The sequence below is a fragment of the Chryseobacterium sp. GW823-FHT05E08 genome (assembly GCF_058795655.1).
Map to the genome: position 1 here is coordinate 115343 of NZ_JBXAHY010000001.1, position 57671 is coordinate 173013.

At 33.6% G+C, this 57671-nt stretch carries 56 protein-coding genes (2 of these 56 running past the window's edge); 31 read left to right on the top strand and 25 right to left on the bottom strand.

The window, feature by feature from the left end:
- Together bglX and AC1Q7L_RS00530 are read left to right on the top strand one after the other, a co-directional pair.
- On the top strand, positions 1-55 hold the 3' portion of the coding sequence (gene bglX, locus AC1Q7L_RS00525; RefSeq protein ID WP_492305861.1) for a beta-glucosidase BglX. It extends 2273 nt beyond the left edge of the window; only the last 55 of its 2328 coding nucleotides appear in the window; the start codon falls outside the window, past its left edge; the stop codon is at positions 53-55.
- Between the two features lie 112 nt (positions 56-167).
- Positions 168-569, top strand: coding sequence for a hypothetical protein (locus AC1Q7L_RS00530; protein WP_066757262.1), 402 nt, complete (start codon positions 168-170; stop codon positions 567-569).
- 65 nt (positions 570-634) lie between these two features.
- On the opposite strand, the gene AC1Q7L_RS00535 is transcribed toward AC1Q7L_RS00530, so the two are convergent.
- Both AC1Q7L_RS00535 and AC1Q7L_RS00540 read right to left on the bottom strand, forming a co-directional pair.
- Entirely contained in the window at positions 635-1804 is a 1170-nt protein-coding gene (locus AC1Q7L_RS00535; RefSeq protein WP_492305860.1) for an iron-containing alcohol dehydrogenase, read from the bottom strand.
- A 67-nt stretch (positions 1805-1871) separates the two neighbouring features.
- Complete coding sequence (locus AC1Q7L_RS00540; protein WP_492305859.1) at positions 1872-2756, bottom strand: AraC family transcriptional regulator; 885 nt, start codon at positions 2754-2756, stop codon at positions 1872-1874.
- Between the two features lie 268 nt (positions 2757-3024).
- On the opposite strand from AC1Q7L_RS00540, the gene purB reads away from it, so the two are divergent.
- The 6 genes from purB to AC1Q7L_RS00570 are packed head-to-tail and all read left to right on the top strand — an operon-like array spanning position 3025 to position 11347.
- Entirely contained in the window at positions 3025-4452 is a 1428-nt protein-coding gene (gene purB / locus AC1Q7L_RS00545; RefSeq protein ID WP_066757272.1) for an adenylosuccinate lyase, read from the top strand.
- Positions 4453-4499: 47 nt separating this feature from the next.
- On the top strand, positions 4500-5459 hold the full coding sequence (locus tag AC1Q7L_RS00550) for a WG repeat-containing protein (protein ID WP_492305858.1): 960 nt from the start codon (positions 4500-4502) through the stop codon (positions 5457-5459).
- A gap of 58 nt (positions 5460-5517) precedes the next feature.
- Positions 5518-6564, top strand: coding sequence for a PDDEXK nuclease domain-containing protein (locus tag AC1Q7L_RS00555; protein ID WP_492305857.1), 1047 nt, complete (start codon positions 5518-5520; stop codon positions 6562-6564).
- A gap of 14 nt (positions 6565-6578) precedes the next feature.
- Positions 6579-10274 carry a phosphoribosylformylglycinamidine synthase gene (locus AC1Q7L_RS00560; protein WP_492305856.1) on the top strand — a complete coding sequence of 1232 codons (3696 nt, stop codon included), beginning with the start codon at positions 6579-6581 and terminating at the stop codon, positions 10272-10274.
- Complete coding sequence (locus AC1Q7L_RS00565) at positions 10252-10668, top strand: barstar family protein (protein ID WP_492305855.1); 417 nt, start codon at positions 10252-10254, stop codon at positions 10666-10668. Before AC1Q7L_RS00560 ends, AC1Q7L_RS00565 begins: the two co-directional genes overlap by 23 nt.
- A gap of 43 nt (positions 10669-10711) precedes the next feature.
- Positions 10712-11347 carry an SGNH/GDSL hydrolase family protein gene (locus AC1Q7L_RS00570; RefSeq protein ID WP_492305854.1) on the top strand — a complete coding sequence of 212 codons (636 nt, stop codon included), beginning with the start codon at positions 10712-10714 and terminating at the stop codon, positions 11345-11347.
- Positions 11348-11464: 117 nt separating this feature from the next.
- Here the strand turns inward: AC1Q7L_RS00570 and AC1Q7L_RS00575 are convergent, their stop codons facing one another.
- Positions 11465-11821 (bottom strand): diacylglycerol kinase family protein, encoded by a 357-nt coding sequence (locus tag AC1Q7L_RS00575; protein WP_492305853.1) that lies wholly within the window; start codon positions 11819-11821, stop codon positions 11465-11467.
- 196 nt (positions 11822-12017) lie between these two features.
- Here AC1Q7L_RS00575 and dnaN point away from each other — a divergent pair, with 196 nt between their 5' ends.
- From dnaN to AC1Q7L_RS00590, 3 genes are all read left to right on the top strand, one after another.
- Entirely contained in the window at positions 12018-13148 is a 1131-nt protein-coding gene (dnaN, locus tag AC1Q7L_RS00580; protein ID WP_066757286.1) for a DNA polymerase III subunit beta, read from the top strand.
- A gap of 514 nt (positions 13149-13662) precedes the next feature.
- The gene (gene pheT / locus AC1Q7L_RS00585) at positions 13663-16065 is read left to right on the top strand and encodes a phenylalanine--tRNA ligase subunit beta (protein WP_492305852.1); all 2403 of its coding nucleotides are present in this window, start codon (positions 13663-13665) and stop codon (positions 16063-16065) included.
- Positions 16066-16376: 311 nt separating this feature from the next.
- The gene (locus tag AC1Q7L_RS00590) at positions 16377-16787 is read left to right on the top strand and encodes an META domain-containing protein (protein WP_123984867.1); all 411 of its coding nucleotides are present in this window, start codon (positions 16377-16379) and stop codon (positions 16785-16787) included.
- Positions 16788-16836: 49 nt separating this feature from the next.
- Here the strand turns inward: AC1Q7L_RS00590 and AC1Q7L_RS00595 are convergent, their stop codons facing one another.
- From AC1Q7L_RS00595 to AC1Q7L_RS00630, 8 genes are all read right to left on the bottom strand, one after another.
- Complete coding sequence (locus AC1Q7L_RS00595) at positions 16837-17076, bottom strand: DUF8828 family protein (RefSeq protein ID WP_007845674.1); 240 nt, start codon at positions 17074-17076, stop codon at positions 16837-16839.
- Positions 17077-17113: 37 nt separating this feature from the next.
- Positions 17114-18430 (bottom strand): hypothetical protein, encoded by a 1317-nt coding sequence (locus AC1Q7L_RS00600; RefSeq protein WP_492305851.1) that lies wholly within the window; start codon positions 18428-18430, stop codon positions 17114-17116.
- Between the two features lie 76 nt (positions 18431-18506).
- Positions 18507-19397, bottom strand: a complete 891-nt coding sequence (locus AC1Q7L_RS00605) for a 3-hydroxybutyryl-CoA dehydrogenase (protein ID WP_492305921.1) — start codon at positions 19395-19397, stop codon at positions 18507-18509.
- 13 nt (positions 19398-19410) lie between these two features.
- The gene (locus AC1Q7L_RS00610; RefSeq protein ID WP_492305850.1) at positions 19411-19821 is read right to left on the bottom strand and encodes a hypothetical protein; all 411 of its coding nucleotides are present in this window, start codon (positions 19819-19821) and stop codon (positions 19411-19413) included.
- Positions 19822-19947: 126 nt separating this feature from the next.
- Positions 19948-20826 carry a CGA/CIA family class A beta-lactamase gene (gene bla-A / locus AC1Q7L_RS00615; RefSeq protein ID WP_492305849.1) on the bottom strand — a complete coding sequence of 293 codons (879 nt, stop codon included), beginning with the start codon at positions 20824-20826 and terminating at the stop codon, positions 19948-19950.
- A gap of 66 nt (positions 20827-20892) precedes the next feature.
- Positions 20893-21348: a hypothetical protein gene (locus AC1Q7L_RS00620; protein WP_492305848.1), complete on the bottom strand. Its 456-nt coding sequence runs from the start codon at positions 21346-21348 to the stop codon at positions 20893-20895.
- Positions 21349-21435: 87 nt separating this feature from the next.
- The gene (locus AC1Q7L_RS00625) at positions 21436-23166 is read right to left on the bottom strand and encodes a cellulase family glycosylhydrolase (RefSeq protein ID WP_492305847.1); all 1731 of its coding nucleotides are present in this window, start codon (positions 23164-23166) and stop codon (positions 21436-21438) included.
- 298 nt (positions 23167-23464) lie between these two features.
- A complete protein-coding gene (locus tag AC1Q7L_RS00630) occupies positions 23465-24427 on the bottom strand; it encodes a Gfo/Idh/MocA family protein (RefSeq protein ID WP_492305846.1) in 963 nt (320 codons plus the stop codon).
- Positions 24428-24561: 134 nt separating this feature from the next.
- Here AC1Q7L_RS00630 and AC1Q7L_RS00635 point away from each other — a divergent pair, with 134 nt between their 5' ends.
- Positions 24562-25215 carry a protein-L-isoaspartate(D-aspartate) O-methyltransferase gene (locus AC1Q7L_RS00635; protein WP_492305845.1) on the top strand — a complete coding sequence of 218 codons (654 nt, stop codon included), beginning with the start codon at positions 24562-24564 and terminating at the stop codon, positions 25213-25215.
- Positions 25216-25407: 192 nt separating this feature from the next.
- Here the strand turns inward: AC1Q7L_RS00635 and AC1Q7L_RS00640 are convergent, their stop codons facing one another.
- The gene (locus AC1Q7L_RS00640) at positions 25408-26232 is read right to left on the bottom strand and encodes an SDR family oxidoreductase (RefSeq protein WP_492305844.1); all 825 of its coding nucleotides are present in this window, start codon (positions 26230-26232) and stop codon (positions 25408-25410) included.
- Between the two features lie 36 nt (positions 26233-26268).
- Positions 26269-27249 carry a 3-oxoacyl-ACP synthase III family protein gene (locus tag AC1Q7L_RS00645; protein WP_492305843.1) on the bottom strand — a complete coding sequence of 327 codons (981 nt, stop codon included), beginning with the start codon at positions 27247-27249 and terminating at the stop codon, positions 26269-26271.
- 415 nt (positions 27250-27664) lie between these two features.
- Between AC1Q7L_RS00645 and AC1Q7L_RS00650 the strand changes: the two genes are divergently transcribed.
- From AC1Q7L_RS00650 to hutU, 5 genes are all read left to right on the top strand, one after another.
- On the top strand, positions 27665-28639 hold the full coding sequence (locus tag AC1Q7L_RS00650) for a 2-hydroxyacid dehydrogenase (RefSeq protein ID WP_492305842.1): 975 nt from the start codon (positions 27665-27667) through the stop codon (positions 28637-28639).
- A gap of 96 nt (positions 28640-28735) precedes the next feature.
- Positions 28736-29029: a hypothetical protein gene (locus AC1Q7L_RS00655; protein ID WP_410691029.1), complete on the top strand. Its 294-nt coding sequence runs from the start codon at positions 28736-28738 to the stop codon at positions 29027-29029.
- A gap of 184 nt (positions 29030-29213) precedes the next feature.
- Positions 29214-33413 (top strand): FIDD domain-containing protein, encoded by a 4200-nt coding sequence (locus AC1Q7L_RS00660; RefSeq protein WP_492305841.1) that lies wholly within the window; start codon positions 29214-29216, stop codon positions 33411-33413.
- Between the two features lie 233 nt (positions 33414-33646).
- Entirely contained in the window at positions 33647-34117 is a 471-nt protein-coding gene (locus AC1Q7L_RS00665) for a hypothetical protein (RefSeq protein ID WP_492305840.1), read from the top strand.
- A gap of 114 nt (positions 34118-34231) precedes the next feature.
- Entirely contained in the window at positions 34232-36217 is a 1986-nt protein-coding gene (hutU, locus tag AC1Q7L_RS00670; protein WP_492305839.1) for a urocanate hydratase, read from the top strand.
- A gap of 41 nt (positions 36218-36258) precedes the next feature.
- Here hutU and AC1Q7L_RS00675 read toward each other — a convergent pair whose 3' ends face one another.
- From AC1Q7L_RS00675 to AC1Q7L_RS00685, 3 genes are read right to left on the bottom strand one after another with little or no spacing between them, the layout of a single operon-like run.
- On the bottom strand, positions 36259-36636 hold the full coding sequence (locus AC1Q7L_RS00675; protein ID WP_492305838.1) for a Het-E N-terminal domain-containing protein: 378 nt from the start codon (positions 36634-36636) through the stop codon (positions 36259-36261).
- Positions 36633-37247, bottom strand: coding sequence for a hypothetical protein (locus AC1Q7L_RS00680; protein ID WP_492305837.1), 615 nt, complete (start codon positions 37245-37247; stop codon positions 36633-36635). Before AC1Q7L_RS00680 ends, AC1Q7L_RS00675 begins: the two co-directional genes overlap by 4 nt.
- Before the next feature lie 15 nt (positions 37248-37262).
- Entirely contained in the window at positions 37263-37565 is a 303-nt protein-coding gene (locus AC1Q7L_RS00685) for a hypothetical protein (RefSeq protein WP_492305836.1), read from the bottom strand.
- Between the two features lie 238 nt (positions 37566-37803).
- Here AC1Q7L_RS00685 and AC1Q7L_RS00690 point away from each other — a divergent pair, with 238 nt between their 5' ends.
- From AC1Q7L_RS00690 to AC1Q7L_RS00705, 4 genes are all read left to right on the top strand, one after another.
- Positions 37804-38145 (top strand): hypothetical protein, encoded by a 342-nt coding sequence (locus AC1Q7L_RS00690; RefSeq protein ID WP_492305835.1) that lies wholly within the window; start codon positions 37804-37806, stop codon positions 38143-38145.
- The gene (locus AC1Q7L_RS00695) at positions 38129-38428 is read left to right on the top strand and encodes a type II toxin-antitoxin system RelE/ParE family toxin (protein ID WP_492305834.1); all 300 of its coding nucleotides are present in this window, start codon (positions 38129-38131) and stop codon (positions 38426-38428) included. Before AC1Q7L_RS00690 ends, AC1Q7L_RS00695 begins: the two co-directional genes overlap by 17 nt.
- A 27-nt stretch (positions 38429-38455) precedes the next feature.
- Positions 38456-39469: a cytochrome-c peroxidase gene (locus AC1Q7L_RS00700; RefSeq protein ID WP_492305833.1), complete on the top strand. Its 1014-nt coding sequence runs from the start codon at positions 38456-38458 to the stop codon at positions 39467-39469.
- Positions 39470-39666: 197 nt separating this feature from the next.
- On the top strand, positions 39667-40425 hold the full coding sequence (locus AC1Q7L_RS00705; protein WP_492305832.1) for a Rossmann-fold NAD(P)-binding domain-containing protein: 759 nt from the start codon (positions 39667-39669) through the stop codon (positions 40423-40425).
- Positions 40426-40438: 13 nt separating this feature from the next.
- Here AC1Q7L_RS00705 and AC1Q7L_RS00710 read toward each other — a convergent pair whose 3' ends face one another.
- On the bottom strand, positions 40439-41608 hold the full coding sequence (locus AC1Q7L_RS00710; RefSeq protein WP_492305831.1) for a DUF4062 domain-containing protein: 1170 nt from the start codon (positions 41606-41608) through the stop codon (positions 40439-40441).
- Positions 41609-42000: 392 nt separating this feature from the next.
- On the opposite strand from AC1Q7L_RS00710, the gene AC1Q7L_RS00715 reads away from it, so the two are divergent.
- Positions 42001-42714, top strand: coding sequence for a DUF6261 family protein (locus tag AC1Q7L_RS00715; protein ID WP_492305830.1), 714 nt, complete (start codon positions 42001-42003; stop codon positions 42712-42714).
- A 205-nt stretch (positions 42715-42919) separates the two neighbouring features.
- Entirely contained in the window at positions 42920-43522 is a 603-nt protein-coding gene (locus AC1Q7L_RS00720) for a TonB-dependent receptor plug domain-containing protein (RefSeq protein WP_492305829.1), read from the top strand.
- A 59-nt stretch (positions 43523-43581) separates the two neighbouring features.
- On the opposite strand, the gene AC1Q7L_RS00725 is transcribed toward AC1Q7L_RS00720, so the two are convergent.
- Both AC1Q7L_RS00725 and tpx read right to left on the bottom strand, forming a co-directional pair.
- Positions 43582-43758: a bacteriocin-like protein gene (locus tag AC1Q7L_RS00725; RefSeq protein ID WP_492305828.1), complete on the bottom strand. Its 177-nt coding sequence runs from the start codon at positions 43756-43758 to the stop codon at positions 43582-43584.
- 82 nt (positions 43759-43840) lie between these two features.
- Positions 43841-44413 carry a thiol peroxidase gene (gene tpx / locus AC1Q7L_RS00730; RefSeq protein ID WP_492305827.1) on the bottom strand — a complete coding sequence of 191 codons (573 nt, stop codon included), beginning with the start codon at positions 44411-44413 and terminating at the stop codon, positions 43841-43843.
- A gap of 384 nt (positions 44414-44797) precedes the next feature.
- On the opposite strand from tpx, the gene AC1Q7L_RS00735 reads away from it, so the two are divergent.
- From AC1Q7L_RS00735 to AC1Q7L_RS00745, 3 genes are all read left to right on the top strand, one after another.
- Entirely contained in the window at positions 44798-46426 is a 1629-nt protein-coding gene (locus tag AC1Q7L_RS00735; protein ID WP_492305826.1) for an NADP-dependent glyceraldehyde-3-phosphate dehydrogenase, read from the top strand.
- Between the two features lie 249 nt (positions 46427-46675).
- Positions 46676-47170 carry an RNA polymerase sigma factor gene (locus AC1Q7L_RS00740; RefSeq protein WP_492305825.1) on the top strand — a complete coding sequence of 165 codons (495 nt, stop codon included), beginning with the start codon at positions 46676-46678 and terminating at the stop codon, positions 47168-47170.
- Positions 47171-47255: 85 nt separating this feature from the next.
- The gene (locus AC1Q7L_RS00745) at positions 47256-47858 is read left to right on the top strand and encodes a hypothetical protein (protein WP_410691015.1); all 603 of its coding nucleotides are present in this window, start codon (positions 47256-47258) and stop codon (positions 47856-47858) included.
- Between the two features lie 43 nt (positions 47859-47901).
- On the opposite strand, the gene AC1Q7L_RS00750 is transcribed toward AC1Q7L_RS00745, so the two are convergent.
- Complete coding sequence (locus tag AC1Q7L_RS00750; RefSeq protein WP_492305824.1) at positions 47902-49398, bottom strand: S41 family peptidase; 1497 nt, start codon at positions 49396-49398, stop codon at positions 47902-47904.
- Between the two features lie 174 nt (positions 49399-49572).
- Between AC1Q7L_RS00750 and AC1Q7L_RS00755 the strand changes: the two genes are divergently transcribed.
- Positions 49573-50670 carry an MBL fold metallo-hydrolase gene (locus AC1Q7L_RS00755; protein ID WP_492305823.1) on the top strand — a complete coding sequence of 366 codons (1098 nt, stop codon included), beginning with the start codon at positions 49573-49575 and terminating at the stop codon, positions 50668-50670.
- Position 50671: 1 nt separating this feature from the next.
- On the opposite strand, the gene AC1Q7L_RS00760 is transcribed toward AC1Q7L_RS00755, so the two are convergent.
- On the bottom strand, positions 50672-50959 hold the full coding sequence (locus AC1Q7L_RS00760) for a GNAT family N-acetyltransferase (protein ID WP_410691012.1): 288 nt from the start codon (positions 50957-50959) through the stop codon (positions 50672-50674).
- A gap of 332 nt (positions 50960-51291) precedes the next feature.
- Here AC1Q7L_RS00760 and AC1Q7L_RS00765 point away from each other — a divergent pair, with 332 nt between their 5' ends.
- From AC1Q7L_RS00765 to AC1Q7L_RS00780, 4 genes are all read left to right on the top strand, one after another.
- Positions 51292-51717 carry a hypothetical protein gene (locus AC1Q7L_RS00765; protein WP_492305822.1) on the top strand — a complete coding sequence of 142 codons (426 nt, stop codon included), beginning with the start codon at positions 51292-51294 and terminating at the stop codon, positions 51715-51717.
- Between the two features lie 110 nt (positions 51718-51827).
- Positions 51828-52733, top strand: coding sequence for a helix-turn-helix domain-containing protein (locus AC1Q7L_RS00770; RefSeq protein WP_410691011.1), 906 nt, complete (start codon positions 51828-51830; stop codon positions 52731-52733).
- A gap of 88 nt (positions 52734-52821) precedes the next feature.
- On the top strand, positions 52822-53823 hold the full coding sequence (locus AC1Q7L_RS00775) for an aldo/keto reductase (RefSeq protein ID WP_492305821.1): 1002 nt from the start codon (positions 52822-52824) through the stop codon (positions 53821-53823).
- A gap of 43 nt (positions 53824-53866) precedes the next feature.
- Positions 53867-54859, top strand: a complete 993-nt coding sequence (locus tag AC1Q7L_RS00780) for an MBL fold metallo-hydrolase (protein ID WP_492305820.1) — start codon at positions 53867-53869, stop codon at positions 54857-54859.
- 127 nt (positions 54860-54986) lie between these two features.
- Here AC1Q7L_RS00780 and AC1Q7L_RS00785 read toward each other — a convergent pair whose 3' ends face one another.
- The 4 genes from AC1Q7L_RS00785 to AC1Q7L_RS00800 form a co-directional block, all read right to left on the bottom strand.
- On the bottom strand, positions 54987-55379 hold the full coding sequence (locus tag AC1Q7L_RS00785) for a DoxX family protein (RefSeq protein WP_492305819.1): 393 nt from the start codon (positions 55377-55379) through the stop codon (positions 54987-54989).
- 228 nt (positions 55380-55607) lie between these two features.
- On the bottom strand, positions 55608-56381 hold the full coding sequence (locus AC1Q7L_RS00790) for a DUF1223 domain-containing protein (protein WP_492305818.1): 774 nt from the start codon (positions 56379-56381) through the stop codon (positions 55608-55610).
- A 142-nt stretch (positions 56382-56523) separates the two neighbouring features.
- On the bottom strand, positions 56524-57291 hold the full coding sequence (locus tag AC1Q7L_RS00795; protein ID WP_492305817.1) for a LytR/AlgR family response regulator transcription factor: 768 nt from the start codon (positions 57289-57291) through the stop codon (positions 56524-56526).
- A protein-coding gene (locus tag AC1Q7L_RS00800; protein ID WP_492305816.1) for a sensor histidine kinase crosses the window boundary here: on the bottom strand, positions 57272-57671 show its 3' portion. Its footprint extends 617 nt past the window's final position; 400 of the gene's 1017 nt are visible here — the last part of the coding sequence; its start codon lies beyond the right edge, outside the window — the gene reads right to left on this strand; the stop codon is at positions 57272-57274. The genes AC1Q7L_RS00795 and AC1Q7L_RS00800 overlap by 20 nt, the downstream gene beginning before the upstream one ends.

Here is a 57671-nt window from a genome sequence, read left to right on the forward strand (position 1 = left end):
GATCGGAACCAATTCTGAGGATGTAAAACATTCAAAAATTAATTGGACAAAATAATATTTCTAAGCCACTCATTTTGAGTGGCTTTTTTTGTATCTTAGAATTTAAATTAACTAATACCATATTTTGGCACACTTTTTACCAAATTGAAAACAATTAAAATTAAAATATGAAAAAAACAGTTTTATTAGGTGCGATGTTCCTTGGTTCATTAGTTTTCGCACAGAAAGTTGGCGGAGACAGAGATGTTCACGGATGTATCGGTTCTGCAGGATATACTTATTCGCAAATTAAGAATGATTGTGTAAGAGTTTTCGAACAGAAAATTAAACTGAACGAAGTAAGCACAGATAAAAGTTATTCTACAAGAACGGCGGTTATTTTCAGTAAAAACATGCAAAAAGCTGAGATTTTTATTCCGGATGGAAGTGCAAAAAGCATAATTCTTGACAGACAAGGAAAAGGCAAACTTTGGAAAAGTGGAAAACAGATTAAAGAGAGCTACGTTTTAGTCCCTTACAAAAAAACGGGTTATCAAATTAAAAAAGATGATGTAGTAATTTATCAATAAAAAAACAAAAACAGGAAATCAATTTTGACTTCCTGTTTTTTTATCCTAAAATTTAAATATAAAATTTATCCTGCAACAGCAACTTCCTCAGCATAAACAACACCTTCATAGCAAGCATTGTAAATCGCTTTCAATTCTTCTAATGAAGGAACTCTTGGATTAAATCCTGTACAAGGATCTACCAAAGCATTGTTGGCGATATAATCTAGGTTTTTATCCCAATCTTCTCTCGAAATTCCAAATTCTTTGATCGCTGATTGATTGTTGATTTCAGAACGAAGCGTTTCAATAGCCTGCGCCAATTCTTCAGTCGTTTCTTTACCGATTACTTTTGCTAGTTCTGGATAACGTTCAGTTGCCTTAGCATTAAAACGGATAACATTCGGAAGGAAAATCGCGTTCGAAGCACCGTGAGGAATTCCGTACAAAGCTCCAACTTGATGAGATAAAGAATGAACAATTCCTAACCAGGCATTATTAAATGCCAATCCTCCCATAAAAGAAGCATCATGCATATTTTGACGAGCTTTGATGTTATTTGGATTCTCTACAACTTCTTTTAAATTATCAAAAACCAGTTCCAATCCTCCTTTAGAAAGAGCGTCAGCGATATTATTTTCTATATTTGAAACATAAGCTTCTACACAATGTGTTAAAACATCAAGACCAGTATTAGCTGTAACGTGAGCCGGCATTGAAGCACAGATTTCGCCATCAATGATAGCAATATCCGGAGTTAGTTCGTAAGAAACGATTGGATATTTTACGCCTTTTTCACGGTCTGTAATTACCGCCAAACCTGTAGTTTCAGTTCCCGTTCCGCTGGTAGAAGGGATTGCAATAAATTTAGCTTTATTTCTTAAAACAGGCACTGTGAAAGGCTTGATCATCGCCTCGAAATCAGCATCAGGATATTCATAAAATACCCACATGATTTTTGCGGCATCGATCGCAGAACAACCACCTAAACCAATAATCCAGTCTGGTTGAAAATTTTGAATCATTTCAGCACCTTTCATACAAGTTGCAGATGACGGATCTTCTTCCACACCTTCGAAAATTTGGGTTTCGATTCCTGCTTCGGTAAGATAAGCAATTGCTTTATCCAACGTTCCGCTTTTTCTCATCGAGCTTCCACCCGTTACAATTACCGCTTTTTTACCATTGATATTTTTTAATTCGTCAAGACTTCCCGCACCGTGGAAAACTTCTCCTGCAATGAATAATTTGCTCATTTTTTTCTTCTTTAATTAATGATGCAAAATTAAAAACGGCAGAAGCAACAATGTTATACAAATAAGACTATCCGATATACATTTGCGCCAACTCTTGTTGAAGTTCTGTCGGGGTTTCCTTCAATTTTGCCTTGACAAATTTATTAAGAGCTGATGGTGAATTAAATCCCAGATCAAAAGCAATTTCTTTATGGCTGAGGTCTGAAAATAAAAGCTGACGTTTAATTTCTATAAGAATCCGATTGTGAATCGCCTGAATCGCCGTTTCTCCACAATGTTTTTTAGTAATTAAGTTTAATTTTTTCGGAGTAATGGCCAATTCTTCTGCGTAATATTGAACCGTACGCTGCTCTTTATAATGCTGATTTAATAATTTTTTAAATCGAACATAAATTGGTTTGTCAGCAGTTTCTTTATGCAAAATAGGATGAAGTCCGTGAATAGATTCTATCAATCCCAAAAGGAAAATCTTAATGTGAAAACGCGCCTGTTCCTTTTTAATAAGACTCGGTTTTTGGTAAATTCCTTTGATGATTTCAATGGAATGTAAACTTTGCTCAAAATCTTCGGGAGAAAGAATGGTACAGTTCAGTTGTGTAGAAAGATTGACATTATAAGTACTCAATTCGTTTTTCAAAATATCAGAACAAAACAATATCTCTTCAAACAGAATAATTTTCCCTTTCAAATCATCACTCGGTTCAGACACAAAATGAACCTGATCCGGAAAAACCACGGAAATTTTCCCTGATTTAAGAGAATGCACTTTATCCTCAATTTGAATCTGCAGACTACCATTTTCGATAACAATAATGAAAAAATGATCTTTTTTATGAGGTTTTAAATAACTTTTCAGATTTTCTGTCGTTAAATCAAAAGCCCGAAAAGACAGATTTTTATCCTCTTCTTTTTGTATATTTTTTTTAATCTCCAGTTTCATTAAGCCTCCCATACTATTGTTATTTTTAAACGAAAAGGCAAATGTAGAGTAAAATAGTATTTATTTCCAAGATTTTGCTACCTCTAAAATTTTGAAATTGTATTAAAAAATCTGTGCAAATCCGTGTAAATCTGTGGTCAAAAAATAAGAAATACACACTTCACCCCATTGAAATAAAAGTAAAAGATCAATTAATCTTAATCAAAACCTAAAACCACCTCCACAATTTTTCTCTCTCAACGAAAATCCGTATTTTTGTGCATCTAAAAGTAAAAGAAGAATGAATTCCTACAAAAATCCATTGGAAGAGCGCTACTCCAGTGAAGAAATGTTATTTAATTTCTCACATAACAACAAATTCCGTACTTGGAGACAGCTTTGGATCGCTCTTGCAGAGATCGAAAAAGACCTGGGTCTTGAAATTTCTGACGAGCAGATCGCTGAGTTGAAAGCCAATGCTGAAAACATCGATTACGATAAAGCAGCAGAGTATGAGAAAAAATTCCGTCATGATGTTATGGCTCATGTTCACGCATATGGTGATGTGGCGCCTTCAGCAAAAGGAATTATACATTTGGGAGCTACTTCGGCTTTTGTAGGAGATAATACAGACTTAATTCAAATCCGTGACGGACTATTAATTTTAAAGAAAAAATTAGTAAACGTTATGAAAAACCTTGCGGATTTTTCTATTCAATATAAAGATCTTCCAACGTTAGGATTCACGCATTTTCAACCGGCTCAGTTAACGACTGTTGGAAAAAGAGCGACACTTTGGTTACAGAGTTTGGTTCTTGACATTGAAGAACTTGATTTCTTCTTAGAAACATTACGTTTCAGAGGAGTTAAAGGAACTACAGGAACGGCTGCAAGTTTCTTAGAGCTTTTCAACGGTGATTATTCTAAAGTTAAACATTTAGATAAAGAACTTTCAAAAAGATTCGGTTTCGATAAAGTATTTGGTGTTTCTGGTCAGACTTATGACAGAAAGATTGATGCTAAAGTAGTAGCTTTACTAGGAAATATCGCTCAGTCGGCTCACAAATTCTCAAACGATTTACGTTTACTTCAAAATCTTAAAGAAGTTGAAGAACCATTCGAGAAAAACCAAATCGGTTCATCAGCAATGGCTTACAAACGTAACCCGATGAGAAGCGAAAGAATCGGAGCATTAGCAAAATATGTAATGTCATTAACAACGAGTTCTGCAATGGTAGCTTCAACACAATGGTTTGAAAGAACATTGGACGATTCTGCTAACAAGAGATTAACAATTCCTCAAGCATTTTTAGCTGTTGATGCGATTCTATTAATCTGGAATAACATCATGAACGGAATCGTTGTTTATCCAAACAGAATCAACAAACATATCGAAGAAGAACTTCCTTTCATGGCGACAGAATACATCATCATGGAAGAAGTGAAAGCTGGTGGTGACCGTCAGGAAATCCACGAAGTGATTAGAGTTCATTCAATGGAAGCTTCTAAAAAAGTGAAAGAAGAAGGTAAAGAAAATGACCTTATCGAGAGAATCTTAAATGATGATTCATTAAAATTAGATAAAACAAAATTAAAAGAAGTTTTAGATCCTAAAAACTTTATCGGCTTTGCACCGATTCAGACGGAAGAATTCATCAACAATGAAGTTCAACCGATTCTGGACGCAAACAAAGACCTGATAGGTTTGGAGGCTGACCTTAAAGTATAAAACCATATGCAGTCTTTTCGGCTGCATATTTTATTTTTAATCAAAACATGAAGAAGTTACTTTTAATCATTTCATTGATTCCAATGATTTCCTTTTCTCAGAAAAAGGATGTTTTAAAGTATTTCATATCGAAAGATTCTTTGGTTGGAGTAAAAAATCAAGACGATAAAATTATCGTTCCTGCGCAGTTCAGAATTTTCTCAAATATTGAAAATGGTGAATTAGTTGAAGGAGAAACTATTCATTTTGACGGTTCTAAAAAAGGAGAGGAGAGAGAGAAAAATGCTTGGGGATATGTCTATGACCGAAAAGGAAATTTCCTGTACCAACCTTTTCTATATGATAACGGAGCAGATTATTTCGAAGAAGGAGTAAGAAGGTTCGTTAAAAATGGGAAAGTCGGTTTTGCAGATAGAAATGGTAAAACAATGATTGAACCGATTCATGATTTTGTGTCGCAGTTTAATTTTGGCTATGCTTTGTTTTGTGACGGATGCGACTGGAAAAAAACAGACGACGAACACAAAGCAATCGTTGGTGGAAATTGGGGAATGATGAATTTTAAAGGTGAAATCGTTCAACCCATTTCAAAATCCGAAAATGCTGTGGAAATTAACGAGAAATATTATCCGAATCCATTCAAATACAATGAAAAAGAGAAGAACATTCTTCAGTTTTTCGAAAAATATAATAAACAGCTTTCCGATATTTATTATGTGAATTACTATAATAAGTTATCTGAAAATGAAAAGAAATTATTCTTTGAGATTGTTGAAAGACCAAAAGAGAATTTCCCATACTTTCAGATTAATACTTATGATAACGGAAAGATGAATTCAGGATCATCGCGGTTTAATTTCAGAGTTTCAGAAGACGGTAAAAATTTTTACGCTTCAGATTATGACGTTGAAAAAATTCCTTTTGAAAAATGGTTGAAAAAAGAAATGAAAGAAGCCGAAGAATTTCAAAAAGAACATCCCGATAATCCGAACAAATTCAGTAAATAGGCCCAATAACAAGAAAATTTCAGAATTATTAATTTTTTAAATTGATTATTTAAAGATAATGCTACAGAATCAAAATCATCAACAATTAATGACCGATTTAAAAGAACTGGTTGCCCAGACGAGAAGTCAGGTAGCTGTTCAGGTAAATTCGGCAATGGTGGTTTTATATTGGAAAGTAGGACAAAGAATAAATGAAGATATCTTAGGAAATAAAAGAGCAGAGTATGGTAAAGAGGTAATTTCACAAATCTCTCACCAGCTTACTTTTGAATTTGGAAGTTCTTTTTCAGAAAAAAATATTCGAAAAATGATGCAGTTTGCTTCTGTTTTTGGAAATTTTGAAATTGTCGCATCAGCGATGCGACAATTATCGTGGACCCATTTCTTGTTACTTATTCCTATTTCTGAAGATACTAAAAGAGATTTTTATATTGAAGTTTGTAAGATTGAAAACTGGAGTGTAAGAACTTTGAGAGAAAAGATTAACTCTTTACTTTTTGAGCGAACTGCGATAAGCAGAAAGCCGGAAGAAGTAATTAATAAGGAACTGAAAAATTGGTCTGAGAATAATATTTTAAATCCAGATCTGATTTTTAAAGATCCTTATTTTCTAGATTTTTTGGAATTGAAAGATACATTTTCTGAAAAGGATTTGGAGGAAGCAATAATTGTTGAGCTTCAAAAATTTATTTCTGAATTAGGAAATGATTTTGCATTTCTCTCAAGACAAAAAAGGATTACAATAGATAATAGAGATTACTATTTAGATTTACTTTTCTATCATAGAAAATTAAAATCTTTAGTAGTTATCGAGTTAAAATTGGGAGAATTTGAAGCTGCACATAAAGGTCAAATGGAGCTTTATCTTTCATATCTAAATGCATATGAAAAAGTAGAAGGCGAAAACCCGCCGATTGGTTTAATTCTTTGTTCCGGAAAAAATTCCGAACATATCGAACTAATGAATCTGGAAGCAGATAACATAAAAGTTGCAGAATATTTTCTTGTATTACCTTCAAAAAAGATTTTACTTGAAAAGTTCCACCGTTCGATAGAGATCGCAAGGAATAAATTTGAAAATAAAAATAAGTCTAATAATATTTAAATATCTGGCATCTAATGTCTAATAACAAAAGAATTTTCGTAGAAAAAAGAGGAATTTTCGATGTAGAAAGTCCAAAAATTTTTGATGAAGTAAAAGCGGTTGTTCCGTCGATCAAAAATGTGAAAGTGTACAATGTGTACGATATTTTCAATTTGAACGATGGTGAATTCGAAAAGGTTGTCAACAGCACTTTCGTAGACCCTGTTACTGATATTTTGCATGAAGAAAATCCTGCGGAAGGAATCCATTTTGCAATGGAATTTTTGCCGGGACAGTACGATCAGCGTGCGGATTCTGCTCAACAGTGTATCGCTTTACTGACTGAAAATGAGAAGTCTAAAGTAAGAAGCGGAAAATTGATCGAATTTGAAGGTGCTTCTGAGGCTGATTTAGCTAAAATCAAAGACCTTTTGATTAATAAAGTTGAGTCTCAGCAAAAAGATTTATCAGTTGTAAATATTCCTGCGGATGAAATACCGTCAAAGGTTTTAATTCACGAAAATTTCATCAATTTTGATGATGCTCAACTTGAAAACTTCTTTAATAATCACGGTTTTGCTTTAGGATTAGATGATTTAAAATTCATTCAGGATTATTTTAAAACTGAAGATAGAAATCCTACAGAAACGGAACTTAAAGTTTTAGATACATACTGGAGTGACCACTGCCGTCACACAACGTTTGAAACGGAATTGTCAAATATTGAATTTGAAGGACAATTTAAACATACATTGGAAACTATTTTCAATGATTATATCGAAAAAAGAAAATTCTTAGGACGCGAATTGAAACCAATTTCTTTAATGGATCTGGCGACAGTTTGCGGAAGATATTTCCATAAAACAGGTGATTTGGAAAACCTGGTGGTTTCTGACGAAATCAATGCTTGTACGATCCAAATTGAAGCTGAATATGATGGTAAAAAAGAACCGTGGTATTTATTATTCAAAAACGAAACGCATAATCACCCAACGGAAATTGAACCTTTCGGAGGTGCTTCAACGTGTTTAGGGGGTGCGATCAGAGATCCTTTGTCCGGACGTTCTTACGTTTTCCAGGCGATGAGATTGACGGGTGCTGCTGATGTTTTGGAACCTGTTGACAAAACTTTACCGGGTAAATTACCTCAGAAAACAATCACAAAACAGGCTGCGAACGGATATTCTTCTTACGGTAACCAAATCGGTTTGGCGACTACAATGGTTTCTGAAATCTACGATGAAGGCTACAAAGCAAAAAGAATGGAAGTTGGTTTCGTTGCGGGCGCCGTTCCTGTGGATTGGGTAAGACGTGAAAAGCCTGAAGCTGGCGACTCTATCATCATTTTAGGAGGTGCAACGGGTCGTGACGGTGTTGGGGGAGCAAGCGGAAGTTCGAAAGAACAGGACGAAACTTCAATCCACACAATGAGTTCTGAAGTTCAGAAAGGAAATGCGGTTGAAGAACGTAAGATCCAGAGATTATTCAGAAATCCTGAAGTAACGAGATTAATTAAAAAATCTAATGACTTCGGAGCTGGAGGTGTTTCTGTAGCGATCGGTGAAATTGCTGATTCTTTGGAAGTTGATTTGGATGTTTTACCTTTGAAATATGAAGGTTTGAACGGAACCGAGCTTGCTATTTCTGAATCTCAGGAAAGAATGGCGGTTGTGGTTGAACCAAAGGATAAAGAGCAGTTCATCAAATTCTGTGAAGCTGAAAATATTGTAGCCGTTGAGGTTGCAAAAGTGACAGATTCAGGAAGAATGCAGATGTTCTGGAAAGGCGATAAAATTGTTGATCTTTCAAGAGCGTTTTTAGATACAAACGGTTGTTCTAAAAGTCAGGAGGTTAAAATTACTCACCTTAATGAAGTAAAAGAAGAAACTCCATCATTTAATGAAGAGAATTTCTTGAAAATTTTAGGCGATAAAAATGTTGCTTCTCAAAAAGGTTTATTGGAGATGTTCGATTCATCTATTGGTGCGACTACGGTGGCAATGCCTTTAGGTGGAAAATATCAGCAGACTTTAATGGAAGGAAGCGTTCAGACGTTACCGGTCATCGGAGCAAAAAATATTGAAACGGTTTCTTTGGCAAGTTGGGGATTTGATGCAGAGATTTCTAAACAGAATTCTTTGTTAGGGGCTTCTTACGCAGTTGTAGAAAGTGTGGCAAAGATCGTTGCAATGGGTGGTGATTATAAAAATATCAGATTCAGTTTCCAGGAATATTTTGAAAAATTAGGTCAGAACCCTGAAAAATGGGGTAAGCCTTTAGCTTCACTTTTGGGAGCTTATGATGCTCAGATTAATTTCGGTCTGGCTGCCATCGGAGGAAAAGATTCAATGAGTGGAACGTATCAGGATTTGAATGTTCCGCCAACGTTGATTTCTTTCGCTTGTGCAAACGGAGAAAAGAAAAATATTATCTCTCCTGAATTTAAAAATGAAGGAAATAAAGTGTATTTTTTCAATCATATTGCTCAGGAAAACGGGCTTCCGAATTATGATGCTTTAAAAGCTGTTTTTGAATTTATTTTCGAAAATATCAAAGCAGGAAAAATCGTTTCTGTGAAAACGGTTAAAGAAGGTGGAGTTGCAGTTGCTTTGGCTAAAATGAGCTTCGGAAACAGATTAGGTGCTGAAATTACAGTTGATGAAAATGGTTTGTTGACTAAAAATATCGGTAGCTTAATCATCGAATCTAAAGAGGAATTAAGTGCTACAAATCTTCAATTCATCGGAGAAGTTAAAAATTCAAATGTTATCAAGATTAATGATGCTGAATTTGCAATTGAAAAATTATTAGCCGCCAATACAAATACGTTTGAAAACCTTTTCCCAACAGTTGAAAAAGAAAAATTGACGGTTGAAATTGATGAAAAATTAAACTCAATCAATCCTAGAAATATCATTATTAAAAAACACGGAATCGCTCAGCCAAAAGTATTTGCACCAGTTTTCCCAGGAACAAACTGTGAGTATGATACATTGAATGCTTTCGCAAAAGAAGGAGCGGTTGTTAAAAGTTTACCTTTAATCAATATTAATCACCAATTATTGGATGAAAGTATTGATGCTTGGGTTGAAGAAATCAAAACTTCTCAGATTTTGGCGTTCTCAGGTGGTTTCTCAGCAGGTGACGAACCGGATGGTTCTGCGAAATTTATCGTTAACGTGTTAAAGAATGAGAAGATGAGAAATGCTGTTCACGAATTGTTAGACAGAGACGGAATGATTATCGGGATCTGTAACGGATTTCAGGCGTTGGTTAAATCCGGATTGCTGCCTTACGGAAGAATCAAAGATTTGGATGAAAATTCTCCAACGTTGGCTCACAATGCGATCAGAAGACACATTTCTCAAATGGTAAATGTGAAAGTATTGAACGATGAATCACCTTGGCTAAAAGGTATGAAGGATCAGGTGTTTACTATTCCTATTTCTCATGGTGAAGGTCGTTTCATGGCTTCGGAAGCAGAAATTCAGAAGTTATATGAAAACGGACAGATTGCAACGCAATACTTGGATTTAGAAGGAAACATTGCTCATGGAATGCCTTTCAATCCAAATAATTCATTGTTCGGAATTGAAGGAGTAACAAGTCCGGATGGGAAAATATTCGGTAGAATGGGACACCCGGAACGTTTTGCAGAAGGTTTGATGAAAAATATTCCAACTGCGAATTATCACAATATATTTAAAAATGGAGTTGAGTACTTCAAATAACAATAAAAAGAAAATGACTGTCATCAATGGCAGTCATTTTTCAAATCTGGAAGGCTTCTACGAAGAAGTTTCTAAGGTCTTGACGAAAGATATGAATTGGAAAGTCGGTACGTTGGACGGTTTCAATGATATTTTGTACGGTGGATTTGGAATTTTTGAAAATTATGATGAAGTTGAAATCATTTGGAAAGAATCTCAGAAATCAAAAGAGGATTTAGGATTTGAAGCCACGAAAGAATTTTACGAAAATAAAATCAAACAGGGAAAACCTTTTAATGTAGAATTAATTCAAGATAAATTAAATGAATTGATTGATGGAAAAGGGCAAACGTTATTCGATATTTTAATTGAAATTATAGAAGAGCATAAAAATATTACGTTAATTTTGGATTGATGATTAATATAAATGATCAGTGATAAATTATACTAAAAGTAAAATGAAGAAAATGATATACGGATTATTCTTCGGCGACAGCATCACTTACGGAGAATACGACGGAGTTTTTGGAGGTTGGGTAGATATTCTGAAAAGATATGCTCTACAGAAATATAATGAAGGCGGAACCAATGAACTAATTCTTTTTAATCTTGGAATTGGCGGCGAAACCACAGAAGGTTTAGTTAAAAGAATTCCACATGAAATGGTGGCGAGAAATTCAGCCGAAGAAAATATTGTTTTCATCGGTTATGGAGCCAATGATTTAGCCATAAAAAATGGAATTCAGATGGTAAATCCGGAGAATTTCAAAACTAATATTTTGACTGCAATTCACGAAGCAAAAAAATATTCACAAGATATTTATTTAGTAAGTATTCTTCCATCTTCTAAAAAAGTGGATGGAGTAGTAGTCGCTTCTGGAAAGTTGAGAACGAACGAAGAAGTTGTTATTTACAATCAGATTCTTCAAGATATTGCAACTGAAAATTCATTAATTTATATTGATTTTTATTCAGCTTTTTTACAGGATAAAGAAATTTTACTTTCCTCAGACGGCGTTCATCCCAACGAAAAAGGGTACGGAATGATGGCTGAAATTGCGATCCCAATTATTGAAAAATATTTAGAATTTTAAACACAAATAATCACTAATTTTTTCACAAATAGCACAATCATCTGTGTAAATCCGTGAGATCTGTGTGAAATTATTTGTCGAGATTGCTTCGTCACTTCGTTTCTCGCAATGAAAGAATTAATTAAAAATATACTTCCAATACACCAAAACTCCAACAACAACCGACAAAATTGCCATCAAAATTATCGCTCCTGCAGAAATATCTTTAATAAAACCAATTCTTTTATCAAATTCCGGTTGAATAAAATCACAGATTTTCTCAATCGCGGTATTAAAAATCTCAGCACTTAAAACTCCGAAAGAAACGATGAGAATTAAGATCGTATCAATATTGGAAAGTTGGAAATAGAAAATTAATATAATGTTAATAAAGAAAGCCAAAACCTCCAATTGAAAGTTTCTTTCCGATTTCAGCATTAAAAAAACACCTCGAAAAGCATTCAAAAAACTCTTATGGACAGGTGGTTTTCGCATAATGAAAATATTATTCACAAATATAATTAATTGCTTCAAGAAAATGCTTATCTTTAGTCCTTTATGATGTTTTATCGTGAAAAAGCAGAGTAGAAGTGATGAGCATAATCTTTTGATGGTTGTTAATAACTCTCAGGATTATATTTTTCAATCTATTTTCTATTTATTATATTTGTAAAAATTTATTTTTAAATCTATGAAATTTATTATTTCAAGTGGAGAACTGCAGAAGGCTTTGCAAACTGTAAGTGGCGTAATATCAAGCTCTCAATCGAGACCTATTTTAGAAAACTATCTTTTTGAGTTAAACGAAAATAATGTTACCATTACAGCATCTGATGGCGAAACAACTCTTGTCACTTCTTTGGAAGTGAAGTCTGATGATTCGGGGAAGTTTGCTGTTCCTGCTAAAATTTTTCAGGATTTTATCAAGACCTATGGCGAACAGCCTTTAACATTTTCTGTAAAAGATAATGATGAGGGAACGGGAAGTCAGCTTGAGATTTTAGATGAAAAAGATAATTTCGCGGTAGCTTTAGACAATGCGGATGACTATCCGGAATTGCCGGAATTTGATGCTGCTCAAAGCGTAACAATGTCTGCGGGAGTTTTATCTGAAGCTCTTACAAACACCCTTTTTGCTACAAGTAACGACTCTCTTCGTCCTGTAATGACGGGGGTTCTTTTCCAGTTTGGAGAAAATGAAACGAACTTTGTTTCTACAGATTCTCACAGATTGGTTGTGTACAAAAGAATGGACTTAATGAATGCCGAGCCAATGGAATTCATTATGCCTAAAAAACCTTTGAATATTTTCAAAAATATCTTGGCAAGTTCAAATGAAGACGTAACGATCGAATTCAACGAGAACATGGCTAAGTTTACTTTTGGTAAACATATTTGGATCTGTAGACTGATCGATGGAAAATATCCTAATTATACAGCGGTAATTCCTAAAGAAAACCCGAATGTATTGACGATCAACAGAAACCTTTTATTAGGAGCAATCAAGAGAGCATCTATCATGTCTAATAAATCTACCAATCAGGTTAGATTTAAATTGTCGGCAAACATTCTTCACCTTCATGCAGAAGATACGGAATACGCAAACAAGGCAGATATGCAGATTCCTTGCGACTATAATGGGGAAGATATCAACATCGGGTTTAGCTCTAAGTTTTTAACTGAAATGTTGACAATTCTTGGTTCAGACGATATCACAATGAAAATGTCTCAGCCAAACAGACCTGGAATTATCGAACCTCTTGATGGTCTAGAAGAAAACGAAAATATCTTAATGTTATCAATGCCAGTAATCGGTTTGTAATATTAATTTAGATAAATATGTAAAGAGGTTTTGATTTTCAAAGCCTCTTTTCTTTTTTGGGAGCTTAATCCCGCTTTTCACTATATCTTTTTGGTTACGGGCTCCGCTTCGCTCCGCCCGCAACCAAAAAGGATGCCGTTGCAATCGGGGCTAGGGATGCGGTCTGTTACTTAAATATTGGCAAATATCCACGAAGTTTGTCATGCTGAAAGCATCTAAATGTAGTATTAGAAAAGATTCTGGAAATATTCATGTCTGAATGCTTTCAGCTTGACAAACTTAACGGAACAATTCAGCAGATGTTTCTTGACGTAGATCTGTGTAAATTTGTGAAAATCTGTGGTCAATCAATAGTAATTAAGATTAAAAATAAAATCTGCAAAATCTACGATTGTAAGGAAAATCATAGAGAGAAAATTAACCTCTTAAAGTATCTTATAAATTTCGGTATTTCTTAAAAAAACACGACATTTGTAACTCGAAAAATTCAAATAAAATTTTCAAAATTTAATAAATGAAGATATCAAATAACTGGCTGAAAGATTATATAAAAACGGAATTAAAACCTGAAAGAATTGGTGAATTCCTTACTGATATCGGTCTTGAGGTTGAAGGGATAGATAAATTTGAAAGTATCAAAGGAAGCTTGGAAGGGATCATCGTGGGTAAAGTTTTAACTTGCGAGAAACATCCTAATGCAGATAAATTGAACAAAACAACTGTAGACGTAGGAAACGGAAAGGTGTTGAACATCGTTTGCGGTGCTCCAAATGTTGCAGCTGGACAAACTGTTCCTGTTGCTGTTGTCGGAACCAAAATCTATGATAAAGAAGGCGGATTTTTTGAGATCAAAGAAGCGAAGATTAGAGGAGAGGTTTCTCAGGGAATGATTTGTGCTGAGGACGAATTAGGTCTTAGCAACGATCACGGAGGAATCATGGTGTTGGATGAAGAAAAATATGAAGTAGGAAAGAATTTTGCTGATTATTTTGAATTGACAAACGATGAAGTTTTCGAAATCGGATTAACGCCAAACAGAACCGATGCAATGTCTCATTATGGGGTTGCAAGAGATCTATTTGCTTTCCTTTCAACAAATAAACAGAAGTCAGAATTTGAAAAAGTAAGTTCAGAATCTTTAAATAATGAAGGTTCTCACAACTTTACGTTGGAAGTTGAGGACGCAGAATTATGTCCAAGATATATCGGAGCGGTGATCGAAGATGTAAACGTTGCAGAATCTCCGGCTTGGTTGAAAAACAGATTAAAAGCAATCGGATTAAGTCCGATCAATAATATTGTAGACATTACAAATTATATTCTTCACGGTTTCGGACAGCCGCTTCACGCTTTTGATGCAGATAAAATTGCAGATAAAAAAGTGAAAGTTGGCACCGTAAAAGAAGGAACAAAATTCACGACTTTAGATGGTGTTGAAAGAACTTTAAACGGTTCTGAGATCATGATAAAAGACGGAAAAGATAACCCGATGTGTATTGCCGGAGTTTTCGGTGGTGCTAATTCAGGTGTTTCTAACGAGACGAAAACCATTTTCCTGGAAAGTGCTTATTTCAATCCGGTAGCGGTGAGAAAAGGAGCTAAATTCCACGGTTTGAATACGGATGCATCTTTCAGATTTGAAAGAGGAGTAGATCCTAATATCACAAGAACTGCCATTACTCACGCAATCAAAATGATTCAGGAGCTAGCTGGCGGAAAATTGACAGGTGATTTGTTGGAAGAATATCCAAAGAAAATCGAAGACAATTATGTGATCATCAGATTCTCAAAAATCGAACAGATATTAGGAACAAAAATTCACAGAGAAAAGGTAAAAGAAATTTTAAAAGCCCTTGAAATTCAGGTTTTAAATGAAATCCAGAATGGTTTTGAAATCTCGGTTCCTGCTTACAGAGCTGATGTAACAAGAGAAATCGATGTTATTGAAGAGATTTTAAGAATCTACGGATATAACAAAATTGAAGCTCCACAAAAGATCTCTTTCACACCTGTGAAGCTAAGTGCAAAAGATCAAGACGAACTGGAAAACAACTGGGCAAGAACTTTACAGAGCCTTGGTTTCAATGAAGTAATGAACAACTCATTAACTTCTGTAAAAGATGAAACTGATGCTGTAAGATTGTTGAATCCGTTAAGTAATGATTTGGCATTCATGAGAAAGTCTTTATTAGAAGGACTTTTGGAAAATGCTATTTACAATATCAATAGAAAAAATCAGGATATCAAATTCTTTGAATTCGGAAAAATTTATCACAAAAAAGATAAATATGAAGAAAGAAAGCAAATGGCAATTTTGATTTCAGGAAGAAATGTTGCTGAAAACTGGTTACAGCCAAAATCTGCTACAGATTTCTACAACTTAAAAGCTTACGTAAAGGTTTTATTAGAAAGATTAGCAATTGATTATAAAGAAGTTGCTTTATCTGACGATAGATTCTCTGATGCTTTAGCATATGAAGTTGACGGAAAAGTTTTAGTAAGAATCGGAAAAGTTGCTCCTCAGATGTTGAAAGATTTCGATGTCGAGCAGGAATGTTTCTATGCTGAAATTGAATTGGAATTTGCTCAGGAATTACGCTCAACAAACGAATTGAAATTCAAAGATATTCCAAAATTCAACAAAATCAGAAGAGATCTAGCTTTATTGATTGATAAGAATATCACGTATCAGGAATTGTTTGAGATGGCTAAGAAGAATAAATCTCCATTCATTAAAAACATCAATTTATTCGATGTTTATGAAGGGAAAAACCTTCCAGAAGGTAAAAAATCTTATGCAATGAGTTTTGAATTACTGAATGAAGAGAAAACATTGGAAGAAAAAGAAATTTCTCACGTAATGGATTCTCTGATCAAATCTTTCCAAAAAGAATTTAATGCGGAATTAAGATCATAATATTGATACAACATTAAAAATTATATATTATCAGAACGGACTTTTTTAGTCCGTTTTTTTGTTTTAAAAATAACTTAAACACAAACTTTGTCATTCCGTAGGAATCTAGACAACGTTACATTAATTCAACAGTTTAGATTCCTACGGAATGACAAAATGCGAGTAATAATGTACATAATTAAGCTCAAATAATTTATAATATTCATGAAAAAACTTTGGTGAAATTTATATTTAACGAAACAATAAAAACCTCTGAAACCCGTTTAAATAATATAATTTCCGTAAATTTGATTAAATCAAAAAAGAAAAAAATGAAAAATCTTTTTTTAAGTATATGTGCAGCAGCGGTTTTGGCATCGTGTGGAACAATGTCTAGTCCATCTGCTTCTAAAGTAGGAAAATCTCAACCTTCATTGGCAAATACAAAATGGACGTTGGCGGATAATGTAAAAGGAAAAGTTCCGACTTTGAACATTGAAGGTGAAAAGATCAATGGAAATGCAGGATGTAATAATTACTTCGGAACTGCCAAAGTAGATATAGCGACAGGGAGTTTCTCTGCGGGGCAAATGGGTTCTACAAGAATGGCTTGCGACAATATGAGCGTAGAGCAGAATTTTATGGATATGGTAGGAAAGGCCAATAAATATGTGGTTTCCGGAAATACCTTAGAATTATATAAAGACAATCTTTTATTATTGAAATTCAATAAAGCAGAATAAATAAAAAAGGAACTCAAATTGAGTTCCTTTTTTTATGTTTAGATATTTCTTATTCTTCCTCTTCTTCGTCGTACTTAGCCAACTCCTCATCACACCATTTGAATGCAGCTTCTACCACTTTAGTAGCCTCATCTGCCATAGTTTCTTCATCATCACCTTCCAAATCATCTAACCACTCAACTTCTTCTTCCTCAACGTTTAAGATAAATCTTGGATATTCTGTATGAACTACGAATAAATCTTCAGGAAATTCCGAATTATCTGCTAATAAAAACTTTGGTAACTTCATTTTTTTAATGTTTTAACTTTAACCAAAGATAATAAAATTATTGATACTTGTTCTTGTCGATACTAATTTTTTGCAAAACTTTATAGCGTGTAAGCGTTGTTCTTTTTAAAGTGTCTTCGGGCTTAAAAGTAATGCTTACCTGAGGGTTTACGGTGCTTATTAATTCCGCAACCTGTATTTTTTCTAAATCTTTTTCTTCGATGATAAAAAACTGTAAAGGTACTTTGTCTAATTTTTCAGATTGTAAAAATTTAGTAATTTCTTTTCTGTTTTCAAGATAATTTCCTTTTGAAAGCCATGTAAATGCGGCTCCGGAAAGTAAACTTAAAGCTCCAATAACATATACTTTAAGATCAAATATCTGGAATAGTTTCCTGAAATAAACGATCCAGATCGGTAAACTGAAAGGCGCCATTAATCTATAATCTATGGGATTCACAGAATAAAAATACTGAATGAAATAAGAACAGATAATTCCAATAACACTCACAAAAACATAGAAAAATTCAGGATCTGAAAGCTTCTTTTTTACAAATAAATAAATGATCAGAAGAATATTGACAAACCCAATTCCGTAAATAATATAATTGATTTTTCCTCCTGCCGGATTCGCAATGTGAATGAACGGATTGAAGGTTGTACATAATCCCTGGAATAACTCAATCAAAAGCTGAGGAGTAGTGTGAAGCCCCATTTCCAGGAACATTTTCACGTAATTTGCATTAAAATAATCAATAAAGAGAAATTTATACAAAACAATGAAAATACAGCCAATCGCAGCAGAAATTATAAACGATAAAGAGTATTTTCTTTTCCAGAAAATAAGTCCGTAAAGTCCGGTTCCTGCAATGGTAAACAACGCGCTATATCGTACATTATAAAGAGCAATTAAAGCTAATGAAAGATAAAAAACAGCTTTCCATTTTTCTAATTTTCCTGTAATGATTAGCATTGCGGTATATAAAAAAAGAAATACAAAAGGCAGAATCAACGCTTCACTCATCGTATATGAGTAGATGGAAAGAAAGCTAAATAAGGCACTTAAAATAATCGTTTCTCTAAAATAAAATTTCTTTTTCCAAGCAAAAAAGATGATAAAAAGAAATGCTAAAATACCTACGACTTTACTGCTCCAAAATTCATCAAACCCAAAATAGGTGAAAAACTTGATACTTAAAGGATATCCTAATGGTGTTGTGGTATTATCAATTGTCGGAAAAGCACGAGCCGTTCTCATATATCGGATAGAGTCCGGATTTACACGACCTTTTTCATTCAGTAAAAAACGCAAAATGGTCATCACTAAAGTAATGATGACCATTGATATCTGAATATATTTTTCTTTAAATTTCATCGAAGAAAAGTAGTGAATTTTGTAATACAAGTCAATTTTTAAAATTAACTATTGACAATTCACTCATTCACCTCTCTTATTTTGCAAACATTTTTGCCACTTTTTCTGCTTTTTTGCTTTCAGAATAGTCATAGAAACCTTCTCCCGATTTTACGCCTAATTTTCCGGCCATTACCATGTTTACCAATAATGGATTTGGAGCATATTTAGGATTTTTGAAGCCGTCATACATTACATTTAGGATTGCTAAACAAACGTCAAGCCCGATAAAATCTGCCAATTGAAGTGGCCCCATCGGGTGAGCCATTCCTAATTTCATTACTGTATCAATTTCCTCAACACCAGCAACACCATTGTAAAGCGTTTCGATAGATTCGTTGATCATCGGCATCAAAATTCTGTTGGCCACAAAACCTGGGTAGTCGTTAACCTCTACAGGCACTTTTCCTAACGTTTTGCTCATATCGTAAATGATATCAAAAGTTTCTTTAGAAGTAGAATATCCCTTGATAATTTCAACCAATTTCATAATTGGAACAGGATTCATAAAGTGCATTCCGATCACTTTGTCGGCTCTTTTTGTAGCAGCAGCAATTTTAGTGATAGAAATTGAAGAAGTATTGGTTGCCAAAATACAGTTTGCAGGAGCCAATTCGTCCATTTGAGCGAATATTTTCAACTTTAATTCCTGATTTTCTGTTGCAGCTTCTACAATTAGATCTGCTTCTGTAGCTGCATTTTTAAGTTCCGTGAAAGTAGTTATGTTACCTAAAGTTTCTGCTTTTTGCTCTTCAGTAAGGTTACCTTTTGCAATGATTCTGTCCAGATTGGTTGTAATTGTTTTTAAACCTCTGTCCAAAGCATCCTGAGATACGTCTACTAAACTTACTTTAAAACCGCTTTGAGCGAAAGTATGTGCAATACCATTTCCCATGGTTCCAGCTCCGATAACTACGATGTTTTTGATCATTTTCCTTAAATTATTTTTTATAGATAGTTAAATTTCTTGCGTTGGCTAAGTCGGCTTTTTTTACCATTTCTGTTTCTTCAAAACCTACTGTTCCGTCGTGATTTTTCTTTCTTGCGTTATTTTGTGTTTCAATGGCAGATTGCAGACCTTTTGTAAAAGAAAGAGCCTGTTTTTTTGAAAGATTATCGGTTCCAATGTATAAATTAAATTCACCTTCTCTTCCCAATCCGCTTTGTTTGTAGATTTCCAGATTTTTAATTTTATTTTTTTTCTGAAATTTGCTTACATAATTCATTACCGGATCTGTTGATGGAGTACCACAACAAATGCTTCCGTATCTTATCTGTAAATAGTTTTCACTTTTCTGTGCCCAAAAGAATGAAAAACTGAAAATTCCTGCGATTAATAATATTTTTTTCATGTTGATTTTTTTTATTTGATAAGTAAGACTCAATTAGCGTGCCTTTGTTATTTCGTAGAAACTTCCAATAACAATTTTGAATATTTAAACTCACTTAAAAAACGGTTTAAAAATAAGCTTTAAAATTTACTTATTAAAATGATCCCAAACAGTTTTAGAAATATCAGAAATAATCTTGCAGTTTACGGCATCGGTTTCCGTAGAATTGCTTACAAATAAAGCAATTGCGTAATGTTTTCCGTTGGGTAAAGTTACAATTCCTATTTCATTTTCGGCACCGGTCAATCCGTCTTTATTCTTTCCGGAAGCTCCCGTTTTGCGGGCTACAGGGGTGTTTTCCGGCAATTGTTCTATCATTTTGTTTAATCCTGTTTTTGTTCCCAGCATTACTTCCATCAGATAGTTTGTAGAGTTTTTAGAGAGTAATTTTCTATCGTAGAATTTTTTCAGAACCTGAACTGCAGAATTGGTCGTGCTGTAATTTTCATACTGTGCGTTCCAATCTTTGTGCATCACTTCTTCATTATATTTTATCTGAAAACCTTTTATACCTTTAGAATCCATGAATTTCTGAACAGTTTGCGTACCTCCAATTAAATTCAAAAGAATATCACAACCATTATTATCGCTCATGGCAACGGTTTGATCGATAATTTCACTTAAAGGAACTTCCTCGTTTTTATCTTTATATTTATCGCGAAGAGGCGACCATGTATTTTCTAATAAATTTGATTTATCCAGTAAAATTTTTTGATCTAAAGACAGTTTTTGTTTATCAACAAGATCTAAAACAGCCGCCGCAATATGAAATTTGAAAACACTTTGCATCGGAAGTTTTTTTTCGCCATTTTTATTATAATTAAAATCATCTTCAAATCCTAAAACCGAAACGGCAACCGTCGCTTTTTTGTCTTTAATAATTGAATTGATTTTTTTGTCTAAAACATTGTCTTGAGCAAAGACAAATGCCGAGATCAAAAGAAAAAGAAATTTTATTTTTTTCATAATATTTTGGTTGAAAAAATCCCTCTGAAAAGAAGGATTTTATAGTTTAATTTAAAGTTTTTAAAATTATCTTATATTGCTAATACCTGCAACCATTATTCCAAAAAAAGCTAAAATATATAGCCCGATAATAATAATCGTAAGAATTCCTATAAACTTGTAGTGAGATTTCAGATATTCAAACGACTTTGTAAGATTTCCCTGATTATTCGTGTTTAAAGCAATCTTCATATTGGAAGCAAATTTATAAAGAAAATTGATCGGTATGAAATAAAAAGCCGCAATGACAAGGTAAATGATCGAGAACAGAGCGCCGCCACCCATTGGCATCATACTGTTATACGAACTCATTGATGCTCCGACTGTCATCATAATTAATGCAACAATTATCATAAGACCAATTCCGATATAGCCTAAAACGGCTAAAAAGGTGGTCCATTTTGCGGTTTCTGCAAGAAAAGATTTTGCAGCTTTGTCAATTCTTAATTCGTCAAATTGTTCGAAAGGAGATTTTGTTTCCATTATTGTTAAAATTTTTTTGGAAAATACTTAAAATTATTTTAACTCTGATTGGTGTGATGATATTTTTTTAAACTTAATTTTAAATCTTTATTTCACTTCAAAATAATTAAGATTAACTCCATCATTTTCGAAAATTATTCTGATTTTGTTTTCTCCTTTTTTAAGATTAACTCCTGTAGCAGAAACAGTTTTCCATATGTCATTTCCACCTGTTGAGTTTAAAGAAAACGTGGCCAATTGTTTTCCTGAAGCATCCTCAATTCTAATTTTTCCGTTATTATTGCTGGAATATCTGATGTCAAAACTATAGCTTTTATCGGCTTTTGCAGTAAATGTATATTGAATCCATTCTCCGGCTTCTGTTTTTCCAACATAATATTGATTGGTGATTTTGTCGTTACATTTATAAATATCAACGCCGTCATTTCTCATTTGATTTCCTGAATTCCATTCAGATTTTTTAGCAGGATCGCTCACCCAAAGATTGATGAAATCTTTATCTAAATAAGCCGAGCCCATTCTTCCCAAATCATAATCTGAAGCGAAAATTTTCCCCGGAACCTGATTATTTTTAAACGGTTTTGTAGATCCATCCGTTGTCTGTCTGAACATCGCATCAATCACATCATTTTTAATTTCTGTGTTATTGAATTTATAATTGTCAGCAATTTTTGCTAAAGCTTTTGTTGCAAATTCTTTTGTTGGTTTTTCTCCTCCTTTCGTCCAATAATCCAGTAATTTTTGATATTCGGGAGTGATTTTTACGGTGGTAATTCCTGCGATATTGTCGATTTTTTTCATTGGCCAAAATGCATATCCGATATTATGTTTATCTAAAAGCTGGATCAATTCTGTAAACCAAACATTAGAATTTTCTCCTGTTTCCCCCAACCAGATCGGCATATTGTGCTTTTCTCTTAGATCTAATGCATTTTTTATTGTTGCATCATCATTATAATTCCAGTATTTATGGAAGCTAAAAACCATGTTATCATCCCAAATCGGAGTTAATCCGTTGTAATTATTTCCCCATCCATTTCCTTCAATAATAATAATGTGTTTTTTGTCAACCTGACGAATCGCTTCTGTAATGTCTTTTTGCAGTTTCCAAAGAGGAGCGTTTGACATTTCATCTGTCCCGTTCGGATTTTTCCCAGTGAAATTAATGTTGGGCTCGTTGATTAAATCGTAACCACCAATCCACGGCTCATCTTTATATCTTTCTGCTAATTTCTTCCAAAGAGCGATTGTCTTTTTCTGATTTTCTTCGCTTTCCCAAAGTGATGGTTTTGATTTATCATTATCGGAAATATTCACATCATTTCCCTGTCCACCAGGCGCAGCGTGAAGATCTAAAATTAAATACATTTTATTATCTGCACACCATTTTAAAAGATCATCCGTCATTTTAAAACCATCTTCCAACCATGTGTTTTGACCTTTTACAGATTCTTTTTCAATCGGTAAAGTATATAAATTGTAATGCATCGGAAGCCTGATCGAGTTAAATCCTGCCTTTTTCAGAAAATCAATATCCTGTTTTGTAATTCCGTTTTTTAAATAAGCTTTATAGAAATCATTCATTCCCTTTTCACCGACTAATTCTGCAATCTTTTCTTTGATCTTATATTGTGGACCTGCAAAATCGGCAGTCTTCAACATATAGCCTTCCTGCAGCATCCATCCTCCCAAACCAAGGCCTCTCAATTGAATATTTTCTCCTTTATCATTAACGATTTTCTGACCATTTGTTTTTAAAAGCTGTGATGTCCCAAATTGAGACAATAAAAAAGCGGATAATAGGAATGCTCTTTTCATAGTTTTGATTTTTAAAATATTAGGGGTTGTTTTTAGAATTAATTACTTTTAGATAATCACAAATATATTTAAAATTTGTTGAATAAAAATTACAATTCACTTAAATTTAACCACAAAAGAAATAAAATAGGATTAAAAAATGTGTGTCTCTTACAGCTTTGAAATAATAGTAAGTTTTGGCTAAAGCAAATTGATATTATTATAATAAGAAAAAACGGGCTGAAGCCCGTTCCTATTGATATTTAAAGTTGTGTAATTCGTGAAAATTATTTGTGTGCTTTGTGTTTAAATTTAAAAACTAAGAAATCAATTTCATAATCTCCAAAGCCACTTTCAAAGCTTCAGTTCCATCTTCTAACGAAACTTCTACATTTTTACCTTCCATAATAGCATCAGCGAAAGAATTTAATTCATCTAAAATTGCATTATTAGGTTGAATGTTTGGATATTCAAATAAAATCTGATTCTTTTCTCCGTCAGCATTTTCAATAATCATATCAAATGGAGTAGGGTTTTCAGGAGCATCTTTCATACGAATAACTTCTGCTTTTTTCTCTAAGAAATCAACAGAAATATAAGCGTCTTTTTGGAAGAAACGGCTTTTTCTCATTGCCTTCATTGAAATTCTTGAAGTCGTAAGATTGGCAACACATCCGTTTTCAAACTCAATTCTTGCGTTAGAAATATCCGGAGTTTTACTCACTACGCAAACACCGCTTGCATGAATATTTTTAACTTTAGATTTTACTACACTTAATAAAATATCAAGATCGTGAATCATTAAGTCTAAGACCACAGAAACATCCGTTCCACGAGGATTAAATTCTGCCAATCGGTGGATCTCGATGAACATTGGATTTTGAATGTAATCTTTAGCTCCGATAAAAGCAGGATTATATCTTTCAACGTGACCTACCTGAGCTTTTATTCCATTTTCACGACACTTTTGAAGGATTTCTTCTGCCTGTTCAAGCGTGTGAGTTACAGGTTTTTCGATAAAAAAATGAAGCCCTTTATTAATAGCTTTTAAAGCATAATCGTAATGATAAATTGTTGGTGTTACAATATCCAACATCTCGATCTGATCCAAAAGATCTTCAAAGTTTTCAAAATATTTATAACCTAATTCGGCTTCTAATTTTTTTCCGTTTTCTACATCTTTATCATGGAAACCTACAAATTCATACTTATCTGATTGATTAAGAAGTCTTAAGTGTATCTTTCCTAAATGTCCGGCACCTACCAAACCTGCTTTTAACATAGTTGTATTAAATTTTTGTAAATATAATGATTTTAGGTATTCGGAAATAGATGATAGGTTTTAGGTTGATAAATAGTATTTGTTTTATTATTTTTGTGCAAACTACCACCAGAAACCCCAATAACTACCATCTAATGACGCAAGATTCGTTTGTACATAAAGGAAAAAGAAAGATTTTGGTTGAATATCTTCGACACAAGATCGGAATTTCGGATGAAAATGTACTTTCGGCCATGAATGATGTTCCGAGACACCTTTTTATTGAAAGTATTTTTGAAGATTTCGCCTATGAAGACCGTGCTTTTCCTATTTTGGCGCATCAGACGATTTCGCATCCTTCAACCGTTGCAGAGCAATCTGAATTGCTACAGTTAAAATCAGGCGAAAAAGTGCTGGAGATCGGTACAGGATGTGGTTATCAGACCGCTGTACTTATAGCAATGAAAGGGTTGGTATATACGGTTGAAAGACAGAAAGATCTGTTCGATTTTTCTAAGAAAAAGTTAAGAGAAATGCATTTGTATCCCAAATTTCAAAGCTTTGGTGATGGTTTTGCCGGACTTCCGACTTTTGCGCCTTTTGATAAAATTATTGTGACTTGTGGAGCTTCCGTTTTGCCCACAGAATTATTAAAACAGTTAAAAGTAGGTGGAAAAATGGTTATTCCATTAGGTCCGACCGATGAGCAGGTTTTATACAGATTCACGAAGATCTCTCCGACTGAGATTGAAAAAGAAGAATTTGGAGCTTACAAATTTGTTCCGATGTTAGGCAAAACTAATCAATAACTGTAATTGTTGGCAAAACGCTAAGACGCAAAGATTAATAAAAATACTTTTTTAAGGCGCTAGAAAATCAAAGATTTTCAGTGATGTTAACGTATTCAATTTTATCGAAGATAAAATCCTTGCGCCTTATTTGTATATAATTTAACTGAAAAATAGCGTCTTTGCGATGACCAACATTAAGAACTTAACAAATTATCCCATAATGTGGAAACCTCCGTCAACATGGCGGATTTCTCCTGTAATTCTTGTTTCTTTTCTGAAAAGATGAACAATTTCGTGAGCTAAATCTTCAGGTAAAGCATTTCCTAACGGACTTGTTTGATTCGCTTTTTCAACATCTTCAGCATTTAACGTTGCATTTCCGGCCTTGCTTCCCATGTAAGGTGAAAAACGGATTGCATTAGCTCGAATTCCGTATTTTCTGCCTAATTCATTGGCTATTTCCATGGTTAATCGTTCAAGCGCAGCTTTAGCAATACTGATATTAATGTAAGGAAAAGATGAAACTTTTTCTGCCGCAATATAACTTAGAGAAACAATAGAAGCTCCATTTTGGAGAACATTATTTGAAAGTAAAGCCTGTGATAAAGAAATCAAAGAAAACGCTGAAACATTCATGGTTTCGTTAAATTCTTCTACAGTAACCTCCAGCATTGGCTTGACGGATTTTTGTCTGATGGTTTTATCCATTGCAATGGCGTGAAGAAATCCGTTAAGTTTAATATCTTTTTGATAAAGATCTTTCGCCAGAAAATCCAAACTTTCGGGTAATGTTACATCTAAAGGAGCGGTGTAAACCTGATCTCCCAAAACTTTATGACATGCCGTTTGAAAGTCATTATAGTTTTTGTCAAGAAAGGCTTGCGCTTTTTCTGAAATATTTTTGTGAAAAGGAGTCACACCTAATCCGGCACACACAACTTTTCCGTTGTTTTCAAGGATTTTTTCGGCGGTTTTCATGGCAAGGGAATTTTCATCCGCGATGCCTGTTATAAGAAATGTCTGATCTTTCAGCATAATTTTTTCGGTATTATTTAAAATAAGATATTGATTTTAAGCTTTATAAAGAGCGGTTCCCCAAGTCCATCCAGAGCCTACGGCTGCAAATAAAAGGATATTTCCGGGTTGTATTTTCCCGCTTTTGTAAGTTTCATCAAGGACGATAGGAATTGTTCCGCCCGAAGTATTGGCGTATTTATCCATGTTTGTCATTACTTTTTCAAAAGGGATATTCACTTTTCTGGCAGTTTCCTGAAGAATTCTGATGCTTGGCTGGTGAGGAATTACCCAATCCACATCATCTTCTGAAAGCTTATTAGCCTCAAGAATTTCAGTAATTGTTTCAGGTAAAACTTTGGTTGCCGTATTAAAAACTTCTTTACCATTCATCTGAAAATAATGAAGTTTCTGCTTTAAAGTTTCTTCTGATGCAGGCATTTCAGAACCTCCGGCAGGAATGTTGAAATGATATTTTCCTCGTCCATCAGCATGAAGTTTAAAATCAAAGAAACCTTTATCTTCAGTCGTTCCTGAAAGTAAAATTGCTCCGGCACCATCTCCGAAAAAAACAGAATCTTTTCGCTCCCAATCGGTAATGGTAGAAAAAGTATCAGCTCCGATAATTAAAACATTTTGGTACATTCCCGTTTCTATGAACTGGCAACCGATTGCAATGCCATATAAACCTCCTGAACAAACTGCCGAAATATCAAATGCTACCGCCTGATAAGCGCCCATCTTTTCCTGAACGAAACACGCTGTAGATGGAGCCTGTCTGTCCGGAGTCGAAGTTGCTACAATAATTAAATCGATCTCTTCCGGTTTTAGATTAGCTTCTTTTAATGCTTCCAAGCCTGCTTTATAAGCCAGATCGCTCGTTACTTCACCCTCTGCAATTCTACGTTCCTTAATTCCTAAATTTTTATAGATCCACTCATCAGAAGAGCCGATGGCTTCAAAAAAGTCGTTTTTCAATATTTTTGGAGGTACATAAGAACCTGTGCCTTTTATAAAGGCATTTTTTTTAATCATCATATTTTGCGGTATGTTTACAGATTTTGATTAATTTTTGATTTTAATGTGAAAACAAAGTAAATCTAGTGATAATTATATTAAATTAAAGTTTTGCCATGTGTTTTTTTGATTTATTTTATGGGTGAATTTCCAAGAAATATTGGGAAATTTATCAGTATTATTAACCAAATTTAATACTGTTTTCGGAATGAAAATTGTATCATTTTTATTAGCAAATCATTGAAATCATCACTCGATTTTAATACTATTCAAAAAAAACGCAAAACAATTCAGACTGTTGATGAAAATTTATTCTTAATGAATCGAGAGAGATATATGAAAAAATAATTTTAAATAATAAAGTTAAAAACCTCATTTTCATTAGGCGTGAGGTTTTTTATTTTGAAAGTTTTGACTATTAATTACAAAATAAATAATGAAAGTATTCATCAACAAAAGAATTCCGGAAATAGGAATTAAAATGCTCGAAGAAGCAGGATTGGAAGTTACATTCCCAACACATGACAATTTGCCTCATGAAGAATGGTTAAAGTATTGTGAAAATGCTGATGCGATTTTAAATGTAGGACACAATAAATTTGACAGAGAATTTTTCGAACAATGTCCAAATGTAAAGGCAATCGCTTTGTATTCTGTTGGTTTTGATCATGTTGATATTAAAGAAGCTACTCTCAAAAATATTCCCATCGGAAATACACCGGATGTTTTAAGCAGAGCTACTTCTGACGTTGCGTTTTTATTAATGCAATCGGTTGCAAGAAGGGCGAGTTTTAATTTTCAGAAAGTAAAAGAGGGAAATTGGGGTGATTTTGATCCTCTTCATGCTTTGGGACAGGAATTATACGGAAAAATTTTAGGAGTTTTCGGGTTGGGAAGAATAGGTTTTGAAATGGCTGAAAAGTGTAAAAAAGCCTTTGACATGAAGATTATTTACCACAATCGCCATCATAATGAAGAAGCAGAGAAAGAGCTCGATGCAACGTATGTTTCTTTCGATGAATTAATTGAACAATCTGATATTTTGAGTATTCACGCTAATTTTGTCCCGGATCAGAAAGATCTTTTCAATGCTTCCGTTTTTGAGAAAATGAAACCTGATTCTATTTTTATTAATACAGCCAGAGGTGGTTTTCATAATCAAAAAGATTTGTATGAAGCATTGGTTTCAAAACAGATTTGGGGAGCCGGTTTAGACGTCACAAATCCAGAACCTATTTTTAAGGATGATCCAATTTTAGAGCTTTCAAGTGTTTGTGTGTTACCACATATCGGTTCAGCAACGATTGAAGCGAGAAACGGAATGGCAAAAGTAGCCGCAGAGAATATCATCGCTTTTTCTAAAGGTGAGAAAATGCCGAACTGCGCTAATCCTGAAGTTTATAATATTTAATGAAAATTAAAGATTAGGTTTAAATATTTCTAAAAAGATAGAAGTTGGAATCATTTTTGTCTTTTATTAAATCAACACTAAATACAATATAACATTATGATACCTGAAGATAATACCAACGAACAGAACAGAAAGCTCGAACAAATGGATTATAGTCCAATTGAAGACATCTTTAACAGAGAAAAACATATTCCTTTGGATGGAGATGGAAATCCTATCTTAAATGAAGATATTGATGATGACAAAATAGATAAAGGATTGGATATCCCCGGCGTTGAAGATGACGATGAAATGGAAGAAATCGGCTCCGAAGATGAAGAAAATAATTATTGGAGCACAAGTGATAATGATGATGATCATGAAGAAACAAACGATGATGTGCTTACCTAAAATAATAGGCCTTACTAAAATTTAGTAAGGCTTTTTTTTGTTAACTATTTGTATGTAAGTGTTTGTTTATTAGTGTAATACTGTTTGTTGTTGTTAATTTAACATAAATAAATGGTTATGTTTGAATATTCTATTGTTAAAAGTGCTAAATTTATCATTACCTAGTGATTAATATTTTTAACCTATGAAGAAACTTTTACAAATTTTACTCATATTCGTTGGAGTTTTTACATTTTCTCAAGCGCCTGTAAACATCAAAGTGAAAGATGCTCTAGGTAATGAAAATTTCAACGTTACGTGTGCTAATGACCTCGATGCCAACGGTTGTATAGCACTGCATGTGGAATATCCTGAGTTGAAGGAAACGACAAATTATCAGGTAAGTCCGGCATCATACAGTCCGCCGATCGCAATGAATCAGGGAACTGCGCTTAATGCCAATTATGATGATTTGTTTGCTGTAAAATTGGATCTTCCGTTCAAGTTTTGCTTTTACAATCAATATTTTGAAGCGGTAGTTGTGGGTTCAAATGGAATGCTCACTTTTGATGAAAGTCAGCTCGGTAACATCAATTATCCGAATGTTCAATGGCAAAATCCAAATGTGAGTCTTCCAAAAAATTCTATTTTTGGGGTGTATCATGATATGGTTTTTTCATCAAATGATCAGTCTGAAATCTATTATTCCGTGATCGGAACGGCGCCTTACAGAAAGTTTATTGTTAATTTTTATGAGGGAAGAGTAGCGGGCTGTACAGACCGTTCTTCTTCGCAAATTGTACTTCATGAAACAACAAATCAAATTGAAGTTTTTGTTGATAAAAAATTAGCGCCCTGTCCAACCCGAAAATTTGAAAATGCCCTCATTGGCGTTATCAACAGTGATGGAACGGTTGGTGTTTCTCCGGCATCAAGAAATACGGGAGTTTGGCAGGCTTTGCAGGAAGGCTGGAAGTTTAATCCGGTCGGAAATGTTATTCTGCCACAGGTAACATGGACCAATGCTGCAGGACAAACCGTTGCTACAGGTGTACAAGCGACTATTTGTCCGACACAAAATGAAGTCTACACAGCCAATGTTTTATTTAATATCTGCGGAAATAGTACGCTTACCTTGACAGATGATTTTACGATCACTTTCGATCCAACTTATCCGGTTGCTAAGAATTATACGCAAAATTTTTGTGGTAATGCTTCAGTTAATTTAAGTCTAAATAGTTTTCAGTCAAATCTTACTTCTCAGAATCCGGCTAATTTTAATTTTAGCTATCATTCGACATTGTTGGACGCGCAAAATAATCAGAATGCTTTGCCTAACGCCTATGTTTTGACTGCGAATACTGTTTTATATGTAAGAATTCAGAATCCAAGTAATCCGACATGTTTCAGGGTTGCAGTTTTAACACTTAATTTTGCATCGAAAAACCTGCTGAAATCTACAGTTGAACTTTGTGATACCAATAACAATGGAGTAGAGCAAAACTATGATCTTTCTTTGCTTAATATTGAGCTTTTTCCTCCCGGAACTACGGGAATTACATATTTTGCAACCCAATCTGATGCTCAAAACAATAATAACAGCATAACGACAGCAAATATTACAACGAATACTAATATTTGGGTGAGGCTTCAGGATGCGACCTGTACTTATATTTTAGGTCCGGTTCATTTTCAGTTTAAGCCTGGGGCTAATGTCAATTCTCCGCTTACATTTCCTTATACGATGTGTGATATTAATGCTGATAATCAGGAACCTTTTGATTTTGGATTAAATGTTGGTCCATTAATTACAACCCAAACTGGAGTTGTTTTTACAGCATATTCTACCTATAATGAAGCTTATACAAATATTGGAACTGTATTAACGACCATTAAACCAGGACAATATAAAGTTTTTATAAGAGTTGATATTCCAAATGGCTGTTTTGCTGTAGTTGAGGTCAATATGGATATAACTTTTACTAAAATTGAAGTCAACGAAAAGCATGAATATATCTGTTTTAATGGAACGGATAATATCACAATCAATCTCAATACGTTGTCTGCGGGAATGCTTATTTCTCCAACAACTGTTCCTGTGACTGAATTTTATCCTGATGCTGCAAGTGCAGAATTGGGAACGGGAGCGATAAGTCCAAATCAGACGATTACAACGGACGGAAATTTTGTAACCCAAACCTATTTTGTACGTTTTGAACAATCTGATATCTGTTACACAGTAAGACCTTTGAATGTACATTTGGTTCACCCTGTGGCTGTTCAGTCAAGTTTTTCGGTGTGTGATTTTAATAATGATAATTCTGAAAATGTAACGTTATCTCAATTCAGTGCTTCGATTATTGGAAATCAGAATGCTACAACATTATTCTATCTTAGTCAGATTGATGCACAAAATGGGAATAATCCTGTAACCAACGTTACTCTTACAGTAAGCCAGCAGGTTTTTGTGAAAATAACGTCTTACAATTGCGTGCAGATTTATCCTATCAATTTAAGTTTAAATTCAACGCCGATTGTTAATTCTCCGGTTACGATTTCGCTAAACAATATTTGTGATAATAATAATGACGGTGCGGAAATTTATAACTTAATTCAGGCTCAATCACAGATTTATAGCGGAACGGATGCTACTTTTACCTATTATACTTCTTATGATCCTGTAACCCATATTTTTACAGGTGAAATTGCCAATCCGAGTCAATATAACGTTCCGGGAAATGCTACTGTTTATGTGAAGGTTAAATTTAATAACAGTGAATGTTTTTCTGCGGCTCAGTTAACGATCCAGATGACATTTTTACCTCCAGTTGTTCTTCAGAATGCGTTTTTGGAAAAATGTGATGAAGATTTTAATTTAAGTGAAACTTTTCAGTTGAATGATGCGATTCCGCAGTTGTTTATTGCTTCTCAAAATACACAGCCACTTTCCAATATGACGATCACGTATTACAATACGGCTGCAGAAGCAAATGCAGGAGCGGCGGGAACGCAGATAGGCAATACAATTACAACAAATATTTCATCCGTGCAGGTTTGGGCGAGATTTCAGTCTAAAACTTCGGGTTGTTATTCTGTGGCTCCGATTCAGTTGAATACATATTTTCCTCCGAAAGCAATCAATTCAACCTTAACAGTTTGTGATGAGAACTTAGACGGATCTTATGAAGTGAATTTGCTGAATTTCACGAATTTAATGGTTGATATTCAAAATCCGGCTAATATATTTAGTTTTTATTTAACGGAACAAAACGCACAAAACGGAACGAATCCTATTCCTAATCCACAGAATTTTACGGCAAATCCGTTCCCGACTCAGATTTGGGTGAAAGTTCAGAATATGGCGGCTTGTGATGATGTAGCAAGTATTAGTTTTCTATTTGGATCTAAGGTTGTTCTTCAAAACGGAGGTCCTTTTAACCTAAATAATGTTTGTGATACAGGAAATGACGGAATAGAAAATGTTAATTTAACTCAGTATGAACAGCAGATTTATACAGGAGGTAACGCAACGTTTACTTATTATCCTTCTTTGGCAGATATTAATGCTAACACAAATGTCATTGCAACGCCTTCCAATTATTCATTTAATCAAAATACAGGATCAAATACTATTTATGTAAAAGTAAGTGTTCCCGGATCTTGTCCTGAAAGAGTAGAAATACATTTATCTTTAAAACCAACTCCGATTTTCAGCATTCCGACGCAGTATATTTGTCAGGATGGTTCGTTAACGTACACTGTTCATGTGGAAGGATTTAATATTGTAAGCTATGTTTGGACAGATCCAAACGGACAGATAGTTTCAAACACAGATACCATTACAGGAGTTACTGTAATCGGAACTTATACGCTCATAGTGACGGCAGATAACGGATGTTCTTACACGGGTACTTTTGAATTGAAATATTACGATGTTCCCGTTATCCAAAAGCTTGATATTAATGGAAATAACTGTACGGTTTACGCTACAGGTTCAAAAACAATATTGTATTCGATAGACGGAATTACATGGCAGGCAAGCAATACGTTCTATAATTTACCGACAGGAATTATCACTTTTTATGTAAAATATGTAGACGGTGAATGTATCGTAAAACAGGACGGAGTAATTTTGGATATTAAAAATGCCATCACACCAAACGGAGACGGACTTAACGACAAATGGATCATAAAAAATCTCCATGTTTTTGGAAATAGAATGACCAACGTCAAAGTATTCGACCGTTATCAGGCTTTGATTTTCGAACAGAATACCAATACTCAAATCATCTGGGACGGTACAATCTTAGGAAGATCGATTCCAACATCAAGTTATTGGTATGTCATTACGCTTCCTGACGGACGATCATTTACCGGTTGGATTCTCGTCAAAAATAATAATTAAAAAAAATCATTTCTCATGAATATAACCTTACCGAATTTCGGTAAGGTTTTTTATTTTTGAAAGATAAATACAAACAAATAATGAAAGAAACCCTAGCCCAAATCAACGAAATTCCCATCCCTAGGAACTTTGTAGAACATCTACCTTACAATTTAAATGTAAAAAAGTTAATTTTTAACAGGATCTTTCAAAAGAAAATACTGAATATTACGTTTAATTCTTAAATTTGGCTCATGCGAAAGAATCTTTATCTTATCATTATATCATTTTCTCTTATTAGTTGCTATACTTATCAGATTAAAAAACCTGTTGATACAGCGATAGACAATAAGCAGGACCCTAAAAGGAATACAACTCTTCCTAATAATACTTCTCCGCAAATGACAAGTACAACAGCTGGATCCCAAAACCCGAACGCGCAACAAACGCCTATTCCGATTAATGTGCAGGAGAAACTTACACCTAACAAAAATGTTAAAATTGAGGTTGATGGCAAGACTTATAAAGTAATAGTTGACAAGTGGGAAAGCGATAGTCTGGTTGTACATCCGGTTCATAATGCTAAAAAAACTCTGAAATTCCATAAGAACCAGATTAATGCCGAGAAAATTAAGGAAAAACGCTTTTCACAACCGATAGCTGATATTATTACTGTTGTTGCTTATGCCGGAATTGGTGCTTTAATTTATACTCTTATACGCTAATTTTTTTTCTTTGAATTTTCGCTAATCGGAATTTTTACCGTTTAGTTGCATTGTATTTTCTAATTTGAATATCTTTAAGACTTTCAAACTAAACTCAGAACTTTATATAACAATATGACTTTCCAAGAACAAATACAGCAGGGGATTCCAAATCAATTACCTCAGATAAAACCATACGAAACCAATATAAACCATGCGCCGAAGCGTAAAGAAATTTTAGGTGAAGAAGAGAAAAAATTAGCCTTAAAAAATGCTTTACGTTATTTCGAACCTCAGTTTCATGCAGAATTACTGCCTGAATTTAAAGAAGAACTGGAAAAATACGGTAGAATTTACATGTATCGTTTTCGTCCGGATTACGAAATGAAGGCAAGACCAATCTCAGAATATCCCGGAAAATCTGAGCAGGCGAAATCAATTATGTTGATGATTCAGAATAATCTGGATTATGCGGTGGCTCAACATCCTCACGAATTAATTACGTACGGTGGAAATGGAGCTGTTTTCTCAAACTGGGCTCAATATCTTTTAACAATGAAATATCTGTCTGAAATGACGGATGAACAGACGTTGACAATGTATTCAGGGCATCCGATGGGGTTATTTCCTTCTCACAAAGACGCTCCAAGAGTTGTTGTGACGAACGGAATGATGATTCCAAACTATTCTAAGCCGGATGATTGGGAGAAATTCAATGCTTTGGGTGTTTCACAGTACGGACAAATGACGGCTGGAAGTTATATGTACATCGGCCCACAAGGAATCGTTCACGGAACGACGATTACGGTTTTAAATGCTTTCAGAAAAATCAATAAAGAACCTAAAGGCGGACTTTTCATTACTTCGGGCTTAGGTGGAATGAGTGGTGCTCAGCCAAAAGCAGGAAATATTGCAGGTTGTGTAACGGTTTGTGCTGAGGTAAATCCGAAGATTACAAAAATTCGTCATGATCAAAAATGGATCAATGAAGTTCATGAAAATCTAGATGAATTGGTAGAAAGAGTGAAAAAAGCTCAGGAAAATAACGAAACTGTTTCGTTGGCTTATCTTGGAAATATCGTTGAGGTTTGGGAAAAATTTGATCAGGAAAATTTAAGAATTGATATTGGTTCAGACCAGACCTCACTTCATAATCCTTGGGCTGGAGGTTATTATCCTGCGGGACAAAGTTTTGAAGAATCAAACAAAATGATGGCCGAAGATCCTGAATTATTCAAAGAAAAAGTTCAGGAAACATTAAGAAGACACGCGGCAGCAATCAATAAACATACAGAAAAAGGAACCTATTTCTTCGATTACGGAAATGCCTTTTTATTGGAAGCTTCAAGAGCCGGAGCTGATGTGATGTCAGAAAATCCGACAATTGGAAAAGAATTTAAATATCCAAGTTATGTTCAGGACATTATGGGACCGATGTGTTTCGATTATGGTTTTGGACCATTCCGTTGGGTTTGCACAAGCGGAAATCCGGAAGATTTACAGAAAACGGATGATATTGCCTGTCAGGTTTTAGAAGAAATGATTAAAACATCTCCTGAAGAAATTCAGCAGCAGATGAAAGATAATATTCAGTGGATCAAAGGTGCGCAGGAAAATAAATTGGTTGTTGGTTCTCAAGCAAGAATTTTATACGCTGATGCAGAAGGAAGAATGAAAATTGCAGAAGCCTTCAATAAAGCCATCAAAAACGGTGAGATCGGAGCAGTGGTTTTAGGAAGAGATCATCACGATGTTTCGGGAACGGATTCGCCTTATAGAGAGACTTCCAATATTTATGATGGTTCAAGATTTACGGCAGATATGGCGATTCAAAATGTGATTGGTGACAGTTTCCGTGGGGCAACCTGGGTTTCTATTCACAATGGAGGCGGAGTTGGCTGGGGAGAAGTAATCAACGGTGGCTTCGGAATGTTGCTTGATGGAAGCGATGATGCCGACAGAAGATTAAAATCAATGCTTTTCTGGGACGTTAACAACGGAATTTCAAGAAGAAGCTGGGCTAGAAATGAAGGTGCCGTTTTCGCCATCAAAAGAGCAATGGAAATGGAACCGAATTTGAAAGTGACGTTGCCGAATTTTGTGGATGAGAATTTGTTTTAAAACTTTTTAGATATGGAAAAACCTGCTGTGAGGCAGGTTTTTTATTTTCCAATATTTATTTTAGAATTGTTAATTTTTCCAGAAACAGAAATGTTATTATTGCCATTTTGATTAATTATACTTGAATAATTAGGGGATTCTTTAATTTTTTTAATCAATTCCATAATAGATACCTTAAATTCTTCATCACTTTTTAATTTAATTTCAAGTAGTTCATGAAATCTATCTTTATTTAATTGTTCTTCTGGGGCAATCTCAAAAGCTTCAACTACAGCAATCTCATCTTCATTAGAGAAAATGGTTTTAATTTTTTCCCAAGCATCTTTAGCTATAGTTTTTATTATTTCTTTTCCACCTAATTCTAAAAAAGGTTGTAATGTTGAAATTGTATCTGTGGTAATAATTGAATAGTCTATCATTTTTTTAACCAATTTAATTGTTCAAAAATTTTTTCAAATCGAAATTTTCTAGATTCATATAATTCACCTACTGTGGTTGATATAAATGCTTGTATATAGGCATCTCTATCTTTTTCTAATGATTTTTCACACATGTCAATAAAGCCTTTAGAAATCTCAAAACTCATATGAAATGGCTCGCCATATTCAAGTCGTTTTGGAAGACTTAATTCTTCTTCTAAATGCATCATTACAAATGTATCGTGTGACATGCCCTCACCTAAATCAAACTTTGGAAAGACTTTAAATGTTGGTTGATTAAAATATCTATGCTCTTTAGTCAAATTAGTTATTGTTAATCCAAACTTTAATTTTCGATGTGAACTTCCTAACTCTGCTAATGTAGTTAAATAAACATTTGCATCAATTTCCATTTTATTATTCTTTTGATTTTCTTCTAGAATTTTAATAACTTCCAATGGAACTTTTTTTAAGTCACCCCCAAATTCAATTAGAGTTTTTCGTATTTCATCAGAATTGTTTGGGTTTATGGTAATTATTGAACCATCAATATTACTAACAATAATATTCCCAGTACCATCAATTTTGAAATTATTTTCAAAGTTGTCCATAAATTATAGTATTAATTAATCTTTAATTACCTCAAAAGGCCAAGTATAATGGCTTGATGCAAAAGGCCGATTTCCATTTGTTGGAGTAATTATCTTTGCTCTTATCTTGAATTTTGTTCCAACAGGAAAGTCTGTTGATAATACTTTTGAACATTGTACAAACATTGTCTCTAAATAAGGGTCTTGATTCGGAAGAGGTTTTATATGAATTGGACCATGTTTCCCCCTTTCATTAGTTAATACACTTTGTACTATAATATAATCATATTCCATCTTTACTATAACATTTTTTATTAGAATTCTTTTTAATACTTGCATTTTTAGAAAATGCTAATTTAAATATTGACTATCAAATATATAAAACGATCCTAATATATAATTCCGTAGAAATACGGAATTATTGAATTTCCATCCAAATAAAAACAAACAGCATTAATTTTAAAAAGTTATGATATAGGTTGTAAATAAAGTGATTTGTTTAAATCTAAAATGTAATTGAAATAAACCATATATTTCCTATATTTGTATCATAAATCGATACAAAAAACATAAAATAATGATAGCAGAAATAGAAAAATTCATCGAAATCCAAAATAATATCGATGAGATTTTAAAAAATTCTCCTTTCAAAATGTCTTATATCATTGAGAAATCCGGAATTAAAAAACCTACTTTTTTCAAAAAACTGAAAGAAAAAAGATTTACACCGGAGGAGCTTTTAGTGATTTCAAAAACAATAGAAGTGAAGCAGTGGAGAAATGAAACTAAAGAAGAAATTCTGGAATCTTTGAAAAAATCGGAAGAAGATATTAGAAACGGGCGTGTTTACAGCTATGAAGAGGTAAAGGAAAGATCTAAAAAAAGATTAGAAAATTACAGAAATGAAAATCCAATTTAGTAAGCAATCTTTTGATGATTTAGATGAAATTGAAGATTATCTTTTAAATAAATGGAATGATAAGGTTTTGGAAGATTTTAATTTAAAACTAGATCATTGCATTAAGCTTATAATAGATAGAGTTGCAGTTTTCCAAAAATATGAAGATACCATTTATCACAAAGTTTTAATCACTAAACACAATACGATGATTTATAGTTTGAATGAAGATACGCTTACGGTTCACAGAATTCTCCAAAACTTCCAAGATCCAGATGAAAATTATAAATCTGTGACAATATAAATTCAAAACAGAAGAACTCAACTTATCGTGTATTCAAAACTCAAACCTCTCGGAATTCTTTCATTATTACTATTGATGGCATTTTACAGCCTTCAGGAAATTCCGTTGGTGTATCCGTCCTATTTTCCGAAGCCGTTGTATGATTTTAAGGCGAATCCGTTGAAACGTGCTAAAATAGAATTGGGCAGAAAACTATTTTATGACCCAATTTTATCGAGAAATAATATGGTTTCGTGTTCTTCCTGTCATAATTCAAACCAAGCCTTTTCCCATGCAGGAAATGGTTTAAGCAAAGGAATTGAGGATGGAATAGGAGACCGAAATTCACCCGCGATATTCAATCTTGCTTGGCAGAAGAAATTTATGTGGGATGGCTCGGTTGTGAATATTGATGTTCAGGCTTTGGCGCCAATCAATCATCCTAAAGAAATGGGGGAGGATATTAATGTTCTTGTCCGAAAACTTAATAAATCAAAAGAATATAAAACGCTTTTCTACAGAAGTTTTGGTGACAGTTTAGCAACAACGGAGCGGATTATGAGATCACTTTCGCAGTTTCAATTGACGATTGTTTCTGCTAATTCTAAATATGATAAAGTAAAGCAGGGCAAAGCAAAATTCACTGAGTCGGAAGCGAATGGATATCAATTATTCAAAAACAATTGTAGTTCGTGTCATACCGAGCCTTTGTTTTCCAGTTATGAGTTTGCAAACAATGGACTTCCCATCAACCCCGAACTCAAAGACTACGGAAAATGGAATAAAACAATGGAATCGGAAGATAAACTGATGTTCAAAATTCCAAGCCTCAGAAATCTTTCTTATACTTATCCTTATATGCATGACGGCAGATTTCAAACGCTGAATGAAGTGTTGGAACATTATGAAAAAGGCATAGAAAAAAGCCCAACATTAGCAAAAGAACTTCAAAATCCGATTGTTTTTAATCCAAAACAGAAAGAAAATTTGTTGGCTTTTTTGAGAACGCTTAATGATTCTGTGATGGTTTCAAATAGAGAATATCAAAAAATTAATAAGTAAGAACACTAATATCACAAATGAGTTCACAAATTTTCACAAATCTTTAATTAGTGTTATTTGTGAAAAATATTAGAGCCATTTGTGTTTAAATAAAAACGCTAATATCACAAATGAGTTCACAAATTTTCACGAATCTTTAATTAGTGTTATTAGTGAAAACATTAGAGTCATTTGTGTTTAAACAAATAAATTAAACAATGAAAAAAATAGGAATTATAGGTTGTGGCTGGCTAGGCGGTCATATTGCGGAGAGATTATCCGGTCAGTATGAAATTTTCGTAACTACCACTTCTCCATCTAAAATAGAAGATCTAACTTCAAAAGGATGTCACACCACATTGGTTGATTTTCCGAATGATCTATCCGGAACCATGACAGAATGGGAAGTTGCACCACAATTGGATGCCGTGATTATTACAGTCCCTTTTGCCGGAGTAAGAGGTGCGGAAATTCCGTTGCAGGAAAAAGCTCAGAACTTGTTGACATTCCTTGGAGATTACAAAGGTCAGCTCTTTTTGATGAGTTCTACCGGAGTTTATCCCGAGACTGAAAAAGAATTTACAGAAGACGATCGATCTGCGGATGAGGTTCCGAGTGAGAGTGTCATAAAAAATATATTCCCTCATGTCAATATCTTGAGATTGGCTGGATTAATGGGAGATCAGCGATTGTTGAAGAATTATAATATTTCCAATTTGGATCTGTTGGTGAACCATATTCATTACGCTGATATTTGTTCGGTCGTTGAAAAAATGCTGAACAACCAATCTCAATCCAAAGTGTATAATGTGGTGGCGCCTGTTCATCCTAATAAAGAAGAAATCATCAATGCTCAGAAAGATTTGCCGTATTCGGGAGAACGTACTACAAAAGGCAGAACAATATCACCTGCAAAATTAATTGCAGAGTTGGATTTTGAATTTGAATATCCGGATCCGAGGTATTTTCATTTGTAACTGATAAAACCTGCTAATGTGGCAGGTTTTTATTTATCTCAGCTAGTTTATTAGTAAACAGTAGTTGGGCTTTTTTATTTATTTCTAACTTTAAATTTAGATCTAATTTATTTATAGTATTATTATCTAATAAATTCTGTTCTTTAATATTATCTAACTTACGTTTTATATCAAAAGGGTAGTCCCAAAGTTGCTCAACAACATGAGAAGCCATATCAGCTAGATAAACTTTTAATTCTGAAAACTCCTCAATAACATAAGTACTCTTCACATCAATCATCCAATTAATTAATTGTTCAAATATTTGTGAGTATTTTACTGACACATAATACAATCCTTTGATATCAGAGGGTTTACCATTTTCATTGACAAATTTATCTATGACAGGAAATAAGTTTGTCAAATTATTTGTTATACTCATTACTGACTTTAAACGATTTGAACCCCATTTTGATAATTCATTTAGATCATTAATGAAATACTTAGGTTCTATTAAAATTGAATACTCAATGTCATTTTTTAGAAATTCCTTTTTTTCAATTTCATCTATAAATGTTTGATATAGAAATTCAAGTTCGTAGTAATCTTGTTTTTCAATAAGTATTTTTAAACATTTTTCACTAAGATTAATTTTAAAGAAGTCATCAATATTTTTATCAAATATATTTTTAACTTTTAAACTATCTTTAAATAAATAAGATAATTGATTCTTTAATGTTTCTATAATCTCTCTAGATTGTTCAAATGGAAATACCCATAAATTTCTCTTGGATCTAATATCATCAATGAATTCAAATATTTTATTATTATCAACTATTTTTGAAAAATCAGCATCTTTATTATCCTTCCATATACTTAGCGTAGTCAAAATACTTTTATCAATAAAGCAAAAAATTGGAATTCCTTTTTGTTTAGCGGTTAAGAATTCAGTATTAGTTATTGATTTTCCACTGTCTATAATACTTCCATATCTACTTCCAACAATTAATACAAGTATATCGGCGTTGTCTTTAACGTTTTTAATGCAATTTTCTACTGCTGTTAAATCAGGGGAAACAGGAAAGCTATTATATTCTGATAAAATAGGATTGTGACCGGAGTCTTTTATAAAATCACTAATATTGGCTCTCAGATGTGATAGATCATAGCAAGTTGAGCTAATGAAAATATTAAGATTATTCATTATTGAAAATTATAGGTTAATAGTTTATACTCTCAAATATAAGGCATATAATTTATATTCTAAAGTTCATCAAATATAAATATCTAAACCAATTTGTGATTACGGTTTCCCATAATTCAAAGCCTTCCAGCCGACACAATCGCTATTTACAATTTAAATACTTTTTACAAAGCTTTAAAATAGCCTTATTCGTAACCAAACACAAATTACATTAGACCCAAACAATAGCGTTTATAATCAAATACAAAATACATTTAGGAAAAACAATACTGTTTGCGACCAAATACAAATTGTTTTTGTTTCCAATAATACTGTTTGTCATTAAATACAAAATTTTTATATTTGAAACATAGAAATTGTTCCATAATTAATAATAAAAACACAATCTACGTATGAAAATTACATTAGCAAGGCTAAGTACTAAAGATCTTGCGACTTTAGCTCAAAGAATTATTTCAAATTCTCAATCAGGAAAATATGCTGTGATTACCAATCATCCTTTACTTTCGGTTTTACAGAACTCATACACCGAGTATGACAGTGTATATACCAAACAGGTCTACAGCGGAAAAGGACAAGATGTCGCTACCCTAGATCATGAAAGAGATGTCGCTTACAGCAGTATGAAGGCATTCCTGAATGGTTACCGAAAACTTTCTTCAATGGCTAATTATCAGTTGGCGAAAGATCTGTATGGAGTATTCAAAACTTTTGGGTTGGATCTTGACCGTTTAAGTTATTCCTCCCAAACAGCTCAGATGAAAAAGCTGCTTGAAACCTTAGAACGTCCTGAAAATATGGAGAAAATAGCCAATCTTTCCCTGAATACTGCTTATGAAGATATGAAGTCTAAGCATAAAGCTTTTGAAATTCTGTTTGCAGAACAGGCAGAAGCCAACGGTGAACTCCGCCAGATGAAAAGTGCTTCAGCTATCCGCAAAGATCTCGAAAAGATACTAAAAGCTTATATCAATCTGGTGACTGTAATGAAAGATGTTCCGGATTGGGAACTTTTCTACGCCGACACCAACGAACTTGTGAAGGCTGCGAAAAATTCGTCTATAGCTAAAACTAAAGAGGGAAATTCATCAGATAAGAAAATGTAAATTATTAAACTCAGCGTAATGCTGAGTTTTTCTTTAAATTGAAATAATGCTTCGACTCCGCTCAGCATGACATCGCTAAAAAGTTACGCTATAGTAAGCAGTTAGTATTAGAAATGTCATGCTGAGCGGAGTCGAAGCATTATATTATTACTATATAGTTTCCAACCTTTTCCCTCAATCCCGCATCTATATATAAAAAGCTCTTATGAAGATCACTATATCAAAACCATGTCATGAAAACTGGGAAACAATGACCCCCGCGGAAAAAGGAAGATTTTGTTCTGTCTGTTCTAAAACTGTTCGGGATTTTACCGTTGCTTCGGATGATGAAATTATTGAGGTTATTTCTAACGCCGCAGACAAAGATATTTGCGGTAATTTTTATGATTCGCAACTCAATAGAAATTTGCAATATTCTTATATCAATTCAATTTTTGTGAAGTTTGCAGTGGGTTTTATTCTGACAACGGGAGGATTTGTTTCTTTACAGGCACAGGAAAATAAGCCTAATGTAATGATAAATAAAGTGCCGGGAGTAGTCATTAATCAGCCAAAAGATACTTTAAGCAGACGACAGATGACGGTTGGTGGTATAAGTTCAGGTGTAAGAAACGACCAGAAAGCTTTGGTGGTAATGGATGGTAAAGTAATTAGTTTAAAGGATTTTGAAGCATTCGATTCTAATTCAATAAAAACAGTAAATGTTCTGAAAGGTGCTTCCGCAACAGCGTTATACGGTGCTCCAGCTCAGAATGGAGTCATTATTATTACAACTAAAAAGAAATTCAAAAAGAAGAAATTAGAATGAGGACTTTGATAACCTTCTAAAAAAATAAAAAACCCTCTAAAAAGAGGGTTTAAATTATATTAAGGATTTACTACTCGTGGTTTACATCCACATAGACAGTCTTCCAGACCTGAAACTTCATCACATACTCCCACAGCTTCGCATTTGTATATGTAACCAACTGGACATTGAGGATTTGGACCTGCTCCTTTTACTGTTTTTAGTTGCTCTCTTGAAATTTTTTTCAAATTTTTCATAGTAATTGTTTAATTTGTTTGAATTCCAAATATAACAATATTCCCTAAATGAAGAATTATATTTTTAAATTTTAAGAAAATTTTAATTTTTCACCGCTTTAATCGCTGCTTCATAATTCGGTTCATGCGAAATATCAGCAACCTGCTCTTCATAAACAATCTTTCCTGAAGGATCGATCACGACAACCGCTCTGCTTAAAAGACCTTTCATCACAGAATCCGTAATTTCTACACCGTAAATTTTTCCGAAATCAGAACGGAAATCCGAAAGCATTACAACATTTTTGATACCCTCCGCACCACAAAATCTTTTTTGAGCAAAAGGCAGATCTTTAGAAATACAAAGAACAACCGTGTTCGGAATATTCGCCGCATCTTCATTAAAATGACGCACAGAAGCCGAACAAACACCCGTATCTACACTCGGGAAAATATTTAAAATCATGTATTTTCCTTTGTAAGAATCAAGAGTTTGATCTTTCATCGTAACGTCTGTAAGCGTAAATTTTGGCGCTACTTTATTTACTGAGGGTAATTTAGCATACGTATGAACAGGTTTTCCTCCCATTAAAACGGTGTTTGCCGTTTTGGCATTTTGAGCAAAACTCAACACAGAGAAAAATAATACCGTACTGAAAATTAATTTTGAAAACATAATTTATTTTTTTTAGATGTTTAATTTTTTAACCACAAAAGGCGCAAAAGCCCTTGAACATTTAGATAAGTTGAATATTTTAAAGTTAAACACATTGAAAATAAAAGTTTACAAAATGAAAATCTTAGATTTTCAAAACTTATGTGCTCTTCTATCCGTACTTAAATTAGCTTAAATGAACTTTTGTCTCTTTTGTGGTTAAAAATAATTCTGACAAGTTATAAGCAAATTTATTCTTTTTTAAAACGTTAAACATTAATTTTAATTCAAACACCCTATAAATAGAGCAAATCTATTAATCTCCTCTTTTTAAAATCAAATTTTACATCTACCTTTATTCTATTCAAATTTTACACTCAAATTATTAAACAAATAAAAAGATTTATGGATTCAGCAAATAACGCATCATTTCACGAAATTTTTAAAAGCGAAAACGAAATTCCCGAAGAATATAAAGTTCCCGAAATTCACCAACGAACCTATCTTCTCAATGGCGAACTTGTAGAGTGGAACGGAGAAGTCACCAATATTTATTCACCCATCTGTATTCGCACCGAAAACGGTTTGGAAAGAAAGCTTTTGGGAAGCATTCCGAATATCGGCCCGAAAGAAGCGATGGAAGTTCTAGAAGCTTCTGTAAAAGCCTACGACAACGGTCTTGGAGAATGGCCGACAATGTCGGTTGAAGGTCGTATCAAATGTATGCAGAAGTTTGTGTACTTAATGATTGAACAACGAGATCTGATCATTAAGTTATTAATGTGGGAAATCGGAAAAACATTACCAGATTCCACCAAAGAATTCGACAGAACCGTAGATTATATCAATCAAACCATCGATGCTTTAAAAGATTTGGATCGTGAATCTTCACGTTTTCAACAGGCAGAAGGAACGATCGCTCAAATCAGAAGGGCTCCGCTTGGCGTTGTGTTGAGTATGGGGCCATTTAATTATCCTTTAAATGAAATTTTCACAACATTGATTCCTGCTTTGATTATGGGAAATACAATCTTGTTTAAACTTCCTAAACATGGCGTTTTGGCGCATTATCCATTATTAAATGCTTTCAAGGAAGCTTTCCCAAAAGGAACGGTAAATACTTTGTACGGAAAAGGTTCAGAGATCATCACCCCAATCATGGAAAGCGGAAAAATTAATGTTTTGGCTTTCATTGGTTCAAGTAAAGTCGCCAACGGGTTGAAAAAATTGCATCCAAAGGTGAATCGTTTAAGGGCTATTTTAAGTTTAGATGCAAAAAATGCAGCGATTGTTACTAAAAATGCTGATCTTAATGTTGCGGTGAGCGAATGTATTTTAGGGGCACTTTCATTTAACGGTCAACGTTGTACGGCGCTTAAGTTGATATTTGTTCAAAAAGATGTTGCAGAAGAATTTACTCAAAAATTAACGGCTGCTGTTTCAGCTTTAAAAGCCGGACTTCCATGGGAAAAAGATGTGAAAATCACACCACTTCCGGAAGTAAATAAGCCTCCTTATTTAAAAGAATGTATCGATGATGCTTTAGCAAAAGGAGCGAAAGTTTTAAATGAAAACGGAGGTTACAACGAAGAATCTTTCGTATTTCCGGCTGTTGTTTATCCTGTGAACAGCGATATGAAACTGTATCATGAAGAACAATTTGGTCCGGTAATTCCTGTTGTTCCTTTTGAAGAGATCGATGAGCCGATCGAGTATCAGGTAAATGCCGATCATGGAATGCAGGTGAGTATTTTCAGCGAAGATCCGTTAGAAGTTTCAAAATTAATTGACCCTTTTGTGAATTTGGTGAGCCGTGTTAATATCAATTGTCAGGCTCAGCGTGGCCCCGATGTTTTTCCATTTACAGGAAGAAAAGACAGTGCAGAAGGTACGCTTTCGGTTTTTGATGCGCTTCGTTCGTTCTCAATCCGATCTTTGGTGGCTGCAAAATTAACGGATTCCAATAAAAAATTACTGAATACGATTGTAAGAGAACATGATTCTAATTTTTTAAGCACAGATTATATTTTTTAAAATAATGTTGTCTAATATGTTCAATGTTTTGAAAAATACGACATTATCTTTGTCATTCCGTAGGAATCTCAATTATGATGTTTAAAAGCTAAGTTTAGATTCCTACGGAATGACAAATTAGATAAATAAACCTTTTGTACGATAAATAAAAGTCCGATAGAATACTTTCTGTCGGGCTTTTTTTATTAATTTTCAAAAAAACTGTAACATTATTTTCAAAACTGAACTAACTCTATAGAGTAAAAAGCCATGACCTCATTAGAAAAGGAATTTTTAGATAAAATTGAAAAACATAAAGGAATCATTTTCAAGATTTCTAAAATGTATATGGATGAAAAAGACGATCGCGACGATCTTTTTCAGGAGATTACCTATCAGGTCTGGAAAGCTTATTCAAATTTCAGAGGTGAAAGTGAGTTTTCAACCTGGCTGTACAGAATTGCCCTCAACACCGCAATTATTTTCTTAAAATCAGAGAAAAAAAGAAGTTTTATTGCTAATGAAGATTTTTCCAATTACAAGATTATTCAGGATGAATATGATCATGATAAGGAAGAAAAGCTGGCTGAAATGTATAAAGCAATCAATCAGTTAAATCCAATCGATAAAGCTTTTATTTTCTATTATCTGGAAGATTTCTCAGGTAAACAAATTGCCGAGCAAATGGGTATTTCCGAGGTAAATGTAAGAGTGAAAATGAACCGCGCCAAAAATAAACTGAAAGATATCTTAAATTCAAAATAGACGAGTTGCGATATTCGGGATCCGAATTTGACTTGAATTTGTAACCTTCGCATCTCGTAACTCATTAACCAAAAAATAACTCATTATGAATATAGACGAACTAAAAAATGCATGGAATGAAGATGACATTTTTGAAGAAACTCCCGAAATAAGCATTGAACAGAAGAATAAAATCAATCTTCCGCTGGAAAAAATGCGCAAAAATATGAGAATGGAATTTTTATCTACCATCGGAATATTTATTTTCGGATTTATGGTTGTTTGGATCCCAATTCCTGAAGCACCGTTTAAATTTAAATTTTATATCACCATATTATTGGCTTCAATGGCTATAGTGACATTTTTTTTCTTTAGTAAATTTTTCAAATTATATAAAGAAATGGGAAGCCCAATGTTGAAAACTTATGATTCTTTGAAGGATCTTCTGTATCAGTTAAATCTAAATAAGCAGTATTATGTTTCATTTTATCTGAGTTTTGTACCGTTTTTGGTTTGTGAATTGATTATCGTTATTGAATGTATTCCTTATCCACAGCCTTTATCGGATATGCAGATTGCCACAACACTTATCGGATCTGTTTCAGTTGGATTATTCATGTTATATCTCGTAGGAAATTGGTGGTTCAAATATTTTTACGGTAAGCATATCACAAAAATTGAGAATCTTTTGAAGGAATTGAATCAATAAATAGTTTCGGCGGGCTGAAAGCCCGCCGAAACCCGTTAAATTATTACTTTAAACTTTCTTTTTCCTTTTCAATTTCACTTTTTATCCAGTCTAGCTGAACATCTTTTTTCTCAATAATATCCTGCAAAGTCTGTGGAATAACAACATTCGGAATAACGCCTTTTTGGGTATTAGAAAGGATAATATTTGGATTCACGAGAAGCAGGCCAATCGGCAATGTCAATCTCGAGTTGGGAAGAACCTGATAAGAATAAAACCCCGCCACGCTTCCATCATTGGCACCTCCGGTTTCTTCTCCCACCAAAGTGGCGCGTCTGTCGTATTTTAATTTAGAGCTGAAAATGGAAGATGAAGAAAAACTTCCGCCATTCACCAAAACGAAAACCTTTCCTTGAAAAGCGTCTTTATTGGGTTGGGTTACATGATCAGCTTTTATTTTATAGTAAGATTTTCCGTCTTTTCCTTTGTAAGTATTGAGGGCTTTAAGAAAAACATAGGTTGGGTAGGTTACTCCTTTTACGGCATATTCTAAAGCTGAACTTTTCTTAAAATAATTGGTTTGTAATGGAGTAAGACTTGAATTAAGCTGTGAAGGCTTTATCAAAACAAAAGGCTGAGTAGCAATATAGGAATACAATTCATTAATCTCTTCCAAAGAACCTCCGTAATTGTTACGGATATCAATGATGAGGTTTGATGTTTTAGCATCTTTTATTTCAGCGAACGTATTTTTATAGAATTTATCAGAAGCCGAATGGGAGAATTTTTTGATTTTTAAATATGCTGTAGAATTATTTTCATCTAAAAACCTGAAACTTCTGTTGAACGAATTATTGTTTGTTGAAGGGGATATTTCTTTCTTTTCACCACAAAAGATTGGCTCTTCTTCTCGGTGAATAACGAAGGTCTGTTTTTGATCGTTATAGGAAGTTTCAATTTTTGCGCTGTCCAGAATTCCATTTTCCAAAGTATAGAAATGGAAGAACATATCTTTCAGATAATAAGGCTGAAAAGTGGTGTTGAAACCGTCACTACTTATTAATTTTTTATATTTTTCGATATAAAGAGAAACGGGAATGTCATTAATGCTGATGAGTTCTGTTCCGGGTTTTATATTGTGTAAAGAATCCTTATTTTCAACAATATATAGACGATTATCCTGAATTCTATATCTGAAACGCGTAAACAAACGCTTTTTGATCTTTAAAATATCTTCCTTAGAAAGCTCATTGGGTGACTGCAGAGAAAGATGTCCCTGCCTGATACTCGTAATAATAGGTTGTAACCTGAAATAGAATTGTGTTGGTGTAAGAGGTTTATCAAGAGTTTGTTTTAAACTGTCGATTTTATGATCCAGATCTTTTTGTGAAATATACTGATAAAGCTGAGGGTGCATCTGCTTAAGTTTATAATAAGCAAAATCTACATCTTGTTTAAGTTTTTCGGACGGAATGTAATTATCCTGATGATCACGCTGCTTTCTTACGGAAGAGCAGGAAGCCAGTACGATGATAATTAATATTACCGAATAGTTTTTCAATGTGTTTGAGTTTTTTTCAATCGGCTAAATTAAAAGGTTTACAATTACCATTCAATAAATGAGTGATAAATTATTCAAAATAGATTATAATTTTAGTTAAAAATAAAGGATTTGTGTTCCCAGATCGTCATGTAATATTAAAGTTATACATTTGAACCCTATTTTTTCAAGAAAATGATCTATATAATTATCACAGTTATCGTTTTATTAGTAGCGGCATATTTCATAGTAACCGGTCAGGAAGTTTTTGGTGAAGCGCCTAAAGGAAAGAGATTAGAACGTGTGAAACAATCTAAACTATATAAGAACAAGCAGTTTCAAAATCTTAGTTATACCCCATCTATCACAGAAGGGTACGGAATGACAACCGTATTGTATGATTTCTTTTTTGCTAAAAAAGATCCGCTATTGAAGCCATTAAAACCTGTTCCATCCGTTCATACAGACCTTAAAAGTATTCCGAAAAACGAAGATGTTTACATTTGGTTAGGACATTCGTCGTATTATATTCAGACAGATGGTGTTTCTTTTTTGATTGATCCTGTTCTTAGTAAATATGGTTCGCCATTCAAGTTTTTCAATAAAGCTTTTGCGGGATCAGATATTTTTAAACCTGAAGATATTCCGAATATTGATTATTTGGTGATTACGCACGATCATTTTGACCATTTGGATTATCCGACGGTAAAATCTATAAAAGATAGAGTAGGAAAGGTTATTTTGCCATTGGGCGTTGGTGCACATCTTGAAAGATGGGGCTATGAAGAAAGCCAAATCATTGAAGATGAATGGGGAGCTTCTTTTGATTTGAAAAACAATCTTAAAATAACTTTTACACCTGCAAGACATTTCTCAGGCAGAAATGTGAAACGAAACGGAACACTTTGGACTTCATATGTTTTGGAAACTCCAACGAAGAAAATATTTTTAGGTGGCGACAGCGGTTATGACACCCACTTTAAAATGATTGGTGAAAAATATGGTCCATTTGATTACATTATCATCGAAAACGGACAATACAACGAAGCTTGGAAATATATTCACGGGTTGCCGGAAGATGTAGTTCAGGCATGTTTAGATCTAAAAGCTAAAAATGTGATTCCGGTGCATTCATCAAAATTTGCGTTGGCACTTCATGCTTGGAATGAGCCTTTACAAAAAATTACAACCCTCGGAAAAGACAAAAATCTACATATTCTTACGCCAATAATCGGTGAAACTGTTGATTTAAATAAAACCGACAATCAATTTAAAGTTTGGTGGGAAGATTAATTTAGGCGTGCCAAATATCTTTATATCTAGCAGGATGATTTTCAAACTGCTGTCTTACAAAATCACATTCAGGGTCTACAAGTAGGTCTTTTTCTTCTGCGAAATTCACTAATTTATCCAAAAGTAATTTGGCATATCCATGACCTTCGTGCTCTTCATTAAGTTTAGTATAATAAACAATAAGAAGCCTGCCGTCGATCTTTATAGACATATAGCCTGCCTTTTTTCCATCAATTAATATCTGCAATTCATCTTGATATGGAGATATTTCGAATTTTATATTTTCCATAATGATTAAGATTTGGGTTGAATGAATATTGAATTCGAAATTTATTTTAAAACTTCTTTCCTTTAAAATTACAAATTTAAAATGAAACTGAAATATAAAAAGCTTAACCATTCGTGTAATTTGTGAAAAATTTATTAGTGATATCAGTGTTTAAATAAAAGCAACATTTAATTTTAAAACACTAAAACACTAAAACACTAAAACACTAAAACACTAAAACACTAAAACACCAACCCATCCGCTATTTGTGAAATGTTTAACAAAGATTGTGAAGACATTGTATTGATTTGGCATTTTAATTGAGAATACTATTATAGTAAAATTTAAATAAAATGAAAAAGATATTATTAGCAGCATTTTTTGTAGGAACTTTTAGTCTTAGTTATGCACAGTCAGAATACTACAACGATTATAGAAGAAGTGTAACAGATGTAAATTGGCAGACCGTGGCAGTAGATTTATTATTGTCAAAAACACAGACAAATGAATTGAATTCACTTAACGACAGATACCACGATTACAACTCTTGGAACAGGGTATATGTAAACAATCCGGACAGATGGAAAGAAGACAGATATTCAGAAATTGAAAGGATTTTAGGTAGAGAAAAATACCAAAAATTCAAAACTAAATATTACAAAGGACAAAATCCTACGGCAGTTTACAACCGAAATAAAAACAACGACAAAAGATATAAACACATGACCAAAAAATCCAAAAATTATAAACAAGATAACGGAAAAGGTCACAAACACTAACCTATTATCAACTATATATTCAATTTTTAACTTGACTGGTCGAAAGATCGGTCATTTTTTTTTGATATTAAATATAATTATATCTTGTTTGAATTTTATAACTTTCAATCATGGAAACATCAGAAACAATAAGCGAATTTTACGAACGTAATGTAAATAATATAACTTTCAAAGACGCTACAACTCCGGGAATTGGGCATTTTAATGTCTTTAGCCGAGACGATTGTTCTTTGATAACGCCTTACAGCAGGAGAGATTATTATAAAATTTCATTAATTATCGGAAAAGGAAAACTCCATTATGCGGATAAGTGGATCCATGTTGACAGACCTGCATTATTGTTTTCAAATCCCGTGGTTCCTTACTCTTGGGAGGCTGATGATGAGGATCAAACAGGTTGGTTTTGCCTTTTCTCGGATCAGTTTTTGCAAAATGGAAACCGTTTGGGAAATCTGCAGGATTCCCAGCTTTTCAAAATTGGCGGAACACCGATTTTCTTTGTTGATGATGAACAAAAGAAGTCAGTTTCTGAAATTTTCCAAAAAATGATGGTTGAAATTCAGTCTGATTATATTCATAAATACGACATGCTTCGTGCTTATCTCCATCTTTTGGTGCACGAAACCATGAAAATAAATCCAGCCGAAAATTTTGAACATTATCAAAATGCCTCACAAAGAGTGGCTTCTTTATTTATGGAATTGCTTGAAAGACAGTTTCCAATTGACAGCCCTGAAGCTTATCTTAAACTGAAAACTCCAACCGATTATGCGGAAAGTCTTTCCATTCATGTCAATTCATTAAATCGTTCGGTAAAAGAAATTACGGGTAAAACGACAAGTCAGCAAATCACTTCAAGAATCATTCAGGAAGCCAATGCATTATTACAGCACACAGATTGGAATATCTCTGAGATCGCTTATGGATTGGGATTTGAAGAACCTGCTTATTTCACCAATTATTTTAAGAAGCAGACCGGACTTACGCCAAATTCATTAAGAAATTCTCTTGTTTGATTTTTATAATTCTTAGTTTGAATTCTATATGAAATAGTAAAAGTTCTTGTTCTAATTTTGTTCTTATAATTTAAAATCACAATCAATTATGAAATTCAGAAAATTAGGAAACACAGGAGAGCAGTTATCTGCAATAGGTTTAGGCTGTATGGGAATGAGCTTTGCGTATGGACCTGCGGACGAACAGGAAAGTATCAACACTTTACATAAAGCGTTGGATCTTGGAGTCAATTTTTGGGATACTGCCGATATGTATGCAAACGGTGAAAATGAAAAACTGATCTCAAAAGTATTGGTTCCGAATCGTGATAAGATTTTTATTGCTACAAAATTCGGATTCAGGTTTAAAGACGGAAAGGCAAGCCATAGTGGGGCTCCTGGAACTTATTTCGACGGTTCTCCGGAATGGATCAAAAAGGCTGTAGATCTAAGTCTTCAAAGATTAGAGATTGATGAAATAGATCTTTATTATGCTCACAGAGTTGACCCAAATATTCCTGTTGAAGAAACGGTTGGAGCAATGGCAGATCTTGTAAAAGCAGGTAAAGTAAAATATCTAGGTTTATCCGAAGCTTCACCGGAATCGATTAGAAAAGCTAATAAAATTCATCCAATTACAGCTTTACAGTCAGAATATTCTATTCTTACAAGAGATGTAGAGAAAGAAATTTTAACAACCATCAGAGAACTTGGAATTACATTGGTTCCTTATTCACCTTTGGCAAGAGGTCTTTTTGCTAATATTAATGAAGCCCAAAACTTCGGCGATGATGATTTCAGAAAATCTCTTCCTCGTTATCAAAATGAGAGTTTGGAAAATAATAAAAATTTGGCCAAAGAATTCAATGATTTAGCAGAATCTAAAGGAATAAAAGGAACACAACTAGCTTTAGCTTGGGTTTTGAATCAAGGCGAAGACATCATCCCAATTCCCGGAACAAAACGTATTAAATATTTAGAAGAAAACATTGCTGCAACGAATATTGAGCTTTCTCAATCTGATCTTGAAGCTATTGATTCTATCCTGAAAAAATATCCAAATATTGGAGAAAGATACAGCGAGGGTTCTATGAAGTTGGTGAATAATTAAATGAAAATTTTAATTTGATAATTAAAAAAACATCATTTAAACCATGAACAGAAGAGAACTTTTAAAAACAGGAATATTCGCGGGAACGTTGAGTATTATTCCGTTTTCCAATACTTTCGCAGCCACCAATGAACCACAATTGAATCTAGAAGATGATCTTTCAGGTTTTAAAAAGATAAAATTGGGAGAGCTTGATCTGTTTATTTTAACGGATGGATTTATTCATGAGAAAAATTTGGAATCTTTTGCTCCGAGAGGAAATGTTTCAGAATTAAAATCAATTCTTAAAGATAATTTCCGATCTGATGAATACGTTGATATGGCGATGAATGTTCTGTTGGTAAAAACAAAAAATAAACTGATTTTACTTGATGCCGGAATGGGAATTTTCGCTGATGAAAGAACCGGATTTTTAGTGAAAAGCCTTCAAAAAGCAGGATTTTCACCCATAGATATTACAGATGTTTTTCTTTCCCATGCACATCCTGACCATATTGGTGGAGTAGTAGATAAACAAAATAAACTGGTTTTTCCAAACGCCAATATTTTCATTTCAAAAGTGGAACATGATTTTTGGATGCAGGCAACGATTAAAGATTTCAGTAACAGTATATTAAAAACAGTACCTGATGTTCTGAATCAAATTATTCCGGGCATTCAGAATGTGTTGAAAACCATTCAGCCAAAGTTAAAATTTTACGATTTAAATAATTCTTTATATGATAATTTTAACTTTCAATTAGCGCCCGGACATACTCCCGGCTTAACGGTTATGACGATTTCTTCGGGCAACGAGAAACTGCTTTATATTGCAGATTTAATTCATTCTGATGTCATTCTTTTTCCACATCCGGATTGGGGATATTTCGGAGATACAGATCTTGATATTGCGATTGCATCACGTAAAAAACTGCTTCAACAGTTGGCAGAAACCAAAAACAGAGCTTTTACCTATCATTTGCCTTGGCCGGGATTAGGTTTTACCAAAAAGAAAGGAAACGCCTTTGAATGGTTTCCAGAAACTTTTATGAATTAAATTTTCTACACATAATTCTAAACAATAAATCCTCTCATTGCTGGGAGGATTTATTTTAACATAAGAAAAGTTGATATTGTTACATATCGTTGTGCAATAGTAAAGACGGATGAAATTTATTTTTACTTTAAATTTTTTCAAAAATTAATTCCTGAGGATAAATTTTTCTAAATAACAGGTACGTGATTGAAAGAACAGTAAATGCTACAATCGCGTCAATAGCTGAAGCAAATCCGAGAACTGCAATTTTAGAAAAGAATGCGAAAATAATATCGAAAAACATTCCTGCAAATACCCATTCTTTCAATCTCAATAATCTGTTTGGAAGTAAAAGAACGATCACTCCCGCTAGTTTAAATATTCCAAGAATGTAAATGAAATGTGATGGATAGCCTAATTGAAGCGTAATGTCCCAAACCACAGGATTTTTTGTCAGTTCAAAGAAGCCACTCGCTCCAAACCAAAGAGACATAAAGATTGCGCCTGACCAATAGATGATTTTTGTTGTTTTTGTTGTCATTTTTATTTGTTTTTAAATTGTTGATTTTTTAATTTGGTTAATCGCAAAGGCGCAAAGAATAATTAATAATAGAATGTTTTAAGGCGCAAGAAAATCATTGATTTTCAATTTTTAATTAAATTGTTATTGTCTACAATCAATTTTATCGCAGATAAAATCCTTGCGCCTTAAAAGCATAAACTGTTTAAAGAAACTTTGCGTCTTTGCGTTTAACTTGAAAAATTTAGTTTAAAATAAAGCTTTAGCAGAACCTAAGATTTCCCCAGACTTTGTATTTTGTATCAAACCAATTACTTCCCAATCATTAGGATTAAAATTTTCAGGTAACGGGAAACTTGTTGTTCCTTCCGAAGTGTTTTTTAGTGAAATTTGATTTTGTTGATGAACGATTTGCCAATGCAGTAAATGACGTCCTTCATTTTCGCCTTTCATTACATTGGAGGACGATTTTTTCTCAACCAAAGTGATCAGTAATTTATTTTGAGAATTGGTTTCTGCAGTTTTGTAATTAACAGTAATCTCTTTTGAAAGAACTTTTGCTTCTAAATCTATTTTGATGTTATTCGAACTAAAAAGCGCATTTTGAATAGCATTTTCCACTGCATTTTGGTCTGAACCCACAAACTCTTTTTTTCCATTAACAACCAATTGCGGAGTATAAACTTGTGAATTTAAAGTACGACTATACTGCTGTTGGCGCTGTGAATTTTCTGCACTGCTGAATTTATCTTTCCAACCAAGATGATTCCAGTAATCAACGTGGTAAGCGAGAATATAAACAGGCTTGTCTTTGTATTCTTTTGCGATCTGTCCCATTAAAGCATCAGCTGGCGGACAGCTTGAACAGCCTTCTGAAGTAAACAATTCTAAAACGGCAAAACCGTTGTTTTTGGAAGATAAATTTTGATGAGATTCTTCAGCTTTGTTCTTATAAACAAAAGCGGAGACGATGAACATTAATGCTACAAAAGCTGCTGTTCCTATTAAGTTTTTTAGTATCATTTCTTTTAATTTGATTCAAAAGTAGATACCTTTTCGACGCAAAAGAATACAAAAAAGGTTCAACTGGACAAATTGCGAGGTGAACCTTGAAAATATAAAACTGAAGTTTTTAAGATGGAAGCGGGAAGCTAGAAGCTGGATGTTAACGATCTTCCAGCCAGGTAAAAAAATTATGTGATTTCTCTTTATTGATTAATAATTTTTCGGGAGTCTCAATCGTTAATTTCACATAGATTTTTCGTTGAAAATAATGCTCCATTTCTTTGATTGCACTGAAATTTATAATGTATTGTCGATTAACCCTGAAAAATTGTTTTTGAGAAACCTGTTCTGCAACTTGCCCCAGAGTTTGAGTAAGCTGAAACTGCTGTTTGTCAAAAGTCATTAGATGTGTGATCTCATTATGAATGAAAAAATATGCAATATTCTCCGTTGGAATTGTTGTATATTTTTGATTTTTAAAAACCAGAAAACTACTTTTCGCAGCCGTTTGAGGTTGTGCTATTTTCTGTAAAAGAGCTTCTAAGTCGGGAATTTCTGATTTCTGAAAAAATTTCTTTAATTCATCAACTTTCCGGAAAGCTTCGGCAATGTCGTCACGTGAAAATGGTTTTAAAACATAATCGATGCCTTTACTTTTAAAAGCATCCAACATGTATTGATCGAAAGCGGTACAAAAAACCACCGGACAAGTGATTTTCACCTGCTTGAAAATTTCAAAAGAAAGCCCGTCCGAAAGGTGAATGTCCATGAAAATTAAATCAGGCTTGATATCTTTTGACAAAGCTTCAACACTGCTTTCGATACTATCGTAAACGTCAATGATTTTGGCTTCGGGTTTTAATTCTAAAATCAAATTCTGCAGAGATTTTGCTGCTCGAAATTCGTCTTCAATAATGATTATATTCATGGATCAGGGGTAGTTTTATTTGAAATATTTTTTCGTCGTCAAGAATGTTGATTTCTTTTTCCAGAAGATGTTTGTAGCGCATATTTACATTATTTAAACCCACTCCCAAAGAATCTTCGGGAATCATTTTTCGTTGAATCGGGTTTTCAATAATGATTTTATCTTCGGCATTATAAATCTTAATGTTAAGAGGTTTGCTTTTCGAAACAATATTATGCTTAATACAATTTTCAACTAATAATTGCAATGTAAAAGGCGGAATTAATGTTTTTAAAACTTCATCATTCAATTCATTCGTAAATGTAATTCCTTCACCAAAACGCGCTTTTTGGAGAAAAAGATACGAATCCAGAATTTTCATTTCTTCCTTAACGGTGATA

Excerpts from the sequence above, each read along its gene's own strand:
- purB (WP_066757272.1), top strand. The coding sequence starts at position 3,025 with ATGAATTCCTACAAAAATCCATTGGAAGAGCGCTACTCCAGTGAAGAA.
- pheT (WP_492305852.1), top strand. The coding sequence starts at position 13,663 with ATGAAGATATCAAATAACTGGCTGAAAGATTATATAAAAACGGAATTA.
- AC1Q7L_RS00640 (WP_492305844.1), bottom strand. The coding sequence starts at position 26,232 with ATGCTGAAAGATCAGACATTTCTTATAACAGGCATCGCGGATGAAAAT.
- AC1Q7L_RS00560 (WP_492305856.1), top strand. The coding sequence starts at position 6,579 with ATGTCTAATAACAAAAGAATTTTCGTAGAAAAAAGAGGAATTTTCGAT.
- AC1Q7L_RS00665 (WP_492305840.1), top strand. The coding sequence starts at position 33,647 with ATGCGAAAGAATCTTTATCTTATCATTATATCATTTTCTCTTATTAGT.
- dnaN (WP_066757286.1), top strand. The coding sequence starts at position 12,018 with ATGAAATTTATTATTTCAAGTGGAGAACTGCAGAAGGCTTTGCAAACT.
- AC1Q7L_RS00565 (WP_492305855.1), top strand. The coding sequence starts at position 10,252 with ATGGAGTTGAGTACTTCAAATAACAATAAAAAGAAAATGACTGTCATC.
- AC1Q7L_RS00775 (WP_492305821.1), top strand. The coding sequence starts at position 52,822 with ATGAAATTCAGAAAATTAGGAAACACAGGAGAGCAGTTATCTGCAATA.
- AC1Q7L_RS00710 (WP_492305831.1), bottom strand. The coding sequence starts at position 41,608 with ATGAATAATCTTAATATTTTCATTAGCTCAACTTGCTATGATCTATCA.
- AC1Q7L_RS00695 (WP_492305834.1), top strand. The coding sequence starts at position 38,129 with ATGAAAATCCAATTTAGTAAGCAATCTTTTGATGATTTAGATGAAATT.
- AC1Q7L_RS00720 (WP_492305829.1), top strand. The coding sequence starts at position 42,920 with ATGAAGATCACTATATCAAAACCATGTCATGAAAACTGGGAAACAATG.
- AC1Q7L_RS00765 (WP_492305822.1), top strand. The coding sequence starts at position 51,292 with ATGAAAAAGATATTATTAGCAGCATTTTTTGTAGGAACTTTTAGTCTT.
- AC1Q7L_RS00755 (WP_492305823.1), top strand. The coding sequence starts at position 49,573 with ATGATCTATATAATTATCACAGTTATCGTTTTATTAGTAGCGGCATAT.
- AC1Q7L_RS00595 (WP_007845674.1), bottom strand. The coding sequence starts at position 17,076 with ATGAAGTTACCAAAGTTTTTATTAGCAGATAATTCGGAATTTCCTGAA.
- AC1Q7L_RS00650 (WP_492305842.1), top strand. The coding sequence starts at position 27,665 with ATGAAAGTATTCATCAACAAAAGAATTCCGGAAATAGGAATTAAAATG.
- AC1Q7L_RS00705 (WP_492305832.1), top strand. The coding sequence starts at position 39,667 with ATGAAAAAAATAGGAATTATAGGTTGTGGCTGGCTAGGCGGTCATATT.
- AC1Q7L_RS00575 (WP_492305853.1), bottom strand. The coding sequence starts at position 11,821 with ATGCGAAAACCACCTGTCCATAAGAGTTTTTTGAATGCTTTTCGAGGT.
- AC1Q7L_RS00760 (WP_410691012.1), bottom strand. The coding sequence starts at position 50,959 with ATGGAAAATATAAAATTCGAAATATCTCCATATCAAGATGAATTGCAG.
- AC1Q7L_RS00535 (WP_492305860.1), bottom strand. The coding sequence starts at position 1,804 with ATGAGCAAATTATTCATTGCAGGAGAAGTTTTCCACGGTGCGGGAAGT.
- AC1Q7L_RS00625 (WP_492305847.1), bottom strand. The coding sequence starts at position 23,166 with ATGAAAAGAGCATTCCTATTATCCGCTTTTTTATTGTCTCAATTTGGG.
- AC1Q7L_RS00635 (WP_492305845.1), top strand. The coding sequence starts at position 24,562 with ATGACGCAAGATTCGTTTGTACATAAAGGAAAAAGAAAGATTTTGGTT.
- AC1Q7L_RS00725 (WP_492305828.1), bottom strand. The coding sequence starts at position 43,758 with ATGAAAAATTTGAAAAAAATTTCAAGAGAGCAACTAAAAACAGTAAAA.
- AC1Q7L_RS00675 (WP_492305838.1), bottom strand. The coding sequence starts at position 36,636 with ATGATAGACTATTCAATTATTACCACAGATACAATTTCAACATTACAA.
- tpx (WP_492305827.1), bottom strand. The coding sequence starts at position 44,413 with ATGTTTTCAAAATTAATTTTCAGTACGGTATTATTTTTCTCTGTGTTG.
- AC1Q7L_RS00715 (WP_492305830.1), top strand. The coding sequence starts at position 42,001 with ATGAAAATTACATTAGCAAGGCTAAGTACTAAAGATCTTGCGACTTTA.
- AC1Q7L_RS00620 (WP_492305848.1), bottom strand. The coding sequence starts at position 21,348 with ATGGAAACAAAATCTCCTTTCGAACAATTTGACGAATTAAGAATTGAC.
- AC1Q7L_RS00570 (WP_492305854.1), top strand. The coding sequence starts at position 10,712 with ATGAAGAAAATGATATACGGATTATTCTTCGGCGACAGCATCACTTAC.
- AC1Q7L_RS00540 (WP_492305859.1), bottom strand. The coding sequence starts at position 2,756 with ATGGGAGGCTTAATGAAACTGGAGATTAAAAAAAATATACAAAAAGAA.
- AC1Q7L_RS00685 (WP_492305836.1), bottom strand. The coding sequence starts at position 37,565 with ATGCAAGTATTAAAAAGAATTCTAATAAAAAATGTTATAGTAAAGATG.
- AC1Q7L_RS00555 (WP_492305857.1), top strand. The coding sequence starts at position 5,518 with ATGCTACAGAATCAAAATCATCAACAATTAATGACCGATTTAAAAGAA.
- AC1Q7L_RS00660 (WP_492305841.1), top strand. The coding sequence starts at position 29,214 with ATGAAGAAACTTTTACAAATTTTACTCATATTCGTTGGAGTTTTTACA.
- AC1Q7L_RS00590 (WP_123984867.1), top strand. The coding sequence starts at position 16,377 with ATGAAAAATCTTTTTTTAAGTATATGTGCAGCAGCGGTTTTGGCATCG.
- hutU (WP_492305839.1), top strand. The coding sequence starts at position 34,232 with ATGACTTTCCAAGAACAAATACAGCAGGGGATTCCAAATCAATTACCT.
- AC1Q7L_RS00770 (WP_410691011.1), top strand. The coding sequence starts at position 51,828 with ATGGAAACATCAGAAACAATAAGCGAATTTTACGAACGTAATGTAAAT.
- AC1Q7L_RS00795 (WP_492305817.1), bottom strand. The coding sequence starts at position 57,291 with ATGAATATAATCATTATTGAAGACGAATTTCGAGCAGCAAAATCTCTG.
- bla-A (WP_492305849.1), bottom strand. The coding sequence starts at position 20,826 with ATGAAAAAAATAAAATTTCTTTTTCTTTTGATCTCGGCATTTGTCTTT.
- AC1Q7L_RS00680 (WP_492305837.1), bottom strand. The coding sequence starts at position 37,247 with ATGGACAACTTTGAAAATAATTTCAAAATTGATGGTACTGGGAATATT.
- AC1Q7L_RS00630 (WP_492305846.1), bottom strand. The coding sequence starts at position 24,427 with ATGTTAAAAGCAGGTTTGGTAGGTGCCGGACATTTAGGAAAGATACAC.
- AC1Q7L_RS00785 (WP_492305819.1), bottom strand. The coding sequence starts at position 55,379 with ATGACAACAAAAACAACAAAAATCATCTATTGGTCAGGCGCAATCTTT.
- AC1Q7L_RS00600 (WP_492305851.1), bottom strand. The coding sequence starts at position 18,430 with ATGAAATTTAAAGAAAAATATATTCAGATATCAATGGTCATCATTACT.
- AC1Q7L_RS00780 (WP_492305820.1), top strand. The coding sequence starts at position 53,867 with ATGAACAGAAGAGAACTTTTAAAAACAGGAATATTCGCGGGAACGTTG.
- AC1Q7L_RS00645 (WP_492305843.1), bottom strand. The coding sequence starts at position 27,249 with ATGATGATTAAAAAAAATGCCTTTATAAAAGGCACAGGTTCTTATGTA.
- AC1Q7L_RS00735 (WP_492305826.1), top strand. The coding sequence starts at position 44,798 with ATGGATTCAGCAAATAACGCATCATTTCACGAAATTTTTAAAAGCGAA.
- AC1Q7L_RS00550 (WP_492305858.1), top strand. The coding sequence starts at position 4,500 with ATGAAGAAGTTACTTTTAATCATTTCATTGATTCCAATGATTTCCTTT.
- AC1Q7L_RS00745 (WP_410691015.1), top strand. The coding sequence starts at position 47,256 with ATGAATATAGACGAACTAAAAAATGCATGGAATGAAGATGACATTTTT.
- AC1Q7L_RS00790 (WP_492305818.1), bottom strand. The coding sequence starts at position 56,381 with ATGATACTAAAAAACTTAATAGGAACAGCAGCTTTTGTAGCATTAATG.
- AC1Q7L_RS00740 (WP_492305825.1), top strand. The coding sequence starts at position 46,676 with ATGACCTCATTAGAAAAGGAATTTTTAGATAAAATTGAAAAACATAAA.
- AC1Q7L_RS00655 (WP_410691029.1), top strand. The coding sequence starts at position 28,736 with ATGATACCTGAAGATAATACCAACGAACAGAACAGAAAGCTCGAACAA.
- AC1Q7L_RS00690 (WP_492305835.1), top strand. The coding sequence starts at position 37,804 with ATGATAGCAGAAATAGAAAAATTCATCGAAATCCAAAATAATATCGAT.
- AC1Q7L_RS00610 (WP_492305850.1), bottom strand. The coding sequence starts at position 19,821 with ATGAAAAAAATATTATTAATCGCAGGAATTTTCAGTTTTTCATTCTTT.
- AC1Q7L_RS00530 (WP_066757262.1), top strand. The coding sequence starts at position 168 with ATGAAAAAAACAGTTTTATTAGGTGCGATGTTCCTTGGTTCATTAGTT.